Genomic DNA, 57671 nt, shown 5'->3' on the forward strand with positions numbered 1-57671 from the left:
CCCCGGTCCAGGTGGCCGAGACCGCCTTCAGTTCCTCGCTGTCCGCGCCGAACAGGTCGGTCGCTGCCTTCTCGGTCGCGACCCGCGCGCCCGCGTAGTCGGTGGTGGACGTCATGTAGACGGAGAGCGCCTTGTACCAGATCTGGTACGCCTTCTCCCGGCCGATGCCGGTCAGCGTCGAGCCGTCGGCGGTCGGGGAGTCGTAGTCGACGCCGTTGACCGTCTTCTTTCCGCTGCCCTCGGCCAGCAGGTAGAAGAAGTGGTTGGCGACGCCGGAGGAGTGGTGGACGTCCAGGTCGCCGAGGTTCTCGTCCCAGTAGTCGGCCGAGCTGCCGTCCTTGCTCGGCTGGTCCATGTAGCGCAGCGGGGTGCCGTCGCCGTTGATGTCGATCTTCTCGCCGATGAGGTAGTCCCCGGCGTCCGAGGCGTTGTCGGCGAAGAACTCCACCGAGGTGCCGAGGATGTCGCTGGTCGCCTCGTTCAGGCCGCCGGACTCGCCCGCGTAGTTCAGGTCGGCGGTGGCGGAGGTGAGGCCGTGGGTCATCTCGTGGCCCGCGACGTCGATGGCGGTCAGCGCGTTCTTGTCGTCCGCGCCGTCGCCGTACGTCATGCAGAAGCAGCTGTCGTCCCAGAAGGCGTTGACGTACGCGTTGCCGTAGTGGACGCGGGAGTACGCGGCCTTGCCGTCGCCCCTGATGCCGTCGCGGCCGAGCGCGCTCTTGTAGAAGTCCCAGGTCTTCGCGGCCCCGTAGTGGGCGTCGACGGCGGCGGTCTGCCGGTCGGTCCCGGTGCCGTCGCCCCAGGTGTCGTCGTCGTCCGTGACCAGCTCGCCGGTGCCGGAGGAACCCTGCTTGAGGTCGTACGTCTTGTGGCCCCCGCGATCGCCGTCGCTCAGCTCGAAGCCCGAGCCGGCCTCGGTGGTGGTGAGCTCGACCTCGCCGCTGTACTGGCTGTGGCCGGTGCCGGTCTCGATCGCCTCGTAGCTGTGCAGCTTCTCGCCGGTGGTGGCGTCGGTGATGGTGTGGACGCGGCTCGGCGTGCCGTCCTTCCGCACGCCGGTCCTGACGGTCTCGAAGGCGAGGGCGGGCTTTGTGCCGCCGCCCGCCCAGATGACCTTACGGGCGTCGGCCGCCGTGCTCTTCGCGTCCGGCTTCAGGCCCTCCGGCTTCAAGTCCTCCGGCTTCAGCTTCGGGGTGGTCGAGGCCACGGCTATCTTCGCTGCCGTCGCCTTGTCGACGCTCTTGAGCTTGCCGTCCGGGGCGGTGTGGGTGACCAGGTCGCCGCCGAGGACGGGGAGGCCGTCGTAGGTGCGCTCGTAGCGGGTGTGGACCGTGCCCCGGGCGTCGGTGATGACGTCGCGGACGACCAGCTTCTCCTGGCCGCCGAGCTTCAGGGTCTTCGCCGCCGAAGCCGCGTCCGCCTGCGCCGACTTGATGGCCGTGGCGCGCTGGGCCGAGGGGTTCACGCCGAGCGCCGCCGCCGTCGAGGGCGCTGCGGAGGCGCTGGGAGCGTCGTCGGCGCCGGGGGTGGCGACCGCCGATCCGGTCTGGACCCCGGCGACCACCATCGCGGCGACGGCCGCGAGTGCTGCGAGCCGACGGGCCGCACGGGCCTTCGTGCCGGAGGTGTCAGAGGTGTTGGAGGTGTCAGAGGTGTTGGGAGTGTGGGGGGTGGAGTGGTGGAGGTTCACGTGTGTTCTCCGTTGGTCGTCCTGTGGGGGGGGACTACGAGCGGAGAGCGTGCCACCGAACGAGCGGAATTGACGGTGTGCTGACAATTACCTCACAAGTTTTTGACCAGTTCTTGTCCGGCTGGGGCACTCGGGCGTCCGGTATTCGGTGGAGTGACACGATTTCACGGCACCCGGCGACGGGTTGAACTGGCGGCGCGTCACGCACGGGAGCCCCCGACCGCCTGCGCGCGGTCGGGGGCTCCCGTGGGACTGTGGTGTCGCTCGGGTCAGAGGTTGACGCCGAAGTCGCGGGCGATGCCGCTCAGGCCGGAGGCGTAACCCTGGCCGACCGCGCGGAACTTCCACTCGGCGCCGTTGCGGTAGAGCTCGCCGAAGACCATGGCGGTCTCGGTGGCGGCGTCCTCGCTCAGGTCGTAGCGGGCGATCTCGGTGCCGCCCGCCTGGTTGAGGATGCGGATGTACGCGTTGCGGACCTGGCCGAAGTTCTGGCTGCGGGTCTCGGCGTCGTAGATGGAGACCGGGAAGACGATCTTGTCCACGTCGGCCGGCAGCCCCGCCAGGTTGACGTTGATCTGCTCGTCGTCGCCCTCGCCCTCACCCGTGACGTTGTCACCGGTGTGCACGATGGTCTGGTCCGGCGTCGACTTGTTGTTGAAGAAGACGAAGTGGCCGTCCGAGACGACCTTCCCCGCCGCGTTGACCGCGATCGCCGAGGCGTCGAGGTCGAAGTCGGTGCCGGTGGTGGTGCGGACGTCCCAGCCGAGGCCGACCGTGACGGCGGTCAGGCCCGGGGCCTCCTTGGTGAGCGAGACGTTGCCGCCCTTGGACAGGCTTACAGCCATGGGATGTCCCTTTCCTCGTCGTGTGCGGGCCTTCGTGCCATCACGAAAGCTACCGTCACCCGTCATAACGCAACCAGCAGACCACGAGGTTCCTGTTCGCTTTACTTTCTTTGCCGAACTTCCTCCTGAAGAGATTCCTGAGGAGACTCCTGAAGAGACCTGACTGAGGAGACCTGGTTGAAGAGACCTGACTGAAGAGGCGGGAGTGCTCCCCGGGGGATCAGGCGCAAAAGAAGGTGACGAACGACGTCCGGGGCGGGGAACATGGGTGTCATGTCCGGGCCCTATGTCATCCGCGGCTCGGTCTCCCTCCCGGAGGCCGAGCTCATGTGGCGTTTCTCGCGCTCCTCCGGGCCCGGCGGCCAGCACGTCAACACCAGCGACTCCCAGGTGGAGCTGCGCTTCGACCTCGCCGCTACCGACGCGCTCCCCGAGGTGTGGAAGGCGCGGGCGCTGGAGCGCCTCGCGAGCAGGCTGGTGGGCGGAGTCGTCTCCGTACGGGCGTCCGAGCACCGCTCCCAGTGGCGCAACCGCGAGACGGCGGCCGTCCGGCTCGCCGCGCTCCTGGCCGAGGCCACGGCGCCGCCGCCCAAGCCGCGCATCAAGCGCAAGATCCCGCGCGGGATCAACGAGCGCAGGCTCCGCGAGAAGAAGCAGCGCGGCGACACCAAGCGCGGCCGCTCCGGCCGGGACTGGTGACGGCGGGCCGCACGCCCCGTTACCCCAGCTGCCGGTAGCGCCCCTTGAAGTACGTCAGCGGGTCCCCGTCCGGGCTCGGCAGTTCGGCCGTCAGCACCCGCCCGATCACCAGGGTGTGGTCACCGGCCACCACCCGCTGCTCCGTACGGCACTCCAGCGTCGCCAGCGCCCCGCCGATCAGAGGGGCGTGCGTCACCTCGCCCCGTACGTACGCGACGTCCTCGAACAGCAGGCGGTCGCTGATCCGGCCCTTCATGGCGAACCGCCCCGCGATGTGCCGCTGGCTCGCCGCCAGGACCGAGACGGCCCAGAGGGGTTGCTCGGCCAGCAGGTCGTCCATCCGGGAGTCGTTGCGCAGACTCACCATCACCAGGGGCGGGTCCAGGGACACGGACATGAAGGCGGTGGCCGTCATCCCGACGTCCTCGCCGCGACCGGTCTCGTCGAGCGGCGGCTCCTGGGCGGTGACCAGCACCACTCCGGCGGCCAGCCGCGCGAGTGCTGCGCGGAACTCGTCGTTGCTCACCCCCTCAGCATGGGGGATGGGCTCGGGGCGCGGGGTGGGGGGCGTCGTCTGGAGCACACAGGAACGCTAACCGTGCGCGCCGGGAGGCCGCATCGGACCAGGGGACCAAGCCGGTCCTAGGACTCCGGCCCGACCGCCTCCCCGAGAGGTCCTTCCTCCCGGTGTCCGGCGGCATGGCCGAATAGGCGCGGCCTGATGTGTGTCCGCAAAACGACGGACAGCGTCAGGAGTCACCGCAACCCCGCGACTATCTGTTGTGACTTGAGTCACAGAGTCCATTTTCTGCTGACCCTGTGTACCGGGTGCACAGCTCACTGTGATTCAGTGGCCGTGACACTGCAACAAGTACGTCGATATGAAACCTGGAGTTGCTGTCGAGGTCTCGGGGAGTGCGAGCGATGGAGGCCGAGTCGGAACCCTACGTCCGTCTTGCGACCATGCGGCAGCTGCACCAGGCCGTCGCTGATCTCAACACGGCGCGGAGTCTGGCGGACACGTTGCAGACCGTGGCGGACGGCATCGTCACCGGTCTCGGCTACGAGCTGGGCTGCGTCAACCTGGTCCGCCCGGACGGCGACCTCGTCATCGCCGCCTTCGCGGGCAACTCCGCCGCCGAGGCCCTGATCACCGGCCGGGTCGGCTCCCGCGCCTCCTGGGAGCGCAGGCTCTCCATGGGCGAGTCCTGGGACCAGCTGCGGTTCATACCCCACACCGAGGGCTGGGTCCTGCTCGACGACGACGTGCCGCAGTGGCACACCGAGGGCCCCGAACCCCGGTTCGAGGACGAGTGGCACCCGCTGGACCGGCTCTACGCCCCGATGTACGCCTCCGGGGGCGGACGGGACCTCCTCGGGGTCATATCCGTCGACCGGCCGCGCAACGGGCGACGCCCCGGCGCATGGGGGCGCGAAGCGCTCCAGATGTACGCCTCCCAGGCCGCCATCGCCATCAGCAACGCCCGGCTCCGGGCGAACATGCAGCGCGCCCTGGTCCGGCTGGAGCGCGAGCAGCAGGCGCTGCGGGCCAGCGAGGAGTCCTTCCGCCAGGCGTTCGAGTACGCGCCCAGCGGCATGGCCATCGCCGAGATGGGCGGCGACCAGCACGGCCGGCTGCTGCGCACCAACGACGCCCTGTGCCGGCTGCTGGGCCGCCCCGCCTCCGTACTGCGCCGGTACTCCTTCGCCGACCTGGTCCACCCCGAGGACATCGGGACCCTGCTGCGCACCTCCGCCGAGGGCGGCCGGGCCGAGCTGCGGCTCGGGCGGCGGGACGGGACGTACCTCTGGGTGTCGCTGCGCAACTCCGTCGTCGCGGACACCGCGGACGGGCCGCGCTTCCTCCTCACCCACGTCGAGGACATAGAGGAGCGCAAGCGCCACGAGCTGAACCTCGCCCACCGCGCCTCGCACGACGCGCTCACCGGGCTCCCCAACAGCGCCGAACTGCGGTCGAGGCTCAGCGCCCGGCTCTGCGAGCGCCCCCACTCGCCGGCCGCGACGGCGATCGAGGCGCTGGACGCGGCGTACGGGGACGTCGAGTCGTCCCTCACCCCCGGCTATCAGTCGGACGCCCCCGGCTATCAGTCGGATGCCCACGGGTATCAGGCGGACGCCTCCGGCCATCAGGGCGACCCCCACGCCTACCCGGGCGATGCGCACGGCTACCAGATCGACGGGTACGACGCCGAGGCGGTGGCCGCCCCCGGCGGGCTGTACGACCACCACGTCCACACGGTCGCCCCCGACGCGGAGCACGACGACGGGACGAAGGGGCTCGCGGTCCTCTTCTGCGACCTCGACGGCTTCAAGTCCATCAACGACCGGTTCGGCCACCACACCGGGGACGCCGTTCTCATCGAGGTGGCGCGGCGGCTGAGCACCTGCGTGCGGGACGGCGACACCGTCGCCCGGCTCGGAGGTGACGAATTCGTCGTTCTCGCGGACGGCCTCGGGGCGGCGGACGCCGCTGACCTGGCCGTACGTCTGAGAAATGCCATCATTCCGCCCATAAGGGTCGACGGGCGCGCCGTCCGGGTCGGGGCGAGTTTCGGCATCGGCTGGGCCGAGTGCGGGATGACCGTGGAAGAGGTCCTGCGCTCCGCCGACCAGCGGATGTACGTGGAAAAGCGGTCGCGGTCGAAGGTTCACCGCAGGGCCGGCTGACGTTCACGGGCCCTTTCCTCCCCTACCCCGTACCCGTTCCCGGTGTCCCGCCCGGGGGAGTGATCGCAATTCGGGCTGTGCTCCGTTCGAGGTAGGCTCGGCCGGTCGGCGACGGCTGGCGACATGGTGAGGAGTGACCCAGGGATGACGGCCGGAAACAACGGCGCGAGCAAGCCCGAGGACGACGATCCGTTCGGCTATCTGTACGCGGACGGACAAGCGGCAGGCGCCCAGCCGCCCGGTCAGGGCGGCTACGGCTACCCGGGTCCAGCCGCGCAGCCGGGCGTGCCCAGAACGTCGTACAACCAGGTGCGGACGGTCGGTGAGCGCCAGTACGGGCAGCACCAGGCGCCGCAGCAGGGGTACGGCTACCCGCCCCAGCAGGGTTACGCCCAGCAGCCGGCGCAGCAGTACAACCGGCCGAACCCGCAGTACGCGGCCCCCGAGACCTACCCGGGCGGCGCGGTCACCGCGCAGCACGGCTCGGTGGCGGGCGGCGGCGGTTCCGGCGGCCGGGGCGGCCCGAACACCAAGGCGCTGCTGATCGGGGCGGTCGCCGTGGTGGCGGTCGTCCTCATCGGCATCGGCATCGCGCTGCTCTCGAACGGGAACGACAAGGACGACAAGAAGAACAACGAAGCCGTGTCCACGGGCGGCCCCGCCGAGAAGCCCGAGGAGTCCGCCGAGCCGGAGAAGAAGCCGACCGACTCCGCCAAGCCGGTCGAGCTCCCGAAGCAGGACGCCGCGACGCTGTCGCTGGGCGGTCCGGCCGGGGTGGAGAACACGATCAAGGGGGCCCAGGGGGTCAACGGCTCGTATGTCACCGGGTTCAACAACGTGGGCTCGTCCGTGACCTGGCGGGCCGACATGAAGGACGGCGGCGCCTACCGCCTCGCGGTGCGCTACGCGATCCCGGCCAAGGACGCCGACGCCACGCTGACGGTCAACGGCAAGGCGAACAGCCAGCCGATCGGTCTGAAGAACTTCATCAAGTCCTCCGACGAGGACTGGGAGAAGAACTGGCAGACCACCTGGGCGCCGGTCACCCTCCAGCCCGGACAGAACGAGATCAAGATCTCGTGCGAGGACGGCAATCAGTGTGACGTGATCCTCGACTGGCTCGAAGTCACGCGCGCCACCTCCTGAGACTGAGGGCCGCGAGCCAGAGCCCCCGCCCCGGACGAGCTTCCGGGGACGGGGGCTTCGCCGTTTCGTCGTTTCGTCATTCCGTCGGTGCGGTGCGGGTGCGGGTGCGGGTTCGGTGCGGGTGCGGGTGCGGGTGCGGTTCGGTGCGGTGAGGCCGCCGCGATCTCAAGGTGCCGGAGCGTGCCGCTCCACCGCCACGCGCGGCAGCAGCTCCGCGTAGGCCGCCGCGTCGAACTCCCCGGCCGCCGGGGCCAGCACCGTCGCCGTCGACAGGGCCACCGCCCGCGCCAGCCGCTGCGGCCAGTCGAGCCCCTCGGCCAGGGCGGAGAGCAGCCCGGCCACCGCCGAGTCGCCCGCGCCGGTCGGGTTGCCGCGCACGGCGGCGGGCGGGGCGGCCCGCCAGACGCCCTGCGGGGTGACCGCGAGCAGGCCCTCCGGCCCCAGGGAGGCGACCACCGCGTGGGCTCCCCGGCGGCGGGCGTCCTTGGCGGCGCGCAGCGGTTCGCGGAAGCCGGTGAGCTGGGCCAGCTCGTCCGCGTTCGGCTTGACCAGGTCGGGGCGGGCGGCGATGCCCCGGCGCAGCGGTTCGCCGCTGGTGTCCAGGAGCACGGGTACGGAGGCGGCGCGGGCGATCCGGACCAGCTCCGCGTACGCGCCGACGTGGATGCCGGGCGGCAGCGAGCCGCAGAGGGCCACCGCGTCGGCGTCCGCGACGAGCTCCTCGTACGTCCGCAGGAACGCGGCCCATTCGCTGCCGCTGACCTGCGGTCCGGGCTCGTTGAGCTGGGTGGTGTCGCCGGTCGAGCGGTCGGTGATGGCGAGGGTGCGGCGGGTGTTCCCGGCGACGGCGACGAGGGCGTCGCGCGGGGGGAGCGGGGCGAGGAGGTCGCGCAGGACGCCTCCGGTCGGGCCGCCGACGAAGCCGGTGACCACGCTCTCGTGGCCCAGCGCGCCGAGCACCCGGGCCACGTTCAGGCCCTTGCCGCCGGGGCGTTCGGAGACCTCCCCGACGCGGTGGCTGCTGTGCGGGACGAGCGCGTCGACGGTGTACGTCACGTCGAGCGCGGTGTTCAGAGTGACGGTCAGGATCATCTGGTCCGCCCCCTCCCTCGATCCGTGGATCCGTCGATCTGCCGGATCCGTCGATCCCTCGGTCCGCCGACCTCTCAGTCCGCCGACCTCTCAGTCCTGCGATCCCTCGGTCCTGCGACCCCTCGGTCCGTCGATCCCTCGGTCCTGCGATCCCGCGAACCGCGGCCGGCGGCCCGTGGTGACGGGCCTGTTGATCATGCCAAAGGGAAGGCGGCCGGGCCCAGTCCCGGGGCCCGACCGCCATCTCTTCGTTACGTGGGGGAAAAACCGGTGTGCTCAGGCCGTCTTGGGCTCGATGATCCACTCGCCCTTGCGCATGACGCCCGCCAGGACGAAATCCTCGTCGAGCACCACCAGGTCCGCGTCCTTGCCCGGCTCCAGCGAACCGACCTTGTCGTCGACGCCGAGGAGGCGGGCGGGGTTGGCGGAGATGGACCGTACGACGTCCTCCACCGAAATCCGGTCGATGGTGACGGCCCGGCGGAACGCGGTGTCCAGGGTGAGGGTGGAGCCCGCGATGGAGCCGCCCTCCACCAGCCGGGCCACCCCGTCGGTGACCGAGACGGCGAGCGGGCCCAGCTCGTACTGCCCGTCGCCGAAGCCGGCCGCGTCCATCGCGTCGGTGATCAGCGCGACCCGGGCCGCGCCCTTGTGGTGGTAGGCCAGCTCCAGGGTCGCCGGGTGCAGATGCGTGCCGTCGTTGATCAGCTCGACGGTGATCCGGTCGTCCTCCAGGAGGGCGGCGATCGGACCGGGCTCGCGGTGGGCGAGCGGGGGCATCGCGTTGAACAGGTGCGTGGCGACGGTCGCGCCCGCGTCGATCGCCAGGACGGTCTGCTCGTACGTGGCGTCGGTGTGGCCGATCGCGGCGATCACCCCGAGGTCGGCGAGCAGCCGTACGGAGTCGAGCCCGCCGGGCAGCTCGGTGGCGAGGGTGACCATGCGGGCGGCCCCGCGCGAGGCGTCGACCAGCTTGCGGACGTCGGCCGGGTCCGGGTAGCGCAGCAGCTGCTCGCTGTGCGCGCCCTTGCGGCACGGCGAGATGAAGGGGCCCTCGAAGTGGATCCCGGCCAGGTCGCCCTGTTCGACCAGCTCGGAGAGGATGCCGGCGCGGCGGGCGAGGAAGTCCATCTCGCCGGTGACCGTGGAGGCGACCAGGGTGGTGGTGCCGTGCTCGCGATGCGTACGGATGCCGTGGAGGACCTCGTCCACGGTGCCGGAGGTGAAGGAGGCCCCGCCGCCGCCGTGGTTGTGCATGTCCACGAAGCCGGGGACCACCCAGTGGCCGGTGAGGTCGATGATCCGGGCGCCCTCCGGCGCGGAGCCGGAGATCCGGGTGGACTCGACGGCCACCCGGCCGTTCTCCACGGTCCCGGTGGGGAGGACCACCCGGGCGCCCGCGAGGACGGTGCTGTCTGCTGCGCGTCCGGCCATCAGGCGGATACCTCCGTGGCGAGTAGATCCCAGGCGAGCAGCCCCGCGCCCAGGCATCCGGCGGTGTCCCCGAGGGCCGCCGGGACGATGTGGGGCAGCTTCTGGAACGTGACGCGTTCCTCGACGGCCGCACGCAGTGGTGTGAACAAGGTTTCCCCGGCCTCGGCGAGACCGCCACCGATGATGAGCGTGCGCGGGTCCAGCAGGGTGAGCGCGGTGACCAGCCCGGCGGCGAGCGCGTCCACCGCGTCCAGCCACACCCGGATCGCCGCGGGGTCGCCCGACTCGACGGCCTTCGCGCAGTCCGCCGCGTCCGCCTCGGGGTCCCCCGAAGCGGCGGCCCAGGCCCGGGACACCGCGGAGGCGGAGGCCAGGGTCTCCAGACAGCCGCGCTGGCCGCAGCTGCAGTCCGGGCCGTCCGGGCGGACCACGATGTGGCCGATCTCGCCCGCGTCTCCGTGGGCGCCCGCCTCGATCTCGCCCGCGATGCCGATGGCCCCGGCGATCCCGGTGCCCAGCGGCACGAACAGGAAGCGGTCCGTTCCCCGGCCGGCCCCGATCCGGCCCTCGGCGAGCCCTCCGGTGCGTACGTCGTGGCCGAGCGCGACCGGGATCCCGCCGAGGCGTTCGCCGAGCAGGTCGCGCAGCGGTAGGTCGCGCCAGCCCAGGTTGGCGGAGTAGACCGCGATCCCCTTCCCGGCGTCGACGATGCCGGGCACGACGACCCCGGCCGCGACGGCACTCTCGCCGAAGTGCTCCTCGCCGTGGGCGCGCAGTTCGGCGGCGAACGCGAGGATCGTCTCGACGGTCGCGTCGGCCCCGCGCTTGCGGCCGGTGGCCCGCCGCGCCTCGTGGAGCAGCGCGCCGTCGGTGCCGACCAGTGCGGCCTTCATTCCGGTGCCGCCCACATCGAGGGCGATGACATGTCTCACGGAGACAGTTTCGCCCGCCGACCCCTAAAAGGTCTAGTCCACTAGCGCGGTTTGTTGCGCACCCATACAAAATGATGAACGAGTGAAGGCGAGCCGTTTTCTGCCGGAAAGCGACGAAATGGGCATCCGGATCCACGGCATGCGCGACCAATGGTCTGGACCAAGATACGGTTTCGGAGCCCCGACTGCCAGAGGATTCAAGCCAGTTGTGGTGTGCGAGGCTCGAATGCGTTGCCGAAGCGATACTCCGGTGGTGTAGACCGCTGACGCCGCTGTGGGGGAAAATCGCAGTTCATCCGGATGGTGGCCAGGACGGGTGGTGCTGCCGAGGCGGACGGGACGTCCGCACGGTGACGCCGCGTCCACCGTCCGTGAGCAAGATGGTCAACGAGGATGGGCGAGGCTGTGCAGCGGCGCTTTACGGTTCTGACCGCGGCAGTGGCCGCGCTGGGTATGACGGCAACGTTGTCGGGCTGCGGCGGCGGTGACAGCGGCTCGGGCGACGTCACCATCAAGCTGGTCGCCGCCGACTACGGCACCGGCCCGGCCAACAGCTCCGAGAAGTACTGGAGCGGTGTCGCTTCGGGCTTCGAGAAGGAGAACCCCGGCGTCAAGGTCGACGTCAACGTCTTCTCCTGGAAGGACGTCGACCGCGAGGTCGCCGACATGGTGAAGGCGGGCAAGGCCCCCGACATCGCCCAGATCGGCGCCTACGCGGACTACGCCAAGGCCGACAAGCTCTACAGCGCCGACCAGATGCTCTCCATCCGCACCCAGGCGAACTTCCTGTCCTCCCTGACCGACGCGGGCCGGGTCGACGGCACCCTGTACGGGCTGCCCTTCGTCGCCAGCACCCGGCTGCTCTTCTACAACGAGAAGCTGTTCACCGAGGCCGGCCTCGCCGCCCCCGAGACCTGGGACGACATCCAGCGCGCCGCCGCCGCGCTCAAGGCGAAGGACGTCGCCTACCCGTTCGCCCTGCCGCTCGGCCCGGAGGAGTCCCAGGCCGAGACGCTGATGTGGCTGCTCAGCGGGGGCGGCGGTTACGTCGACGACGTCGGCTCGTACGACATCGACTCGGCCGAGAACGTCGCCACGTTCCGCTGGCTGCGGGACAACCTCGTCGGCAAGGGCCTCGTCGGTCCCGTCGAGCCCGGCAAGCTCGACCGCGCGAAGGCGTTCGAGGCGTTCACCAAGGGCCAGGTCGGGATGCTCAACGGCCACCCCACGCTGATGGAGGAGGCCCAGGCCAAGGGCGTCAAGGTCGGCATGGTGCCGCTGCCCGGCATCGAGGGCCCGACCACGGGCTCGATGGGCGTCGCGGACTGGATGATGGGCTTCAAGCAGAACGGCCACCGCAAGGAGATCGGCAAGTTCTTCGACTACGCCTACTCCGACGAGAACGTGCTCGCCTTCGCCGACGAGTACGACCTGCTCCCGGTGACCGGCAGCGCGTCCGCCGAGATGGAGACCGACGCCAAGCACGCGAAGCTGCGCGAGTTCCTGGCGGCGCTGCCGAACTCCCGGCTCGCCCCGTTCGGCAAGACGTCCTGGGCGGCGGTGAGCGAGTCGGTCAAGACCAACATCGGCGAGGCGGTCGCGCCCGGCGGCAGCCCCGAGCGGGTGCTCGGGTCGATAGCGGCCGAGGCGACGCGGGCGGAGAGCGCGGAGTAGGCGGGCGTGGGGTGGGCGGGCGCGGTTAGGTTGGTCATATGACCGCGCCTGACGCCGACCCCGATCCCGAGCCGGAGCTTTCGGGCGGCCCCGAGCCCGAGCCCGATCCGGAGCTTTCGGGCGGCCCCGGGCCCGGGGCCGCTGCTTCTGGGCTGGCCGCCCGGGACCGGGACCTGCTCGCGCTGGAGCGGCGGTCCTGGGCCGGTCCCGGGGCGAAGGAGCGGGCGATCCGCGAGGAGCTCGGGATCTCGCCGGTCCGCTACTACCAGCTGCTGAACGCGCTGATCGAGGACGAGCGGGCGCTCCGGGAGGACCCGGTCACGGTGAACCGCCTGCGCCGGCTGCGGGCGGCGAGACGGAACCGCCGCTGACCGCCCACGTCGGGGGCCCTGCCCCCGAACCCCCGCTGCTCAATCGCCGGAGGGGCTTGATTCCGCCGACCCCCGGCCTTCATCCGCGGGCGAAGCGGAGGAGCACTTCTGAGCCCCTCCGGCGATTGAGGAGGGCGGCTGCGCCCTGCGGGCCGAACGCGGCGGGGGCCGAGGCCCGCGAATCAAGCCCCTCCGGCGATTGAGGAGCGGGGTGCGGGGCGGAGCCCCGGGTGGGCCCGCGCGCCGTGGCCGCCCGTGCCCCGCTACGCTCACCCCCATGGCCAGCCACTCCGCACAGCCGCCGATCCCGACCCCCACGACCCCGGCCGGCCGCGAGGGCCTGGACGCCATCCTCGCCCGCCCCGACCGCGCGGTCATCGCCCTCGACTTCGACGGCACCCTCGCCGACATCGTCCCCGACCCCGAGCTGGCCCGCGCCCACCCCGGCGCGGTGGAGGCGCTCGCCGCGCTCGCCCCCAAGGTCGCCTCCGTCGCCGTGATCACCGGCCGCCCCGCAGGCGTCGCCGTGCGCTACGGCGGCTTCGCGGGCGTGCCCGGCCTCGACCGCCTCGTGGTCCTCGGCCATTACGGCGCCGAGCGCTGGGACGCCGCGACCGGCACGGTCCAGGCCCCCGCCGCGCACCCCGGCGTCGCCGCGGCGAGGGCCGAACTCCCCGGCGTACTGCACGAGTTCGACTCCTGGCACGGCACCTGGATCGAGGAGAAGGGCCAGGCCGTCGCCGTCCACACCCGCCGTGCGGAGGACCCGCAGGCCGCCTTCGAGACCCTGCGCGGCCCTCTCGGAGAGCTCGCCGCCCGCCATGGGCTGATCCTCGAACCGGGCCGCCAGGTCCTGGAGTTGCGCCCGCCCGGCATGGACAAGGGCGTGGCGCTGACGGAGTACGCCACTGAGGTCGGCGCCGAGTCCGTCCTCTACGCGGGCGACGACCTCGGGGACCTCGCCGCCTTCGCCGCGGTGGAGAAGCTGCGCGGCGAGGGCGCGGACGGCGTCCCCGGGCTGCTGGTGTGCAGCGGCAGCGCGGAGGTGCCCGAACTGGCCGACCGGGCCGACCTGTTGGTGCCGGGCCCGGCCGCCGTGGTCGGTTTCCTCGCGGCACTGGCGCAGCGGCTGTAACCGGCAGCGGCGGACCCCCTCCGGCGGCCCCTCACTCCTGCCGCAGCGCGTGCAGCTGGTCCAGGAACCACTGCTGCGGCGGGAGCGCGGTCGCCGCCTCGGCCAGCCGCTTCGTGCGCCCGGCCCGCTCGTCCCCGCCCATCGACAGGGCCTCGTGCAGCGCCTCGGCGGTGCCCACCACGTCGTACGGGTTCACCACGATCGCGTCCTCGCCCAGCTCCTCGTACGCCCCCGCCTCCCGCGACAGCACCAGCGCGCAGCCGTGGTCGGAGACGACGGGGACCTCCTTGGCGACCAGGTTCATGCCGTCGCGGATCGGGTTGACCAGCGCCACGTCCGCCAGCCGGTACGCGGCGAGGGAGCGCGCGAAGTCGTCCTTCACATGGAGCACGACCGGCGTCCAACTCTCCGTGCCGTACGCCCCGTTGATCTCGGTGGCCAGGGTCTGCACCGCCGCCGTGTAGTCCCGGTACACCGCGAGGTCCTGGCGGGAGGGGTAGGCGAAGGCCACGTGCACGACCCTCTCGCGCCACTCGGGGCGGGTCTCCAGCAGGGCCCGGTACGCGTGCAGGCCGCGCACGATGTTCTTGGACAACTCGGTGCGGTCCACCCGGACGATGGTCCTGCGGCCCTCGCCCACCTGCTCCCGCAGCGCCTCCATGCGCTCGTCGACGTCCGCCTCCCGCGACCGCCGCCGCAGGAAGTCCGCGTCCGCCCCCAGCCCGTGCACCCCGATCCTGGTCCGGCCCGTCCCGCCGAGGATCTCCGTACAGCAGCCGATGAACGCGTCCGCCCACCGCCGGGTCAGGAACGCCGCCCGGTCCGCGCCCAGGATGCCGCGCAGCAACTGCTCACCGATGTCGTCGGGCAGCAGCCGGAAGTAGTCCACCGGGGCCCACGGGGTGTGCGAGAAATGGCCGATCCGCAGGTCCGGGCGCAGCTCGCGGAGCATCCCGGGCACCAGGGCCAGGTGGTAGTCCTGCACCAGCACCGACGCCCCCGGCTCCGCCTCCTCGGCCAGCGCCTGGGCGAAGGCCCGGTTGTACGTCTCGTACGACGCCCACTGCCGCCGGAACTCCGCGTCGAAGACCGGCTCCACGGGCGTCTGGTAGAGCAGGTGGTGGACGAACCACAGCACCGAGTTCGCGATGCCGTTGTACGCGTCGGCGTGGACCTCCGCGTCGATGTCGAGCATCCGCACGCCCGGCTCGCCGACCCCGCGCCGCACCGCCTCGCGGTCGCCCTCGCCGAGGGCCGCGCAGACCCACAGCTTGTCGTCGACGGCGCTCAGCCCGGAGACGAGCCCGCCCCCGCCGCGCTTGGCGTCGAGAGTCCCGTCCTCGCCGAGCGTGTACGTGATCGGGCCGCGGTTGGACGCGACGAGGACCTGGGCGGTGGACGGGGCGGCGGGTTCGGAGTGCTCGGAGACCATGTAGCGGAACCTAGCCCGTAAGGGAAGCCGCCAAACGCCTCAGAGCGTCCCACCGCCGGGCCCACCGCCCCGGGCCCACCGCCCCGGGCCCACTGCCCCGGGCCCACCGCCCCGAGGCCCGCCCGCTCACGCCGCCGGGCCCACCGCACCCGGGCCCCGGCCGCTCACGCCGCCCACCGCGCCGCGTACTCCGCGATCTCCCGCATCGGCGGCCGCTCCTCCGTGTCCACCGCGTGGGTGCGCGGCACGAACCCCTCCGCGCCCCGCTCGAACTGCGTCAGCGCGGGCCGCACCAGATGGCCCCGGGAGAGCCGCAGCTGAGCCGTGCGGTAGATCGCCGCCGCCATCCGGCCCAGCGCCTGCCCGTCCTGGTGGCGGTGCTTGCGCACGCCGACGTCGACCTGGCCCAGCGCGTCCAGGCCCACCGTGTGCAGCGCGTCGACCAGGAGCCCGAGCTCCACCCCGTAACCGACCGGGAAGGGCAGCCGCTCCAGCAGCGAGCGCCGCACCGCGTACTCGCCGCCCAGCGGCTGCACGAAACCGGCCAGCTGCGGCCAGTGCAAGTTGAGCAGGGGGCGTGCCACCAGTTCGGTGACGCGACCGCCCTGACCTGCGCTGTCACCGAGCGGACGGTCGTACATCGCCTTGACGAACTGCACGGTCGGGTCGGTGAGCAGCGGCCCGACCGTCCCCGACACGAAGTCCGCCGAGAAGTCCTTCAGGTCGGCGTCCACGAAACACACGATCTCGCCGCTCGTCACCAGCAGCGACCGCCACAGCACCTCGCCCTTGCCGGGCAGCGCCGGAATCCGGGGCAGGATCGCGTCCCGGTGGACCACCCGCGCGCCCGCCGCGCGCGCGATCGCGGCGGTGGCGTCGGTGGAGCCGGAGTCGATCACGACGAGCTCGTCGACCAGCCGGACCTTCTCCATCAGCTCCCGCCGGACCGTCGCCACGATCGCGCCGACCGTGGCCTCCTCGTTCAGCGCGGGCAGCACGACGCTCACCGAGGTGCGGTGCGGTTCGGCGCTCCGGGCGGCCGTGAGCCGGTCCAGCGGGCGGTCGGCGGCCGACCAGGAACGCCTGGTCAGCCAGCGCTCCACCTCTTCGAGCACGGTCGGCACTCCTCGCATGTGATCCATCTCGCCGTTCGGACGACTATCTCAACAGTCCGGTCCTTCGGTTACAGTCTTGAACAACGCGGATGACCGTCGCATGTCGGGGTCCGTCCGCACACAAACGCCTGGATCGAAGATCCAGTGCCACAGAGCTCATCCAGAGGGACTGAGGGAACGGCCCGTTGAAGTCCCGGCAACCCTCCTACCGACCGCGAGGTCACGGTGGGGAAGGTGCCAATTCCGTCTTGCGGCGAAACGCGCTGCGAGGAAGATGAGGAGAAAGGGCCTCCGCCATCATGGCTGTTCAGACCATCGCAGGTAATGCCACCACCGCCCCCGTGGACCTCGGTCCCGCCGCGGCGCTTTCCTGCCGCGAGTGCGGCGAGCGTTTCGAGCTCGGCCCCCTGTTCGCCTGCGCGTCCTGTTTCGGGCCACTGGAAGTGGCGTACGACCTGCCCACCGGCTCCCCCGAAGAGCTGCGCGAGCGCATCGAGGCCGGCCCGGACAACATCTGGCGCTACGCCCCGCTGCTGCCGGTTCCGGCCGACGTCGCGGAGAAGCCCAACATCAACCCCGGTTTCACCAAGCTGGTCAAGGCCGACAACCTCGCCCGTGAGCTGGGCGTCACCGGCGGTCTGTACGTGAAGGACGACTCCGGCAACCCGACGCACTCCTTCAAGGACCGCGTCGTCGCGATCGCCGTCGAGGCCGCCCGCGCCTTCGGGTTCACCACCCTCTCCTGCTCCTCCACCGGCAACCTGGCCGGTGCGGTCGGGGCCGCCGCCGCCCGCGCCGGACTGCGCTCGTGCGTGTTCATCCCGCACGACCTGGAGCAGGGCAAGGTCGTCATGGCCGCGGTGTACGGCGGTGAGCTGGTCGGCATCGAGGGCAACTACGACGACGTCAACCGCTTCTGCTCCGAGCTCATCGGCGACCCGCTCGGCGAGGGCTGGGGCTTCGTCAACGTCAACCTCCGCCCGTACTACGGCGAGGGCTCCAAGACCCTGGCGTACGAGATCTGCGAGCAGCTCGGCTGGAAGCTGCCCGACCAGATCGTCATCCCGATCGCGTCCGGCTCCCAGCTGACGAAGATCGACAAGGGGTTCCAGGAGCTGATCAAGCTCGGCCTGGTCGAGGACAAGCCGTACAAGATCTTCGGCGCGCAGGCCGAGGGCTGCTCCCCGGTCTCCGCCGCCTTCAAGGCCGGCCACGACGTCGTACGCCCCCAGAAGCCGAACACCATCGCCAAGTCGCTGGCCATCGGCAACCCGGCGGACGGCCCGTACGTCCTCGACATCGCCCGCCGCACCGGCGGCGCGGTGGAGGACGTGAACGACGAGCAGGTCATCGACGCGATCAAGCTGCTGGCGCGCACCGAGGGCATCTTCGGCGAGACGGCGGGCGGCGTGACGGTCGGCGTGACGAAGAAGCTGATCGAGGCCGGCGTGATCGACCCGGCGCTCACCACCGTCGTCCTGAACACCGGTGACGGGCTGAAGACGCTCGACGCGGTCTCCGCGACCTCGCAGGCGAGCGCCACCATCAAGCCGAGCCTGGACGCGTTCCGCGCGGCCGGCCTCGCCTCCGCCTGACCATCCCGACCGCAGCAGCCAGAAAGGCGTCCGCCATGAGCGTCAAGGTCCGCATCCCCACCATCCTCCGCACGTACACGGGCGGCCAGGCCGAGGTCACGGCGGAGGGCGCGAAGCTCTCCGAGGTCATCGAGTCCCTGGAGAAGGACCACCCGGGCATCGCCGCCCGCGTCCTGGACGACCAGGGCAAGCTGCGCCGCTTCGTCAACGTGTACGTCAACGACGACGACGTGCGCTTCGAGGGCGGCCTGGACGCGGCCACGCCGGACGGCGCCGGCGTCTCGATCATCCCGGCGGTGGCCGGCGGCTGCTGAGCCGCACTTTTTCCGCGGGGGCCATCGCGCCCTCACCTGAACGCAGTTGCCCCCTCCGCGACACCGTGCGGAGGGGGCAGTTCGCATGGTTGAGCGCGGTACAATTGGGGAAGCCCCCTCCGCTGCCTATGCCGCCCGCATATGAGAATGCGCCCGGCCTCGTTAAGAAGCAGCCAATGTAGGTGAACCCCTTGCGGCATAAGTGCCCTTTGCCTGGCCCGACTTGCCCGTAAATTTCAGTAATCCCGCATATTCGGGCGTTCACCTGTGCCCAGAATTCTCGTCCGATTGACCTGTTGCAGAGGGCAGTTGGGCGGATACATTCAGCCGCGGTCGACGCGCTTCGGCGCCGCGCACCCTCTCCTGTCGGAGGGTGAGTTGCGACCCGGGTCCGCGAAGTGCGGTCCCGCGCAAGGGCCAGTAATAGGGGAGTTAGGCATGGCTCAGGGCACCGTCAAGTGGTTCAACGCGGAGAAGGGGTACGGCTTCATCGCGGTCGACGGTGGTGCGGATGTTTTCGTCCACTACAGCGCGATCCAGATGGACGGGTACCGCACCCTCGAAGAGGGTCAGCGAGTTGAATTCGAGATCTCGCAGGGCCAGAAGGGGCCCCAGGCCGACATGGTCAAGCTCGCCGTCGGCTGAGCTCGGCGCGGTCGTCCGACGACTCTACTCACGCACGAAGGGCCTGACTCCGGATCCGGGGTTCGGGCCCTTCGTGCGTCCCGGGCGCGGCGCTCGGACTGCCCGGGCGCGGCGCCGGGAACGGCCCGGGATCGCGTCGGGGCCGCATGGCCGGGCTTGGCCGGAGGCGCTTGCACTCTCGGGGGTCGAGTGCTAATCATTGGCGTTAGCACTCTCCAGGTGAGAGTGACAGAAACTTGGACCGGGCCGGTGAGGCCCGCAGGCGCGGTGGGGCAAGGAACCACCACGCACGCAGGCCGTCCGTCGCGGGCGCCTCTCGGTCCGGAGTAAATCCACCCCTGTCCGGGAGGACCACTTCACATGGCCAAGATCATCGCGTTCGACGAGGAGGCACGGCGCGGTCTCGAGCGCGGGATGAACCAGCTCGCCGACGCCGTCAAGGTCACCCTCGGCCCCAAGGGCCGTAACGTCGTCCTCGAGAAGAAGTGGGGCGCGCCCACGATCACCAACGATGGTGTTTCCATCGCCAAGGAGATCGAGCTCGAGGACCCGTACGAGAAGATCGGTGCGGAGCTGGTCAAGGAGGTCGCCAAGAAGACGGACGACGTCGCCGGCGACGGTACGACCACCGCCACCGTTCTCGCCCAGGCTCTCGTCCGCGAGGGCCTGCGCAACGTCGCCGCAGGCGCCAACCCGATGGCCCTCAAGCGGGGCATCGAGAAGGCCGTCGAGGCCGTCTCCGCCGCGCTGCTGGAGCAGGCCAAGGACGTGGAGACCAAGGAGCAGATCGCTTCGACCGCCTCCATCTCCGCCGCCGACACCGAGATCGGCGCGAAGATCGCCGAAGCGATGGACAAGGTCGGCAAGGAAGGCGTCATCACGGTCGAGGAGTCCCAGACCTTCGGTCTGGAGCTTGAGCTCACCGAGGGCATGCGCTTCGACAAGGGCTACATCTCGGCCTACTTCGCGACCGACATGGAGCGTATGGAGGCGTCGCTCGACGACCCGTACATCCTGATCGTCAACTCGAAGATCGGCAGCGTCAAGGACCTCATCCCGCTGCTGGAGAAGGTCATGCAGTCGGGCAAGCCGCTGCTGATCATCGCCGAGGACGTCGAGGGCGAGGCGCTCTCCACCCTGGTCGTCAACAAGATCAAGGGCACGTTCAAGTCCGTCGCCGTCAAGGCTCCGGGCTTCGGCGACCGCCGCAAGGCCATGCTCGCGGACATCGCCATCCTCACCGGTGGCACCGTGATCTCCGAGGAGGTCGGTCTCAAGCTGGAGAACGCCGGCCTGGACCTGCTCGGCCGTGCCCGCAAGGTCGTCATCACCAAGGACGAGACCACGATCGTCGACGGCGCCGGTGACAGCGACCAGGTCCAGGGTCGCGTCAACCAGATCCGTGCCGAGATCGAGAACTCCGACTCGGACTACGACCGCGAGAAGCTCCAGGAGCGTCTGGCGAAGCTGGCCGGCGGCGTGGCCGTCATCAAGGCCGGCGCCGCCACCGAGGTGGAGCTCAAGGAGCGCAAGCACCGCATCGAGGACGCGGTGCGCAACGCCAAGGCCGCCGTCGAGGAGGGCATCGTCGCCGGTGGTGGCGTGGCTCTGCTCCAGGCCGCTGCCGTCTTCGACAAGCTCGACCTCACGGGCGACGAGGCGACCGGCGCGAACGCCGTGAAGCTCGCGCTGGAGGCCCCGCTCAAGCAGATCGCCGTCAACGGTGGTCTTGAGGGCGGCGTCGTCGTGGAGAAGGTCCGCAACCTGCCGATCGGTCACGGCCTCAACGCCGCGACCGGCGAGTACGTCGACATGATCGCCGAGGGCATTCTCGACCCGGCGAAGGTCACGCGCTCCGCTCTGCAGAACGCCGCGTCCATCGCCGCGCTCTTCCTCACCACCGAGGCCGTCATCGCCGACAAGCCCGAGAAGGCCGGCGCGGCCGCTCCGGGCGGCATGCCGGGCGGTGACATGGACTTCTGATCGGGTCCTTCCGACCGGTCGAAGCTCCGCGTACGTCCCACAGGGGCGGTACCTCCTTCACGGGGGGTGCCGCCCCTGTGGCGTATCCGGGGGGTGCTGGGACACTGCGGGGGAGCGGTGGATGTGTTTTCGTACGGGTACGGGTACGGGTACGGGGGCGGGGCGGCCATGACGGCTACGCGGGCGGGGTACGGCGAGTCGGGACACGGCGATTCGGGACGCGGAGGGCGCGAGGGACGCGAAGGGCGTGAAGGGCGCGGGAGAGGCGGGGGAGGCCGGCGGTGGGGCGCAGGGCATCTCAAGGGGGCCGGGCTCGTCCTCCTGGGCGCGGCCCTGTTCGCGGCGGGACTGTTCGTCGTGGCGACGGGCACGGGCCTCTCCGGCCTCCTCGGGATGCGGGTGGCGACCTTCGGTCATGTCGACTGCCGCGACACCCGCACCAGCAAGGGCCAGACCGTGTGGCACTGCTTCGGTGAAGCGGAGGGGGTCGGGCGCACCCGGATCACCTTCGCGGACCACGACGGGCGCGACGACCCCGAGACGATCACCGCGACCCAGGTGTTCGACGGCGGGCGGTGGTACGCCCACTCCTCGACGGTCGTCGGCTACGGCATGATCCCGCTTCTGGTGGGCGCGGGCACGGGTTCGTGGGGCGTCTACCGGTTCCGCGAGGCGGGTGCGGGGCAGCGGTTTCGGTAGGAGTAGGAGGAGGAGTGCCGGCCGTTCCGGCGGGCGGGGCGGGGGCGCCGGCCGTTTCGGCGGCCGCGCCGGTCGATTCGGTAGGCGTTCCGGCCGTCCGGCAGGGCGGGCAGCGTGTTCGCCATGCGGAGTTGCCGCACCGCTGAGCGCCACAGGGCGCAGGTGAGCGGCCAAAGCGGTCGAAGGCGGGGTGGGTGGCCGTCGCCGGGGCGGTCGGCATGGCCGAATGCTTACTTGCCGTGGTCTTCCCCTTACGGCAGCGCGAGTTCGCCCCTGTTCGCCGATCTCGGTGGCGTACCCGGAAGTCGTGCTGTAGGGCGGCGCGCGGGCGTCGGCCGGGTGCCGTCCGGGTGTCGTCCGGGGCGGTCCACCCGATTCGTGCGCGGGCGGGTCGCTGTCCTGCCAGCTCACCGCGCGGTCCGGCGGCAACGCACCGCCATTGGTCCAGTCCACATGGAGGCCGGACCTCTTGGGTGCGGCACCGGTGTGCGAGTGCACATGCCCGCAATCCGGGCTCTTTCCGACGCCCCGCCGCCCGGTCCGATGGGCCGGAATAGCCGGGTCCGGATCCTCTCCCTCACGCTATCCGGCCAACTTTGCGCGGTAAGTCGGAATCATGCGTACCGGTTCTGCGGTGGGCAATGATGACCCTGGTGTTCACGTGGTGAACACCCGTCGCAGTAATAACTCCAGTTATGCGGACATTCGTTGGGCATAACGGTCGTCACCAGCACAGAAGGGAAGGTGTCATGAAGCAGCAGAAGAAGGCTTATGTGAAGCCGTCGCTGTTCAAGCAGGGCGACTTTTCGAAGAAGACCGCCGGCTACTTCTACGGCTCGTACAAGGAGTACTGGGTTCGCCGCATCGTCTACTAGGCCACCCGGTTCCTTGTTCATGGTGTGAGAACTTCCGAAAGGTGAAGATGCCCGGCCAACCGCGCGACTACTTCGTCGTCCTGCCGGACAGCGTGGCGGGCCACGCGGTGGCCGGGCAGCTTCCCGCCCCGGAAGGGGCACCGGAAGTGACAGGAGCGGCCCCGGCGGTGGGCGACGTCCTGACCGTCGCCCACCCGTCCGGCCGCCCCTGGATCGTCGCCCGCCCGCTGGTCCGCAAGGTCAGCCACCTGGCGCGCGGCGACGACGCCCTCGCCCTCATCGGCCCCGACCGCGTCCCCGAGAGCGTGCTCGCCGGGATCCTGGAGGGCGCGCGCGACCGGGCGGGCCTGGAGCGCCGCCTCGCCCGGCTGCCCGGCCTCTACCACGTCGTCGCCCGGCTCTCCGGCGAGACCTGGATCCGGGGAACCGCCTCCGGGCTGCGCCGGATCTACCACGTCCGGCACCCGCAGGCCGGGACCGTCGCCTCCGACCGCCCCGCCGTCCTCGCCCACCTCACCGGCGCACCCCTGGACGACGGCGCGCTCGCCCTGCGCCTGCTCGACTTCCTGCCGCACCCCCTGAGCCGCCGCGTCCTGTGGCGGGGCGTGCACGAGACCGGGGCCGGGTACGGCCTCGCCCTGCCCGCCGCAGCACCGGGCACGGCCGCCGCCCCCGGCCCCCGCGAGCACCGCTGGTGGGAGCCCCCGCCGGCCGAACTCCCCCTCGCCGAAGGGGCCCGGAGGCTGCGGGACGCCGTCGCCGCCTCCGTACGCGCCCATGTCGGCGGCCTGGACCGGATCAGCTGCGAGCTCTCCGGCGGCATGGACTCCACCTCCCTCACCTTCGCCGCCCGGGCGACCGGGCCCGCCGAGCTGTCCCTGCTGACCGTGGCCGCCCGGGACCGTTACAGCGAGGACGAGAGCTGGGCGCGCAGGGCGGTCGAGGAGGCGGCACACAGGACCACGGACCACAGCGCGGACTCCACCGACCTGCGCCACCACGTCATCCCCGCCGACGACGCCCCCTACTTCTACGCCGACCTCGCCGCGTCCGCCGCCGAGCTCAACGACGAACCGCTCCCCGTCGCCCCCGGCCGGGCCCGCGCGCACCTGCTCCTGAGCCGCGCTCACGCCACCGGCTCGCGCTACCACCTCACCGGCTACGGCGGCGACGAACTCTTCCTGGGCCTGCCCCACGCCTACCAGGACCTCTTCCACGGCAACCCGTTCACCGCGTGGAGCCGCCTCAGCGGACTGCGCCACCAGCTCGGCTGGCCGCTCCTGCCCACCGTGAAGGCCCTGCTGGACCGCACCGACTTCGCACGCTGGACCGCCGGGGCGATCACCGTCGAACCGCAGTCCCTCACCCGTGTCCCGCTGCTCTCCTGGGGTGTGCGGCAGTCCCTGCGCCCCTGGTTCACCGAGCACGGACGCACCCTCATCACCGAGGAGTTCCGGGCCGCCGCCGAGCAGGCCGAGCCGATCGACCCGAGGCGCGGGCGGCACGTGGACATCGACGCCGTACGGATGGGGGCCCGGCACTTCCAGGCGATGGAGGACGTCGGCATGACGATCGGGCTGCCGGTCGCCGCGCCCTTCTACGACGACCGGGTCCTGGAGGCGACCCTCGCTGTGCGGGTGGCCGAGCGCATCAGCCCCTGGCGCTACAAGCCGCTGCTCGTCGAAGCGATGCGCGGTGTGGTGCCGGACGCGCTGCTGGCCCGTACGACAAAGGACCACATGTCCTCCGACGAACACCAGGGCCTGCGCGAACACGCCCCGGAACTCAAGGAGTTGTGGACCGGCTCCCGGCTCGCCGAACACGGCCTGGTCGACGCCCGCCACCTCCTGCGGCTCGCCGCCGAACCCTTCTCGCCCGTCCTGGTCGAGCACTCCATCAGCTCCACCGTGGCCGGGGAGACCTGGCTCCGCACGGCCGAGAACGCCTGGCCCGACGCACCCCACGGACGTACGACGACGATCAGCGAGGCAGCCCTGTGAAGCTCAGAAAAGGCATCGCCGTCACCACCACCGAGTACGGCGGCGTCCTCCTCGACGAGAAGGACGGCAGCTACTGGCAGTTGAACGACACCAGCATCGTCGTCGTCGACACCCTCGCGGCGGGCCACGCCCCCGAGGCCGCCGTCGAACGGCTCGTCGCCGAGTTCGACGTCGAGCGCGCCGAGGCGGAGTCGGACGTGGCGGAGCTGACCCGGCAGCTCGTCGAGGCGAAGATCCTGCGCCCATGACCACCGAGATGACGATGCCCCGCCGGGGCGCGGGCCCGGGCGGACTGCGGCTGCGCACCGCCATCGCCGCCGCGTTCGTCCTCGCCCGCTTCAAACCGGGCCGTCTGCGCCGGGTGCTGACCCGGATCAGTCGCGGGGCGCGCCCGGCCTCGTACGACACGACGCTGGAGGTGTACGAGGCCGTCGTCGCCACCAGCCGCCGCTGCGCGGGCCGTTACGGCTGCCTGCCGCGCTCGGTCGCCATCGCCCTGGCGTGCCGGATGTCCGGTGTCTGGCCCGACTGGTGCGCGGGGGTCCGGACGGCTCCGCCGTTCTCGCCGCATGCTTGGGTGCTGGCAGAGGGCCGGACGGTCGGGGAGCAGGCGGAAGCGGCCGATCTGCGTCCCTTGATGGTGGTGACGGTACGCGAAGGGGGTCCGGGTGAGCACGGCGGCGACGACGACGGCGGCAGCGGCAGAGGCGGCGGGCAGCCCGCCTGAGCCCGAGGGGGCGGGCCCGTCCGCTGCGCAGGGCCCCCCGCCCCCCGAGAAGCCGAAGCCCCCCGGCCCCTCCCCCCTGCGCCTCCTCCTTGCCCGGGTCCGCCCGCACCGGGGCGTCCTCCTGCGCGCCGGCCTCCTCTCGCTCGCCGGGTCGGCGGCCGGGCTCGCGATGCCGCTCATGGCGAAGTACGCCGTCGACGCGTTCGCCGCCGACCGCTCGCCACTCACCCCGCTCGTCGCGCTCACCGCACTCGTACTCGCCGGAGCCTGCCTCTCCGCATACGGGCGTTACCTCATGGCCCGCACGGGAGAAGGCGTCGTCCTCCGGGCGCGCGACCAACTCGTGGGCCGCATCATGCGGTTGAAGGTCCCGGCGGTGGACCGGCTCACCCCCGGCGACCTCCAGTCACGCGTCACCAGCGACACCACCCTCCTGCGGACCGTCCTCTCCAGCGGCCTGGTCGAGTCGTTCAACAGCGTGCTGATGCTGCTGGGGACGGTCGCCTTCATGGCGTACATGGACCTGACCCTGCTGGGCGTGACCCTGACGGTGATCGTCGGCATCGGAGCCGTAACCGCCCTGCTCATGCCGCGTATTCAGCGCGCGCAGCTCCGTGCGCAGGAGTCCGTGGGCGCGATGGGCGCGGCACTGGACCGGGTGCTCCAGGCGTTCCGCACGGTCAAGGCGAGCGGCGCGGAGGAGCGCGAGAGCGCGGCGGTCGCGCGGGCGGCACGGCACGCGCACGACCGGGGCGTGTCGGTGGCGAAGTGGTCCTCGGTCTCCGACGTCACGATGATGATGTCGATCCAACTGGCCTTCCTGGCCGTGCTGGGCGTCGGGGGAGCGCGGGTCGCGTCGGGCTCGCTGGAGATATCGTCGCTGATCGCGTTCCTGCTCTATCTCTTCTACCTGATGGGCCCGATCGGCGGGTTGGTGGAGGGCTGGACCGGATTGCAGAGCGGTCTGGCCGCCGTGCGCCGGATCGACGAGGTGGAATCGCTGCCGGGCGAACCTTCCGGCGGCGAGGCCGGGGGCGTACGGGGGGAGGGCGCCCCGCTCGGCGTCACCTTCCAGGACGTGGCCTTCGGGTACGGGGACGAGCGCGCCCCCGCACACCGGGGCGTCACCTTCGACGTGCCGACCGGCGGGCTCGTGGCGCTGGTGGGGCCGTCCGGGGCGGGCAAGTCGACGGTGTTCAGCCTGCTGGAACGGTTCTACGACCACGACTCCGGCACGATCACCGTGGACGGCCGGGACATCCGCGACTGGCCGCTGGCGGAGCTGCGCGGATCGCTCGCGTACGTGGAACAGGACGCGCCCGTCCTCGCCGGGACGCTCCGCGAGAACCTTCTCTTCGCCGCCCCCGAGGCCCCGGAGGACCGGCTGACGGAGGCGGTCGCCCGTACCCGCCTCGACGCTCTCGTCGCCCGGCTGCCGGACGGCCTCGACACGGCGGTCGGCCACCGGGGCGTCACCCTCTCCGGCGGCGAACGCCAGCGGATCGCCATCGCCCGCGCCCTTCTCCGCCGCCCGCGTCTGCTGCTGCTGGACGAGGTGACCTCGCAGCTCGACGCGGTCAACGAGCAGGCGCTCCGTGACGTCATCCTCGAACTGGCCGAGCAGACCACGGTGTTGGTCATCGCCCACCGCCTCTCCACCGTCCGCCACGCGGAGCGGATCGTGGTCCTGGAGGACGGCCGCGTCCGCACGGCGGGCACCCACGAGGAGCTGATCGCCTCGGACGACCTCTACCGCGAACTGGCCACCACCCAACTCGCGGCAGAGGTACGGGAGACGGCCACGCCGGCCTGAGGGACGGTCGCGCCGGCTGAGGGGCGGTCGCGCCGGCTGAGCGGTCGCACCCGCCTGGGGCCGGTGAACGCGCCGTTCAGATGCGGGGCTCCGGGTCGGCCCCGCCCCCGCTCCCGCCGCCGTTCCCCTCCCCGCCCCCGTCCCCGCTCCCCGAGGCTTCGCCCGGAGGGAGACCTGCCCGGGCCCGGATGACGTCGGCCCAGGCGTGCATCACCAGGGCCGCGCCCTTGAGCACCCCGTAGACGCCGAGCGCGATGGCGGCCGGTGCGCCGCCGAGGGCGGCGACGACCTGGGCGGCGTCGGCCGGAGCGAGCCGCCCGGTGTCCACGCGCTCGATCACGTGGGCCAGGGAGTGATAGGTGAGCACGAAGAGAATGAGCGAGAGGCCCAGGAGCAGCAGAACGCGCCGCGCTTCCGCGCCGATCCTCAGCCGGTGCAGTGCCCTCTGCCGCTCGCGTTCTCCCCGCCGCACCTCCTGAATAGCCTGCCGCAGGCTGTATTCCAGGTTGAGGGCCCGAAGGCGGTACGCCGAGTCCTGCCGCTCCTTTTCCCTCCGCGCTCGGTCGAGGCGCTGTTCGTACGCGTCGGGCTGCTCCTCGTCCGGCCCGGCCCCCGTGCTCAACTGCTCCAGGTACTCGTCGAGGGGAATCGGGCCCAGCGCGGAGAGCCGTTCCATGCGTTCCCGCTCAGCCGAGTGCTTGTCCCGCAGCCGCAGCCAGTATTCCGTGGGACCGGCCGCCGCCAACCGGTCCGCGTCGCGGTCCCACCCCGCCAGCATCAGCAGGGGGAGCAGCGCGCCGAGGGCCACGGCCCCGTAGGCGGAGACCGAGTCGGCCGGCGCGTCCGCCAACAGGAAGATCGCCGCGGCGACGAGCCCCGCGCACAGAGCACTCGTCCCGCCGAGCCGAAGTATCGAGCGCGCCCGGTCCCGCCACATACCTGCCATGGGGCCGATGATCTCCGTTCCCCCACGGCCGCTCCCTCGCCCCCGGGAAACGTGATGCACTCGTGACGGGGGCCGTCAGCGGGCGTACTCCTTGAGCTCCTCGGTGTCGAGGGTGATGGAGACGGGGGCGGGGAGGGTGACGGAGTCGCCGTAGTCGTAGGAGTGCTGCTGCCGGTAGCGGCCCCGTTCCGGCTCGCTGTACACGACGAGGCAGTCGTGGTCGCGGTCGATGAGGAGGTAGACCGGGATGCTCGCGGCCGCGTAGCCGTCGCGTTTCTCCGAACGATCACGGGCCTCGGTGTCATGGTCGTGCGAGGTGACCTCCACGGTCATCAGGACGCGCTCCGGGCTCGACCACTCGCCGTCACCCGCGAAGCGGCCCGCCCGGGCCAGCGTGCCGTCCGGGCGGGCCCGGCCGTTGCGGTATCCGCCGATCCGCAGTCCGCGTTCGCGGTACAGCCGCAGCTCCGGCTGCTGCTGCATGCACTGCATGGCGACCCACATGATGATCTCGTCGTGATCCCCGTCAGGAACGGGCTTGACCTCTAGCTTTCCATTGATGAATTCGAGCGTCACGGTCTCGGGGGCCGTGCGGGCGAGCTGCTCGAACTCCTCGACGGACATCTGGGCGTGCGGGGCCTGATCGGCGGTGCTGGGGGTCATGGCGTCGCCTCCTCCCCTCCATCGTGCCCTGCCGGGTCTGCGGGTGAGCTGCACGGTCATGGGTATGTCCTGCCTTTGTGGGGGTGGGCCCTCTCGGACCGGGGGATCAGGCCCGCCCGGACCGTGTTCATCCGGTCCCGCACCCCCGGCGGCTGTACGGCTCCGGGCGGTCCGGCGGGCGGGGCGGGCGAGGCTCCCCGGCACGGCCGGCAGAGCCCGCCGAGCAGGGCCTCGGCGGGCCCGGGGACCCCGCACTCGCCGCACTCCAGGGTCCGCAGGACGGTCCGGGGTCCAGGGATGACGCGTTCGGGCGGCAGTTTGTCGCGCAGTCGCCGCTCCACCAGCCGGGCGGCGCAGTGGACGGGCGAGGGCAGGCCGCCGGTGAGCGCGTGCAGCAGCTCCGCCTCCGTGGCTCCCCGGGCGAACCACTCGCTGACCTGCGGTTCCAGCCGCGCGCAGTCGGCGGCGGACAGGGACAGCATCGGGGCGGTCCGCCCCAGGGCCGCGAGCAGGATGAACGCCCGTGAGCGCGTGGGGCGTTGCGGCTGGTCCGGTGGTACGTCGCCGCGGATGTACGCGTTCCACCACTCGTGCTCGCGTGCGGTGCGGGAGAAGAAGGTCCGGGTCACCCAGAACATGATCTCTTCCTTGATCACGCACTCGCTGCCGCGCCGCAGATGCCCGGCGTCCTGGAGCCGGTTGAGGGTGGTGCGCAGGGCGCACTGGCCGTACGGGAGGTGCTTGGCCAGCGTCTTCACCGAGATGTCGGAGCCGTCCGGCAGCTGGTCGATGTAGGCGGCCACGGCGGCGTCGCGGGGGCGGAGGTGGGCGAAGTCCCGGCCGGTGCGCGGGCGTTCGTCGGGGGCGGAGCGCTTGCCGTACCCGGGGTTGGCCATCGGGTGCGGGGTCGCGTACGCGTGCGGTAAAGCGGTCCCGGCAGTGGGGCCTGCGGTGGAGCTTGCAGGGAGGGGGACCTGCGGCGAATAGGGGGCAGCACTAAGCTGGTTGTCAGCCATGGGGATCGCTGGTTCCGATCTTCATCGGTCAGACCCCTGTCGGTGTTCCATCACCGGCGGGGGTTGCCTTTTTTCCTTTTGTCCCTCCGCACGCTAAAGCCTCACGACCGTGCGTGGCAAGTCGGTCACCGCAAGTCAACTTCGCGAGCAGGGTGGGTGGGTGGGGCAACTGACCCACCCACCCCATCACTGTTAAGACAGCTCGGATCTCGATGCTTGAGCTCCGGGTGGTGTGCGAGGTTTTCGAGACTTTCACGGCTTTCGTCGTCGGAACCGGCTCAGCAGAGACCCGGGCGGGCGTACGCCGTGATCTGCGCGCGGGTGACCCTCCGGCTCTCGCACACCTCGAAGTACGTGCGCAGCGCGTCCCGTTTGGCTGCCTCGCGTCCGGTGGAGTCGCCCGGTTCGCCGGGCACGTCCCGGACGTCGACGATGCGCCGGTGGCCCTGCATACGGGCGCGGATCTCGGCCGGTGCCGCCTCGACGCCGAAGAGGGTGGCCGAGGCGGCGGGCGTGGCGATCAGCGCGAGGTCGTCGAGTTCCGCGTACGCGTCCGGGGTCGCCAGCACCCAGGCGCGCCGGGCGGGCGTGAAGACCAGGCCGTCGCCGGGCGAGCTCATCTCCCGTACGGCTTCGGCGACGGCCGTCACGTCGTCCGACCGGCTCCCGGGTGTGCGCAGGTCGTGTCCGGGCCCGACCGGCAGCAGGGACGCGGCGGTGGCCGTGAGCGCCGCGACGACGATGACCGCCCGGCGGCCCGGGAGGAGCCGGTCCAGGGCGGCCCCGATGAGGAGGGCGAGGCCGATGGAGGCGTAGAGGACGTACCGGTCGACGTACAGGGGGCGCAGGGGCGAGAGGAGCAGCAGGAGGCCGGCGGGGAGGAGGAGCAGGGGGAGGGCGAGGGCGGGGAGGGCGATCGATCCGCTGTCCTTGGTGCGGCGGAGGCCGGTGAGGGCGCAGGCGACGCCCAGCGACGCCGTACCCGCGAAGGTCAGGAGGACGGACGAGTCCGGTACGCCGATCCAGGCGACCTGCCCGGACTGGGCGGCGCTGAGGAGGGCGAGCGGAGCCAGCCCGGCGGCCACGGCGGCGGCCGTCATGGCCCAGGGGTGGAGCCTCTTCGAGGAGAGGGCCACGGTGACGCCGTGGGCGACGAGCCCCAGCACGGCGAACTCGTGCAGCAGACAGGCGGCCAGCATCACGGCTCCGTAGCCCGCCCAGCGCCTGCTGCCGCCGACGCCGCCGTCGAGCGCGTTGAGCAGCAGCCAGGTGCCCCACGTCAGCAGCGCGCACACCAGGGCGTACGAGCGGCCCTCCTGCGCGTAACGCTGCATGTCGGGCAGGAACGGCAGGACGAGCCCCGCCAGGAGTCCGGCGCGCGGGCCCGCCAGGCGGCGGCCGAGCAGCGCGACCCCGGCGGCAGTGGCGGCGACGGCGAGGACCGAGGGGAGGCGGAGGGCGATCAGGCCGCTTTCCAGGCCGCTGTCCAGGCCCGGTCCACCTCCCGGTCCGCTTCCCGGTCCGCTTTCCCAGCAGGCGAGGACGGCGTGCATGAGGAAGTAGTACAGGCCGTGCACGACGTCGGCCTCCGCCAGCAGCCGCCAGACGTCCGCCGTGCCGCGGTGGGCGACTTCGTAGGTGACGGCCTCGTCGCTCCACAGCGTGTTCTGCCGCCGGACGCCCCACAGGCCGACGACGAGCGCCGTCACGGCGGGCAGCAGGGCGACGGCTCTGCGGGGCGACGACCGGCCTGCGATGGCGGGAGGTTCCGGGCGGCGCGTCGCGGGGACTGCGGGAAGGGCGGGGGGACGGGATTCGGTGGTGGCGATGGCCGGCTCCGGTGCGGGCGGGGCGGGATGGCGTACGCACCCGAGTCCAGTCGGCGGCGGGTTGATGGTCAGCCCCCTCCCGCCGGACCAATCAATTACGCTCGCGAGGGCTGAGGGGACCTCGCGGGGGCGGGGGACGGGGCCCGAGCGGGGGTGGTCGAGGTGGGGCGGCAGGAGAAGCCGCTGGACCCGGCCTCCGGCCCCGTACAGCGATTCGCGTACGAACTCCGCCTGCTGCGGCGGAAGGCGGGCAGTCCTGCCTACCGGGCGATGGCGCGGCGGGCGGGGTACGCGGCCCCGACGCTGTCGGCCGCGGCGGCGGGCGACCGGCTGCCGTCCCCGGCGGTCACCCGCGCCTACGTGCTCGCGTGCGGCGGGGAGCCCGAGGTGTGGGAGCGGCTGCGGGCCGAGGCGGCGGAGGAGGCGTTCCGCGCCACGGCCGGGGCCGACGAGCGCGAGGCGGCCGTGTCCCCGTACCCGGGGCTCGGGCGTTTCGGACCCGAGCTCCGGGAGCGGTTCTTCGGCCGGGACGCCGTGGTGGAGGAGCTGGCGGGGCTGGTGGCGCGGCGCGGGCTGGTGGCCGTGGTGGGGGCGTCCGGGAGCGGCAAGTCGTCGCTGCTGCGGGCGGGGCTCGTACCGGCGTTGCGGGACGGGCGGGCGGGCCCCGTCCCCTCGGCCGTCACCGTTCTGACCCCGGGGGAGCATCCCTCCCGTATCGACGTCGGCGGGGCGTTGTTCGCGGAGGACGGCGCGGTGGTGCTGGTCGACCAGTTCGAGGAGGTGTTCACGCTCTGCCACGACCGGGAGGAGAGGGCGGATTTCATCGAACGGCTGACCGGGTCGCGGGCGCGCGTGGTCCTCGCCGTACGGGCGGACTTCTACGGCCGGTGCGCCGAGCACGCCCCTCTCGCGGCCGCCCTGGGCCCGGCCACGCTTCTGCTCGGCCCGATGACGCCCGGGCAGCTGCGGCAGGCGATCGTGGGGCCCGCGACGGCGGAACGCCTGATCGTGGAGCGCGAGTTGACCGCCCGCATGGTCGCGGACGTGGCGGACGAGCCGGGCGGGCTGCCGCTGATGTCCCACGCGCTGTTCGAGACCTGGCGGAGGCGGCGGGGGCGGACGATGACGGTCGCCGCGTACGAGGCGATCGGGGGCGTGCGCGGAGCCATCGCGCACACGGCGGAGGCGGTCTACGGCGACTTCGACGGCGTACGGGCGCGGACCGCGAGGGCCCTGCTGCTGCGGCTGGTCGTGCCCGGCGAGGGGAACGAGGACACCGGACGCCCGGTCGCACGCGGCGAGTTGGACGACCTGGACGAGCTGGGGCACGCGCCGGACGTGCTGGAAACGCTCGTACGGGCACGACTGCTGACGGCCGACGACGGGGTGGTGAGCCTCGCCCATGAGGCCCTGATCAGCGCCTGGCCCCGGCTGCGCGCCTGGATCGAGGAGGATCGCGAACTGCTCCGGTTGCAGCGGCGGTTGACCGAGGCGGCGGAGGTGTGGGCGGCGCTGGGGCGGGACGCGGGGGCGCTGTACCGGGGGAGCCAACTGGAGGCGGCACGGGAGGCGTTCGGTGAGTCGAGCACCGTACCCACGTCACTCACGTCACCCGCATCGCTCCCGTCACCCGCATCGTCCATGTCACCCACGTCATCCGCATCGCCCACGTCATCCGCGTCACCCACGTCATCCGCGTCATCCGCGTCACTCACGTTCGGGGAACGGTCGTTCCTGGAGGCGAGCGTCGCCGCGTACGAGCGTGAGCGGCGGGCGGCGGTCCGCAGGGCGCGCACCCTGCGCGGGCTCGTCGCCGCCCTGTCCGTACTGCTCTGCCTGGCCGTCGTCGCCGGTCTCGCCGCCCGGCAGCAGAGCCGTACCGCGGACCGCCGGGCGACCGAGGCCGAGGCGCGCGGGGTCGCGGCGGTCGCGGACACCCTGCGCCGGACGGACCCCCGCACCGCGCTGCGGCTGAGCGTGGCGGCCTGGCGGATCGCCGACGTACCCGAGACGCGGGAGGCGCTGTACGGGGCCGCCGCCCAGCGTGACGTGGCCCTGCTGGACGCGGGTTCCGCCGATCTGGCCCCCGACCACAACGACACCTGGCGGCGGCTCAGCGCAGACGGCCGCACGCTCACGGTGGTGGGACCGGACCGCACCCGGCGCTGGGACGTCACGACGGGCCGCCCGCTGCCCGACCTGGCGGGGCTGGGGGCGCGGGCGGTGGACATCGTGGCGGTCAGTCCCGACACCGGAACCGTCGCCCTCTCGACCCCGGAGGGCGTACGGCTGTGGGACCTCGCGGCCGGAGGACCGACCGGTGCGGCGTTCGGGCCGCGGGGCGACTCCGTCGATGTCTGGTTCGGCACGGACGGGCGCACGGTCGCCGTGCACGGGCGCGGGGGGTCGCTCCAGGTGTGGGACGTGGGGCGGGGGCGGGGCCGCGTAGTGCTCGACACCGACCGGGGGCGGGAGGAGCTCCGCGTCCTCGACGTCGCTGGGGACGGGCGGCTGGTCGCCTTCTGCGCGGACAGCGAGGAGCTTGAGGTGTGGGACGTACGGGAGGGCCGCCGGGTGCCGACGCCCTGGGCCGCGAAGGCGAAGGCGTGCGAGGTGGGCCAGTTCCGGTTCACGCCGGACGGGCGGGCGCTGACCCTCGGCGTCCCGTTCGCGCTGCGGAGCTGGGAGGTGCGTTCGGGGCGGGAGCGGCCACGGATCGTCACGGCGGGGGGTGTGGGGCCGACGGGCGCAGGGGGCCCGCCCTACGCGGCGTTCAGCGCGGACGGCTCGCACGTCGCGACGCTGGCCGGGGGCGACGTGCGGCTCTGGCGCACGGCCGACCCGTCCACCCCGCTGCTGCGGCACCGGGTCGGCGCGTCGAGCACGAGCGAGCTGGCCCTCGACCTGGAGGGCGGGGCGATCCGCTTCACGGAGGGCGACAACCTCGTCAGCGCCGTACGCACCGTCTCCCTCAAGGGCACGGAGGAGGGCGGGTGGCAGGGCGAACGCCCGTTCAACTCGGCCAGGTTCACCCCGGACGGCAGCCGCCTGGTGACCACGCGTCCCGGGGCGGTCGAACTCCGCGACGGGACCACGGGCCGCCTGCGCGACACGTTCGCGGCCCCGCCGCCCGCCTGCACCGGCTGCTCCCCCGTACCGCTGTCGGCCTTCAGCAGGGACGGCCGCACGCTCGCCCACCTGAGCGCGCCGGACACCGTGACCCTGAGGACGTTCGGCCCGCACCCCACGGTGACGGCGCTCCCGTCGCGTACCGGGGTGACCGGGATCGCGATCGAGGGCCGGGACTCGGCGGTGGTGACCCGGGGGTCGAACGCGGTCGACTTCCTGGCCCCGGGCGGCGGGCCCGGACCCCGGACGTCGCTGCCCCGGAAGCGGTACGGGACGCTGGTCGACCGTGCGGTGGACGGCAGGATCATCACGGACGAACGGCAACTGATCGAGCCGGGGGCGGGCGGGGGTCCTGCCGCGCGCGTCACGCGCGTCATGGGGGGCGAGGGACCGGCGGCGGTGGCCGTCTTCAGCCCGGACGGCCGCTACCTGGCCATGAGCGACTTCGACGGCCGCGTCACGCTGTGGGACGGCGACGGTGGAACCCGGCTGGCGGTCCTCACCCCCGGCGCGGAGGCCGGCGCCCAGCGGGAGATGCGGCCCTCGGCACTGGCATTCTCCGCGGACGGGCGTTCGCTGGCGGTGGGCGACGAGGACGGGGAACTGCGCTTCTGGTCCACGGCCGCCCCCCGCTCGCCGGGTTCGCCGCTGCCGTCGACGGACGGCCCGGTCCTCGCGCTCGCCTTCACCCCGGACGGCTCCCGGCTGCGGGTGACGACCCCGCACACTCCCGTCCGTACGTACCCGCTCGGGCTGGAACGTACGGCGGAGGCGGTGTGCGCGAGGGCGGGGGGCGGGTTGGGCAGGGAGGCGTGGGCGTCGTACCTGCCGACGATTCCGTACCGGGAGACGTGTTGAGGGGCCGGTGACGTGATGCGTAACCCCTGGGTTCCGTGACGACGATCACTTCCGATGCGCCGCCGGTGATGTAGACCGGATGCCCGGTGGCGGGCGTATACCCGGTGAAGCGAAAGATCCGGGAGCGATTCTTGACCGTCGAGGAGTTCGAAGAGTTCTACGCCCAGGCGGTCGCGCGTCTCACAGGCCAGCTGTACGTGATGACGGGGGACCTCCAGGAGGCGCAGGACGTCGTACAGGAAGCGTTCGTCAAGGGGTGGATCCGGCGACGCCAACTGGAGCGCGACGGCCACCCCGAGGCGTGGATCCGCAAGGCGGCCTGGCGTCTGGCGGTGAGCCGTTGGCGGTTCCGGCGGCGTTCGGCGGATGCCTGGCACCGGGGGAGCGGGACGCCGGAGCACGTCGAACCGCCGGATCCGGGTCATGTGGTGCTGGTCGAGGCGCTCCGGGAACTGCCCGCGCAGCAGCGGCGCACGCTGACCCTGTACTACCTGTGCGATCTCACCGTCGAGCAGATCGCCGGGGAGACCGGGCTTTCCACCAGCACGATCAAGACGCACCTGGTTCGCGGACGGGCGGCGCTCGCCCACCGTCTGGAAGACCCCCGCATGGAGGAGGCTCCTGATGTCTGAACCACGGGATGGCCGGGAGTCCCGAGAGCCCTTGGAGCCCCGGGAGCCCCGAGAGTCCTTGGAGCCCCGAGATCCGCTGAAGGAGTTGTTCCGGCAGGCCGGGGACTTCGGGCGGGGCCGCTCCGCCGCGGACCCGGCCGCGCGCATCACGGAACGCGGCATGCTGGCCCAGCGACGCCGGATGGCCGCGCTCGCGGTGGGGGTGTGCCTGGTCGTGGGCGGCGGCAGCGCGGCGGCGGCGGCGGGCGTGTTCCCGGCCACCCGGACGCCCGCACCGCCGGCCACGAGCCCCTCGCCGAGCCATCCGTCCCCCGCGCCGCTGCCCGCCGGAACGCGGACGGACCCGCCTGTGCCGCCCTCGGCGAGCAACACGATGCCGGGGACCACGGCTCCGGGGGGTCTGCCGACGACTCCGGGGGATTCGCCGACGGGGCCGGGAGGGCTGGCGACGACCTCGGGGGGTCTGCCGACGACTTCGGGAGGGCTGGCGACGACTTCGGGAGGTCTGCCGACGACCTCGGGAGGTCTGGCGACGACCTCGGGAGGTCTGGCGACGACAGAGCCGCCGACAGGGTCGTCGACGGAGTCGTCCACGCTGGGGGCGACGTCGATGCCATGACTCCCTAGCTCCTGTCCTTCCTGTCTCTTCCTGTCTCTCCCCGTCCCTTCCTGTCCCTCGCCGTTCCTTCCCGTTCCTACCCGTCCCCTTGTCCCGGCGGCCGCACCGGGCGATCCTGCGCGCCGAGGCGTGTCGAAAGGCCCCAGAGTGTCCATGCTTTCGCCCAGGCTGAGCCCTTCCGCGCCGCGTCCGACGAGCCCGCGCCCCCGGTCGTCTCCGGAGTCCGGCCCGAGCGCCGGAGCGGCCGAGTCCGCCGAGTCCGCCAAGTCCGCCGGTTCGGCCCGCTTCAGGAGGGCGGCGGGCCGGCTGACCCCCGCCGACCGCAGGGTGCTGTGGCTCTACCTCCTGACGCGAATATCCCTGGGAATCGCCGCCCACGGCGCCCGATGGCTCTTCCCCGGAGGGTCCGACCGGCGGGACGCGGACCCCGTACTCGCACCGTTCCTGCGCTGGGACGCGCACCACTACCTCCACATAGCGCGTGACGGCTACTTCCCCGCCGACGCGGGCCCCTGGCTGAGCGGTTGGGACAACAGGGAGGCGTTCTTCCCCGGGTTTCCGCTGCTGCTGCGCGCCGTGCACACGGTCGTCCCGGACTGGACGGCGGCCGGGCTGCTGATCTCGTTCGTCGCGGGGGCGGTCGCCGTACTCGCCCTCGCCCGGATCGCCCGGTCCTATCTCTCCGAGGAGGCCGCCGGTCAACGTACGGCCCTGTTCTTCCTGCTCTCGCCGTGCGCGGTGTTCCTGGCGGTCGGCTACACGGAGGCGCTGTTCCTGGCGTTCGCCCTGCCGGCCTGGCTGGCCGCGCAGCGCCACCAGTGGGCGTGGGCCTGCACGTTGACGGCCCTGGCGACGACGGTACGGGTCAGCGGCCTGTTCCTGGCGGCCGCGATAGCGGTGCTGTTCGTGCTCTCGGTGAGGACCCGGCGCGGCTGGCGCGGGGCGGCCTGGCTGGTGCTGCCCGCGCTGCCGCCGGTCGCGTACAGCTGGTATCTGCACGCGCACACGGGCGACTGGATGGCGTGGAAGCACGCGCAGGAGCGCGGTTGGTACCGGGATTTCCACACCCCGTGGGAGGCGTGGGCGAACACCTGGGGTGCGGCGTTCGACGGGGTGCACTCGACGGGGTACGCGGCTATGTTTCAGGCCGAGTTGGTGGCGATGCTGGCCGGCCTGATCCTGGTGGCGCTGCTGCTGCGCCACCGCCGCTGGCCGGAGGCGGTGTACGTGACGCTCAGCTTGTGGGCGCTGGGAACGTCGTACTGGTACACGTCGATCCCCCGCGCCACGCTGCTGTGGTGGCCGCTGTGGATAGGTCTGGCGGCGCTGAGCCTGCGCCGCCCGTGGTTCAGGACGGCCTACCTGTGCGTGGCGACCCCGCTGGCGGCGCTGGTGGCCCTGGCGTTTCTTACGGGGCGGTGGGCGGGGTGAGGCGATCTACGTCAACGGCCGCGGGGAGCCCCGCACGCGCGGGGACCGCAGTTCGCTGTATCTCCTAGGTCGGCGCGCGCGGTTTCCCGGCTCAGATACGGGCCGCGCTCCCAGCCTCTATCCGGGAATCCGGCAACCGCCCACCAGTCCCCGACGCCCACCGCGACGCACTGCGGAACCGACGCCGCACTGAACTCCACGACGCCTTCGTCTCCCTCGCCCGCAGCCTGATCTGCTTCAGACGCCTCAAGAAGACACGATCATGATCGTGTTACGAGCTCTGAGGGTTGGGTGATGTGGCTGGATTGTTTCGGTTCCTTGTGAGAAGGCAGTTAACGTTCACGACGGCCTTTCACTGAAGTTGACGCTGCCCCATCTCCACATGGGACATGAATCCCACGCGGCCAAAGCCATGCCCTCAACAGGACCAAGCACTACTAGGACCAAAGAGGGCACGGTGTCGGGGAGGGTTGACTTGCTGAGATGACGGGTTGACTATCCGATCTACGCATCATCTTTGCGTAGCCGATCGCTTCGTAAGCCCTGGGGGGGAAATGTCGCATTCTGGCGTAGTTTCAGGAGGCCGCACAGCGGCAGTCGCCACAGTCACCGCTCTTCTGATGATTGCGGGTGCAGCGCCGGCCTCGGCTTCGTCCGCCACCGACACCATTCCGTCGTCCATATTCTTGAACACGGAAAAGAAGAATGCGAACTATGGCGGCCCTGAGCTTGACAGGATTCGTGAAACCGCTGCTGCTGATGGAGTCTCTCTTGCGTCGGCCATCACGGACCGCTTGGCTGAACCGAGCCGTTCTGAACGGTTGCTGACGCCCAACGAGCCCGATGGTCCTGTCAGCACGCCGTCGACCTCGATTGATGGGTTGACGGCCGGCGAGCTCGAGGACATCGCGTCGATGGCGACAGCAGAGGGCATAACGATTGAAGAGGGAATAAACAAATACGGCTGGCAAGAAGAGTTCGTCAAGGTTTCCGATGAACTCGAACGAAGATATCCGGATACCTTCTCCGGAGCTGAGAAGCTCGATGCAAGTGCATGGTTCGCATTCAAGGGAGCGCCTACCGCCAGCGCTCTCACTCTCATGTCCGAGCTGCCAGTCCCGGTGGAAGTCGTCAATCGGGACTTCGCCGAGTCGGAACTCTCAGAGGCAGCGACGGTTTGGGCTGCGGCGCGGGAGGCGAAGGGAGAAGAGTTCGCTTCGGCCTACGACATCCGACGGGGAGTGATTGTTGCGGAACTGGCGGTCGGCCAGAGCGACGGCAGATCGGGGAGCGCAGCAAAATCCACACAGAGCGTCAAGATCGGCGGACGCGTCTTTCCCGTAGAGGTTAACCACACGAATTCACTGGTGTCGATCGATCAGGACAATTACATTCGAGGCGGAGGGCACCTGTTGAGCTGCACCGCTGGATTTAACCTGAAAAATATCAGCAGTAGCACGAAACGTCTGGGGACGGCAGGGCACTGCGTTCCTACTGCGGGCGCACTCGACAGGTATTCGAACCATTCAAACCACGGTGGTGCCACTGGAGTAGATGTCGTGTGGACCCATCGCGGCGCATGGGGCGATTTGGGATACACGTCGCACGGAAGCCTGATAGCTACTCGCACTTTCTACCACGAGCGCAATAAGACCAGGTACGTCGACAGTCGTGCAGGCATGCCCTCGGTTGGCACCAGCATCTGCCACTACGGTCGCACAACTAATAAGTCTTGCAGCAAGGTCAAATACCGAGATGTCTCCGCTTCCGGCCTCAAGCACATGGTGGTTATGGAGGCGAATGTTTCCAAGGGCGGAGACAGCGGTGGCCCGTGGTACAGCGCCGGCACCGCTTACGGAATACACAAGGGCGTAATATCCATGGGAGGGCGGGAGAGAAGTTGGTTTACTCCCGCCTATCTTTTCCAGAACCGAAAGTACGACGTGTGGCAGCGATAGCCCGCATCACGCAAGCTCTGAGGCATCCTCGATGCAACGCCATGTGTTGCTGGACAGGGGCCGGTGCGGATGCCGTTGGATCGCCGTACAGCGCATTGAATTGCGTCTCTGGCCGACCCCTCGGGCGGCCTGCATAGCGGATCTTGTTGGCGAGCAGGCATGAACCACCGCGGCAGATCGAAAGGTACACCGAGTAGAGCACGCACTGCAGAGGATGGGGTCAGCACCCTGTTCCTCTGCAGTGCGTGAGTGTATTCTTGCAACGCCCGCCCTCCCCTCTCTCTTGTCCGCGCCTGCTGCGGTTGGGTCGGGGATGCATATCCAACTGATGTCGAGCGGTCGTTCGTTCCGAATCTTCCAGCCTTTTGGTTGCACCAGATGCGTCGGGCACTGGCTGATTCGTCCTCAACTCAAGCGTCACATCATCAGCAAGCAGAAATCTCGGTTCGCAAATATCACTTCATGCGGCGTAGTAGTAGACGGAAGAGCTGATTGGGGCTGAAGCACGTCATGCGCTATTCAAGGTCTATTGCGCTGGTTTCTCTATCTCTGGGAGTTCTTCTCGCCTCCGCCTGCGGTGGCAAGGATAGTGTAGTGAATCCTGACGAAATTAAAGTAAAGGGCGAAAACCCGCGCATAATTTTGCATAACTTTTCCTCAAGTGACGACATGCTCGTGGGTGGAAAAATCGAGTACATTCCCGACGGTGACTGTCTCATGGCGCAGGTCGATCGTGGGGGGAAGGTCGTATCCCTGACGCCTGTGTGGCCGCAAGGATTTGAGTCCGTTCAGGAAAACAACAAACGCGGCGTCGCCGATACGGACTCTGGAACCTTTCTTGAAGGTGACAACGTGCAAGCCAGCGGCACATTTCTAGATGCCGATGACGAGGCTATGGCAGAGGTCGGCATCGATTCGCCATGTCGCTCCAGCCGCGGTTTCGTCGTATTCAACAAGGGCAGCTTCACAAATGGCTGAGGTCCAGGTCCACGGTGCCGGACTCTCGCCGTTGACGACTGCCCTCCATGCCCGCGTCGTCTGAGCAGTCATCGACTTCCTGAGTAACAGGTCCACTTCCGGACGTTTCGTTCGGCTCCCTCTGCCGGCGAGGAGCTACCTTTCGGCGGCGAACTCGCCTACGACATGCTCGACAAGCACGACGGGGCCTTCCTGAAACGGGGGCTGTGGCAGATGGCCCGGCAGTTCCCGCAGCTGATCGCGATCGGCGTGCGCCCGGCCCACGCGGCTGATCCGGCCCGGTTACGCACCGTCGGGCCGGCCGAGGTGGCCGCGGACTCGTCCAGGCGCTCGGCCTGGTCGTGGTCAACAGCGTGCTGGGCCACCTGCTCGCCGGAGGGAGCACCAACGAGCGGCTGGAGGCCGCGCCGCTCGCGTTCGCCGGGACCGTCCCGGCGCTGGTGCTCACGCCGCCCGCCGGGGTGCTGATCGACCGCCACCCGCTGCGCACCGTCATGATCACCACCGCCGGGATCCTCGGACGTGTCCCGGGCACCGTCCTCATCGCGCTGGCAGGCCCCGCCCCACCCTGATCGCCGATACCGTGCACTCGGGCAAGAGGGTGGGCATCGACGTGAGATGGATCGGGTGATGGCTATGGGTGATTCGTACGCGGCGGGCAGCCAGTTGGTTGTTCAGGCAAAACCCTCCGAAAGCGCGATGCTACGCAGAGCCGTTGCTGCGCTGGGCCAGTACGCCGGCGAAGGCTTTCAGCCGAAAGGCACCCGCAGTGCGCGCTTCCTCAACGGGGAGGAAGAGGAGGCCATGACGGTCACCCTCACGCATCCTGCTCACTCGGCGCTCAACTCCTGGGTTCAAGTCAGTCTCGGCGATTTCGCGGCGGATGGCGTCGGCACGATCTTCCTGACGGTCCATCTGGACGAGCTGAGCGACACACTCACGCAGGAATGGGCGATGGCCGTTGCCCTGACATCACAGCTCGTGGCGGGCCTCAGCCCCCGCTTGGCGCATCTGACTGCGTGGCACCTCGACGGGCACGGGCAGGTCTACCCGTCCACCCGCCTTCGCCCCGGCTCCAACCTGCCAGGCGAGTTCGGACCGTGGACCTATGTATCCGGTGAGAGGATCACCGACCAGGTTCGCGTTCGACTCTCGGCTCTACCTGGGTACGCTTCCCAGCCACTCGGGAATGGCTGGCTGGTCAGGGCGGTCGAAAATCCCGGTGCCGAGCCGACCGAACAGTTCCGGGACGCACTGAGGGAACTGGACACCGAACCGATCATCTACCGAGCAGCCCGACTGGCCGCCGCTTGATCGGTTCACCTCCCCGCCTGGGGCGCACAGCCGCCTCGTAGCCCGAGGGGAGGAGTACTGCCGATACCAGGGTGACCACGGTGAAGACGGCTGCCGGGAGACGTTCACCGTCACCCAAGACATCAAGTCCGGTCTGAAGCTCACGCACGCTCGACGAATACACGATTACCTCCAGAGATTCCGACACACCGGCCGAGAGCAACTCGCGCCTGATCCAGTCCGACGATGACCTCTTCACGAAAAGAGCGCACGGCTGTGAGCACCATCGGCGACGCCGCAAAATTCTTCAACGCCTATCTGGACATCGAGCGCATAGGAAGCATGGCTGTTTATTCGGAGCCGGACGAGGTGGTGAACAGTTACCGCACCAGCAGCATGAGGTTCTGGCACGCATCACCAGGAACCCCCCTGTCGCCGAGTTTTGGACGCCCCATGGGAATGGACTCCGATCAACTGGCCCAATTGGCGCGGACCGTCAGCCTGGCACGGCGCACGCTGTTCCTGGTCGCCGAGTACCGAGCGCACGAGGGTGACAGCATCTATGCGGGATTCGTAAGCGGCGACAGGGCTAGAACGGCCGAATCATACGGTGGTTTGCTCTACGCGACCGAAGTCAACGGTGATCTGAAGATCATCGCTTCCTACAAGGAAGACTTCGATGGAGTATCCCCTCCGGTGCGCTGGCGTCACTCGCAAGGCGTGGAAATTGATCTTCCCGGCCCTCCCATTTCCGTACGCCCCTTCGAGGCGCCAATCGGACACCCCGCTCACCTGGGGGACTGGGAAAAGCTACGCGACTCCGTCACCGATTGGTGAGTCCTTGCCTCACTGCACCAGCCCCAGATACGGCCCAAACTCCGAGGCCAGGGTCAGGCGGCCCAGTTTCTGGTACTCCCGCTGGTTCGCGTGGATCAGGGCCTCCATCGTCACTGCCTCGCCCCAGTCCGCCGCCAGATACGCCGCCGTCACCGCGACCGAGCGGATGTCGCCGTCCGCCAGCTCGAAGTTATCGGCGCAGAAGGGAACCACTGCCTGGGCCCGACCTCGGGGCACCGACCTCGACCTCTCAAATTCGGGCTTCGCCGAACTCGTCCAACACGTCCTTGCACAGGGGCTGGAAGTGGAGGTGTACTCCCATCTCTTCAGGTTGCGCCCCGAGCACGGGACACTGGCCGCCCGGCCTGGCGTCTCCCTCGCGACGTTGTACTGCGCCGACACCGACGAGGGGCACGACCAGGTGACCGGCCGGAGTGGTTCCCACGCCGCGACCCGGGCCAACCTGCTCAAGGCCCAGCAGCTCGGCATCCCTCTCCGGGTGGAGATCGTGGACGTCCTGGAGGAGCAGCGGTTCGAGGAGGCACGGGCCGAACTCGAAGGGCTCGGCATCACGCACGTGCACATCGGCCGTCTGCGGGGCGTCGGAAACGCCGCCGGCGGGATCGGTCTGCCGTCCACACCGGAGCTGTACGGCCGGTGCGCCCATGGCGTCGCCGCGATCCTGTCCGACCGTACGGACCACCCCCGCACGCGCGGGGATCACCGGCGGCTACTGGAAAGACGGGCCCCTGTGATGGGACCACCCCCGCACGCGCGGGGATCACGCGGCCGGCATCGGCCCCACCTGCGCCCGCAAGGGACCACCCCCGCGCGCGGGGATCACGCGTCATAGCGCCCCTCCGCGAAGGCCGTCGAGGGACCACCCCCGCGCGCGGGGATCACGTCACATGCTCCGGATCGAGCACCTGCGGGAGGGGACCACCCCCGCGAGCGCGGGGATCACACCGAAACCGCGAGGCCGAGGTCGAACTGGCTGGGACCACCCCCGCGCGCGCGGGGATCACGGGATGTCCCGCCAGTCCGGGGCGATCACCGAGGGACCACCCCCGCACGCGCGGGGATCACTTCTGTGCCGTGTTTTGTAGCAGTGTGACCGTGGGACCACCCCCGCACGCGCGGGGATCACCCCTACGCCGCTCCCTCGAACGGGCCAGCGAAGGGACCACCCCCGCACGCGCGGGGATCACCGAGCTCGTCCGCGAGCTGCTTCCACCGTGGCGGGACCACCCCCGCACGCGCGGGGATCACCGGCTCCGAGGAGATGGCGATGTTGATCGTCCGGGACCACCCCCGCACGCGCGGGGATCACCCGACGAACGGGCTCACCGCGAGCAACAAGACGGGACCACCCCCGCACGCGCGGGGATCACGGCACCCCGTTCCCCTACGCCGTGCCGGTCCTGGGACCACCCCCGCACGCGCGGGGATCACCGCGGGGACCACACCTTCGCCCTGCCCGACCCGGGACCACCCCCGCACGCGCGGGGATCACATTACGTACGGGGGTGACGGCGAGGCCATCCCGGGACCACCCCCGCACGCGCGGGGATCACTGGCCGAGGCCCAGACCGGCGTCGGGACGCTCGGGACCACCCCCGCACGCGCGGGGATCACCGGTGTCGTAGATCAGGCGAGTCAGGCGTCCGGGGACCACCCCCGCACGCGCGGGGATCACGCCGACCGTGCGAGCCGAAGGGTGTGCCGGAGGGGACCACCCCCGCACGCGCGGGGATCACTTCACTGTGGACCCCTTCGCGTCGACCTTCTTGGGACCACCCCCGCACGCGCGGGGATCACAGCTGGCACACGCACATTCACGCGGTCGTGTGGGGACCACCCCCGCACGCGCGGGGATCACGCGTTCTCCAGCAGATGACGCCACGATGTGACGGGACCACCCCCGCACGCGCGGGGATCACGCGACGGTGCCCGGGACGGGGCCGACGATGCCGGGACCACCCCCGCACGCGCGGGGATCACAGTTCCTGACCTGCGGGTTTATGTGGCGAGGGAGCTGTTTTTCATCACTTCATGGGAAACGGACATATCGGTCCTCGCTAGTAGACGGCCTCTGCCAGAGCTCTGTAACCGCTCCGTCCCGCTAGCGGACGCACTGGTTGCCGATCGGGAGACCTCGGCCGGGCTTGCCAAGCCGAGCCCCCCAGCGTACGGGAGGCGGCACCCCGAATGATGGCCTGCTCGCCGAGCGACCGGCGACGTGGAGCGCGTCGCCCCGTGCGGTGTCGTGGGCAGGGTCTATCCGCTGTCGGACGTGTCGGCGGCCGTCGCGCCCCGGAGGGGCCTGTGTGCGGGGCGCGCACTCGGTCCGTTGGTGCGAGCGTCCGTCAAGGGGTGTGCGGCCGTGCTGCCGGACCGGCTGGTACTTCGCCGCCCAGAAGAGGGTGGACTGAACAGACTTGAGGAGAAGACCTCTGAAGTGCGTGTAGAGCCATTGAAGAGAGGGGGGCTTCGGTATCGATTTCGGGTATTCCATGCCGAGGCCACTGAAGTGTGCATATCTTGGGAGGGGTTCGAATCCGGCTCGGCTGTAGAGCCGTCTCTTGATGTGGGGGAGGGCCTCCTTGCCGCCCAGCACTCTGGAGCGAGGTTCCGGCGGATAGAGCGCGAACCCGTCTCCTCAGGACACGACGCCCTTATCGGCGGGTAATTCACGGGGGGAAGGGGTGAAGTCGGCCTATCCTGCGGCGAATCGGATCTCCTGTCAGGGGTTGCAGGGGGCCGGCTTGCTGGATCGGGGAGCGTTTGCACGGATGGCGCCCCCGCTTGCCCGCCTGCGATGTTCGCGTACCGAGGCGCAGCGCTGAGGCCCTGCCCCAGATGCCGGGCGACGGCGTGACGCTCAGCCTGTGGGCGCTGGGAACGTCGTACTGGTACACGTCGATCCCCCGCGCCACGCTGCTGTGGTGGCCGCTGTGGATAGGTCTGGCGGCGCTGAGCCTGCGCCGCCCGTGGTTCAGGACGGCCTACCTGTGCGTGGCGACCCCGCTGGCGGCGCTGGTGGCCCTGGCGTTTCTTACGGGGCGGTGGGCGGGGTGAGACGGGGAGCCCGACCGGGTCGCGCCCGGTAGAGCGGGGCGGCCGGGGCCTCGGCGGGCGGAGGGGCCGCTCCGCATGGGCTGAGGGCGTGCCTGCCGACCGCGCTCCGACTCGGCGCGAGCCACTTCGGCGTCGTACAAGCGGCGCTGCCGGAGTACCGCGCGAGCGCGCTCGGGCGGCTCGGCCGGACCGAGGAAGCCGAGGCGGAGGCCCGCCGGGCGTACCGGACCGAGCAGGGACGGCGCTGGTTCCGGCCCAACCCGCACGGCGCGGACGCCGTTGCCACCGCGACCAAGGCCGCCGACGAAGCCAGGGAGCGCACCGCGCAGTACCTGCTGGCGGTACGGCTGGAGCAGCTGCGCGAGCAGGCCGTCGCCCGCACCGGGCAGACCGCGCCCACGCCGTGGACCAAGCCTCGGCCTGACCCAGCCCATCGCGGCAGCCTCAGCCTGACCCAACGCATCCCGGCGGGGGCACTGGCTTGTCATGCGCGGCCGCCGCTATCCCACCGACACCACCAACACCACCAACACCGAATGGGCGTTCACACCCTGAGAAGCCGCTCCAGCATGAACGACGCATCCTCCGATGGATCGATGAGCAGAGACTGCACGCGGTATTGCCCTGGGGGGACGTCCACCGGGATCACATCGGCCTCGCCTGTCTCGTCACCGCGCATCGCAGAGTCGAGCAGGAAGTAGCGACCGCCGAGGGCGATGTCGAAGATGTCCTGCCACTCGTCCGAGGCCATGCTCCGCTCCACCGCTCCCTCCAGCCCCGTGTCGGTGTCGGCCGCGCACCAGCGGATGAACGTCATCGTGCGGTCGAGATAGGTGATGGCCTACGGCTCTCCGCCCAAGGTGAGGATCTCGCCGTGATCAGGCAGGGCAACTCTCCCGACGTACTGCATTCCCTCCGCATCCGCCTCGGTGCCCACCCAATCCGTCAGGTACGACTCCGGACACAACGCGTAGTACCCGAAATCCGTGTCGAGCCACTGCACCGGGACCTCCCAACCCCACAACGGCCCCCGACCCTACCCATGCTCCGCCGGCGGTTCACAACGCATGGCAGCGCCGCCCCGCCGGTGCGGCGCGGAGCTCTCACGCTCTGTGACCTGCCGGGGCCGGAGGGTCCCAGGGCTACCACTCCCACTCGGTCCTGCTGACCCGGCCTGCTGGGTATTCGTCTTTCCTTATGGTCGAAATCGGCATGGACGTTCTGGTCCCGGAGGGGAAAAGAGCGGACTAAACGGACTTGAGGTAAAGACCTCTGGTGTGAGCGTTGAGACATCAAAGAGATGGAGGCTTGGGTATCGATTTCGGGTAGTCGGCACCGAGGTGAATGGAGTGTGATCGTCTTGGGGAGGATTCGAGTCAGGCTCGGTCGCGGAGCAGTCTCTTGATGTGGTCGACGGCGCTCTTGATGCTGCTGCCGGAACTCCGGATCGCGAAGTTCTGCTCGGCGGGCGGGAGTTCCTTCAAGCTGCGGTGACAGGGAGGTCGCGCCCCTGGGGGCTGAGGAGCAGCCGCAGTCCGGGCGTCCCCGGACCGACAATCGCCCCGCCACCACCTCTATCGTGACGAGAACAGCGTCGGTGATAGCGTGAACATGGTTAATTTGAGAGTTCTTTCCGGGGGTATTCACGTATGACCATGAAGCGATCCCACGTACTTCGGCTCCTGGCGGCCGGCTCCCTGAGCGTCGCGCTCGTCGCGACGAGCGCGGGTGCCGCCCACGCCGGGAACTTCAAGAACCGCAAGATTTACGTGCAGCCCTCCGGGGTGACCGCGGGCAAGGCGTCCTTCACGGCGAAGGGGGACCGGCTCACCATCTGCGACACGGTCGCGGACGGCTACAGCGTGTCGGTCACCGTTTATGACGATGACAACAAGCGCAAGAAGATCTACAGGCTCGCGGTCGGCGGCAAGGGCAAGTGCAAGACCTCCACGAAGAACCTTGTGGACGGCCACCGCCACAGCTTCTGGAGCGACACCACCGGATCGACGGGCGGAATGGGTCGTATCGGTTACGAGGTGGCCTGACCGCCGCGTTCCCCTCGCCGCCCGCAGCCCTGCCCGGGAAGGCGGCGACGACACCCTTCCTGGGAAACACCGTTCCGGAAAGGGCTTGTCACCGGAAGGTGTTGGGGGTCCCGAACCGCGGTTCGGGACCCCCAACACCTCTTGGCGTCTTCAGCCGGCGGCTGGGGTGGCGGCCGTCGCGGGCGCGTTTCAGAAGTGGCCCGTGATGCTGTTGGTTCCTCACTCCTGGCGCAAGGAGGCGAGCCAACTGCCGTCCTGGAACTCGGCAGGTACCTCGTCTCCCCACGGATCGATGCCGCGACGCTCCAACTCCTCGAACCAGCGGTCCCGTTGTGATTCCGGGAGGCGTCGGCCGCACCAGGGGCAGAAGTCGATCCTGATCGTCGACGTGCCGCCGTCGTGGATGATCAGCCCGTACTCCTGGAGCTTGGCGCTGTAGTCGATCAGGGTGTCCGGGCAGTCGAAGGCGTCGGCGTGCTCTTCGCAGCGCGCGTTCACGCGGCTGGTCATCGCCTCGCAGCAGTGATGGGGCATGGTCCCGGTTCCTCGTTGGTCAGCGACAGGAACCAGCAGTGGATCACGACTCCCGTTGATGCGCCCCGCCCGCAGAATTGACCCACGTTTCTGCCGCTGGAATGCACCGCATCCCAGGTCGCTTCCCCGCCTACCGTCGAAGCATGACCACCTACCACGTACCCCAGCGCATGAACTTCGCCGCCGTCGTGCCCAAGGTCTTCAAGGCCGTCCTCGCCCTCGACGCCGCCGCCCGTGACGGGCTCGACCCCGTCCTGCTGGAGCTCGTGCAGATCCGCGCCTCGCAGATCAACCGCTGTGCGTACTGCATCGACTACCACATCTCCGACGCCCGCAAGGCCGGTGAGTCCGAGGAGCGCGTCTACCAGCTCTCCGCCTGGGAGGAGTCGAGCCTGTACACCGAGAAGGAACGGGCCGCCCTGGCTCTGGCCGAGGCCGTCACCCTCCTGCCGCAGGGCGTGTCGGACGAGGTGTACGCGGAGGCCGCCGAGCACTTCGAGGAGAAGGAGCTCGCCCAGCTCATCTCGCTCATCTTCACCACCAACGCGTGGAACCGGATGAACGCCACTACGCGCAAGGCGCCCGGTACCGCGTAACCGGGACACGGCGTATCCGCGTGACCGACTAGCCGGGACACGGCGTATCCGCGTATCCGCGCAACCAAGCGACTCTCCCCGGGCGATGGCCGCCCCGCCGGTGCCGGCCATCGCCCGTGGCATGCCACCGCATGCCACCACGTGCCACCGCACGCCACCGCATGCCGTCAACCATTCTCCTGAGACCTGAGAAAGGGCTGATCACGCCGTGACCACCATCGACGTCGATACCGGGGCGCCCGCCGCCAGCGGTCGTTCACCCGTCAAGGGCTGGCTCGCCGTCCTGGCGGTGACCCTGGGCATCTTCTCCCTGATGACCTCCGAGCTGCTCCCCGTGGGTCTGCTCACCCCCATAGGCACCGCCCTGGACGTCTCCGAGGGGACCGCGGGGCTGATGGTGACGGTGCCCGGCCTGGTCGCCGCCGTCTCCGCGCCCCTGGTCACCGTGGCCACCGGGCGCATCGACCGCCGTATCGTCCTGGTGGTCCTCATCGGCCTCATGGGCGCGGCCAACCTGGCATCCGCCTTCGCCACCAGCTTTACGGTGGTCCTCGTCGCCCGGTTCCTGATCGGGATCAGCGTCGGCGGCTTCTGGTCCATCGCCGGCGGCATCACCCTGCGCCTGGTGCCGGCCAAGCACGTGGCCCGGGCCACCGCCGTCATCTTCGGCGGTGTGGAGACCGCGTCCGTCCTGGGCGTGCCCACCGGAACGTTCATCGGCGACCTCAGCAACTGGCGTACGGCGTTCGCCACCGAGGCGGCCACCTCGCTGTACGTCTCCGCGTTCAACCTGTCCATCGCGCTCGGCGCGCTCTTCGGCGGCTTCGTCGTCAACGGCATCGGCACCACGAGCGTGCTGTGGATCGGCGCGGCCCTGGCCTTCCTCGCGCTCTTCGTGGTGGGCCGGGCCCGCCGTCGCACTGAGACGCACGCTACTGTCCCGTAGCCGTCAGCCGTCAGCCGTCAGCCGTCCGCCGTCCGCCGCCGCCGAAGAAGGGGGCGGCGGGAAAACCGGGTGCCCCAGCGTGAGAGGCCGCGCTATCGTCGTCCGTATGAACGTCACCGGCCCACGCACCACCGCGACCGCGCGAGCGACCAGCTCGCCGGTTGCCGCCGTCTGACATTCTCCATCCCCCCGGCGACCGGAAACGGTCCGTCGGCAGTGCCGTGGCCCCAGGCCCGGCCGGGTGACTGAACGGCCCGTTCTCCGGTGCCTCCCCGCTGCTGCGCGAAGGAGCCACCCCCATGCGTACGGAACAGCTCGTCAGCACCTTCATCGACTACTACGAAGAACGCGGCCACCGCCGCATCACCGGCTCGACCCTGCTGCCGCCCCCCGGTGACCCCGTCCTCTTCATCACCGCCGGCATGCACCCGCTCATCCCGTACCTGGAGGGCCGCCCCCATCCGCTGGGCCGGCGGCTCGTCAACGTACAGCGCTGTCTGCGCACCACGGACCTGGACGAGGTCGGGGACGCCACCCACCTGACCGTGTTCGAGATGCTCGGCACCTGGTCGCTGGGCGATTACGAAGGTCCGCTCAGTCTGGAGTGGGGGTACGGGCTGCTCACCGATGGGCTGGGCGTCGATCCCCGGCTCCTGCATGCCACCGTTCACGGCGGTGACGAGCGCATCGGCCCGGATACGGCCTCGCTCGAGCTGTGGCAGCGTCTCGGCGTGCCCGTCGAAACCACCGTCGACGACAACTGGTGGCCCGGCGGAGCCGACGAGACCCCCGGACCGTGCGGCCCCGACTCGGAGATCTTCCTGTGGAGCGGTGACGGTCCGCCGCAGTCGACGCCCACCCGCGACGACCGCTGGGTCGAGATCTGGAACCACGTGACGATGACCCACCGCCGGTTCGGAGACGGCTCCCTCGCCCCTCTCCCCCAGCGCAACGTCGACACCGGACTCGGCCTGGAGCGGCTGTCCTCACTGCTCCAGGGCAAGCCGTCCGTCTTCGAGTGCGACGTCTTCGACCCCTGGCGTCGCCTCGTCCCGGCCCTGTGGGACCTGGACGAACCCTCGCTGCGCCTGGTCTGCGACCACCTGCGCTCGGCCGTCGTGATCGTCGGCGACGGCGTGCGCCCGTCCAACTCGGGGCAGGGTTACGTGCTGCGCCGCCTGGTACGCCGGGTGCTCACCGTGCTCCGGCGCGAGGACCCCTCCCGCGGCATCGAGGACCTGCCGGAGGAACTGGTCCGGCACACCCTGGACCACTTCCGGCAGGATATGCGGCCGAACGACGTGTTCCGCACGCTGAGGGAGGAGGAGCAGCGGTTCAGCCGGCTGCTGGAGCGCGGCCGGCAGGTACTCGCCCGGCCCCGGTTCCAAGGGCCCCTGAGCGAGGAGGACTTCCACTACCTCCACGACACCCACGGTCTGCCGCGTGAGCTGATCACCAGCCTGCGGGAGGGGTGAGGGCTCCCCGGGGCACGGGGGCCGGGCACGGGGGCACGGGGGCCGGGCACGGGGGCACGGGGGCCGGGCCCCCGGCCCCGCCCCCGGCTCGGTCCCGCCCCCCGCCTCACCCCCGTTCCAGCCCGCCCCGCGCGATCACCCCCGCGTACCACCGCGCGCTGTCCTTCACCGTGCGTCGCTGCGACGCGAAGTCCACGTGGACGATGCCGAAGCGCTTGCTGTAGCCGTACGCCCACTCGAAGTTGTCCAGCAGCGACCACAGGAAGTAGCCCCGCACGTCCGCCCCGTCCGCGATCGCCCGGTGTACGGCGCTCAGGTGCGCGTCCAGGTACGCCACCCGCTCCGGGTCGTGGACCTGGCCCTCCGGGTCCGCGTAGTCGTCGTACGCCGCCCCGTTCTCCGTCACCAGCAGCGGCACGTCCGGGAGTTCGTCGCGGAGGCGGGTCAGGAGTTCGTACAGGCCGTTCGCGTCCACCGGCCAGTCCATCGCCGTGCGCGGGCCCGCCGCCGGGGTGAACGCCACGTGCTCCTCGGCCCCCGCCCAGGGGGAGGGGGACTCGGACGAGCCCGCCGAAACCACGCTGGGGGAGTAGTAGTTGATGCCCAGCGAGTCGATCGGGGTGGCCGTGACCTCCAGGTCGCCGTCCCTCACGAACGACCAGTCCGTCACCGCCGCCGTGTCCTCCACCAGGTCCTGCGGCAGCCGCCCGTGGAAGACCGGGTCCAGGAACATCCGGTTCGCCACCGCGTCGATCCTGCGCACCGCGTCCCGGTCCGCCTCGGTGTCCGTGAGGGGGCGCAGGGCATGGAGGTTGAGGGTGAGGGAGACCTCCGCCGAGGACGGCAGGCGGTCGCGCAGGACGCGGGCCGCGCCGCCGTGGGCCAGGTTGAGGTGGTGGGCGGCGCGCAGGGCCGCGAGGTCGCTGGTGCGTCCGGGGGCGTGGACCCCGTTCCCGTACCCGAGAAACGCCGCGCACCAGGGCTCGTTGAGCGTCGTCCACGTCGTCACCCGGTCGCCCAGCGCGCCCGCCACCAGGCCCGCGTACTCCGCGAACCGGTGCGCCGTGTCCCGCTCCGGCCAGCCGCCCGCGTCCTCCAACTCCTGCGGCAGGTCCCAGTGGTAGAGCGTCGCGACCGGTCTGATGCCCGCCGTCAGCAGCTCGTCCACCAGCCGCCGGTAGAAGTCGAGGCCGCGCTCCACGGCCGGTCCCCGGCCGGTCGGCTGGACCCGGGGCCAGGAGACGGAGAACCGGTAGTCGGTGACGCCGAGTTCCTTCATCAGGCGTACGTCGTCCGGCATCCGGTGCAGGTGGTCGGCGGCGATGTCCCCGGTGTCGCCGTTGCGGACCTTGCCGGGGGTGCGGCTGAAGGTGTCCCAGATGGACGGCGTACGGCCGTCCTCCGTGGCCGCCCCCTCGATCTGGTACGCGGCGGTGGCCGTGCCCCACCGGAATCCGGTGGGGAAACGGAGTCCTGTCCCGGTCTCGGGGCGGGCGCCCGGGGAGGTCGCCGGGCGGGCGTCGACAGCGGTCATGAGGCGGACACTCCAGAGGTGAGGGAGGGAGGGGGCGATAAGGGCGGGGGAGCGGGGGCTGCGGCGTCTCAGCCCTTCACCGCGCCCTGCATGATGCCGCCGACGATCTGCCGGCCCAGCAGGCCGAAGACCAGCAGCACCGGCAGCGTGCCGAGCAGCGTGCCGGCCATGATCACCGACTGGTCGTTGACATAGCCGCCGCCGAGCTGCCGCAGCGCGACCTGCACGGTCGGCTCCTGCGAGGACAGCGCGATGATCGGCCAGAAGAAGTCGTTCCACGCCGTCATGAACGTGAGCATCCCGAGCACCGCCATGCCCGGCCGCGCGATCGGGATCACGATCGACCAGAAGATGCGGGCCGTGGAGGCCCCGTCCACCCGGGCCGCCTCGATCAGCTCGTCGGGGAGCGACTGCACCAGGTACTGGCGCATGAAGAAGACGCCGAAGGCGGAGACCAGGCCCGGCAGGATCACCGCCTGGAGCTGGTTCACCCACTGGAGTTCGGCGATCAGCATGAACAGCGGGATCACGCCGAGCTGCGGCGGGATCATCATCGTCCCGATCGTCAGCGCCAGAAGTGCGTTGCGGCCCTTGAACTTCAGCTTGGCGAAGGCGAATCCGGCGAGCGTGCAGCACAGCACCGTGCCGATGGTGATCGACGACGACACGATCAGCGAGTTCAGCAACGCCTTGCCGATGTCCGCCTCTTCGAGCACCGCGTCGAAGTTCTTGATCAGGTTCGGGCCCGGCAGCAGGCTCGGCGGCACCTGCGCCAGGTCCGCGTTGGACCGGCTGGCCGCGACGATCGTCCAGTAGAAGGGGAACGCCGAGATGAGCAGGGCGAAGCCGAGGATGACGTACGAGAGCCAGCCGCCCTTCATCGTCCGGCCCGCGCCCCCCTTACGCGGCCGCCGGCCCGGCGGGTCCTGCGGCGGGCGGCCCGTCTCCGGCGCGGTCGGCGGTGCGGCGAGCGCGGTCATCGGCCGGCCTCCTTGCGTGAACGGCGGCGCGCGATCAGGGCGTTGACCCCGACGAGCACCACGATCAGAACGAACATCACCCAGGCGATGGCCGCGGCCCGGCCCAGGTGGAAGAAGCCCCAGCCCTGCTCGTACATGTACAGGCCGAGGGTCTGGTACTGGTGCGAGATCCCGCCCGAGATCGACCCCTCGAACAGCAGTGGCTCACCGAAGAGTTGGGTCGCCCCGATCGTCGAGATGATCACCGTGAAGATGATCGTGGGGCGCAGCCCGGGAAGGGTCACATGGATGAACTGCCGCCAGCGCGACGCCCCGTCCATCTCCGCCGCCTCGTACAGCTCGTGCGGGATCGACTGCATGCCCGCCAGGTAGATCAGCGCGTTGTACCCCGTCCACCGCCAGATCACGATCGTCGACACCGCGATCTGCGACGCGACCGTGCCCGTCTGCCAGTCCACCGGGTCGAAACCGACCAGCCCGATCACGTAGTTGATCAGCCCGAAGTCCCGGCCGAAGAGCTGCGCGAAGACGAGCGTGGCGGCGGCCACGGACGTCGCGTACGGGAGCAGGATCGCCGTCCGGATGAACGTCCGCCCGCGCAGCTTGTAGTTGAGCAGGTGCGCGAGGCCCAGCGCCATCGCGAGCTGCGGGACCGTGGACAGCAGGCCGATGGTGAACGTGTTGCGCAGCGAGATCCAGAAGTACTCGTCGGTGAACAGCGCCGTGTAGTTGGCGATGCCCCGCCACTCCATCTCGCCGCTCGTCTGGAGCTCGACCCGGTAGAGGGAGACGAACGCCGTATAGAGGAGCGGGAAGAGGCCGAAGGCGAGGAACAGGGTGAAGAAGGGGGCGATGTAGGCGTACGGGGATGCCTTGCGCCAGGTCCGCCGGAGGCGGGCTGCCCGACCGTCGTCGGGCCCGGGTCCGCTTCCGGCGGGGCTGCGGGGCCCGGCCTTCGCGGTGGCGGTGAGGGACACGATGCGGCCCTTCGGGATCGGGGGCGGGAGAGACGGGAGAGGGGGGCGGTGCGGTGCGCGGGAGGAGCGCGGAGGATGGCTACGGGGGTGGGCCCGGGGCTTCGTGGCGTACGGGCGGCGGGGGTACGGGGGTGGGCCTCGGGCTCTGTTGCGTGCAGGGGACGGGGGTACGGGAGTGGGCCCCGGGCCCGTTGCGTACGGGCGGCGTGTACGTACAGGCGGCGGGTCACGCGAGTGGGCCCCGGGCTCCGTTGCGCACACGCGGCGTGTACGTGTACAGGCGGCGTGTGCGCGGGAGCTGATGGAGGCCGGATGACTCCGGACGGCTGGGCCGGCCCACCCGCTTATCGCGGTGGGCCGGCCCTCGGTCGGTGTCGTCCAGGTGGGCCGGCCCCCGGGGCGGACGGCTGCCGGTCGTCCGTGCGAGGACGTCCAGGCGATCCGGCCCACCCCGGCGCGGCGTCACCCGGGACGTCCGGGCGGACCGGCCCCGGGATGACACCGCCGCCCCGGCCTCACCCCATCACGTTCGACACGCCCTTCTTCGCCGTCTCCCACGCCTTGTCCGACGAGACCCCCTTGCGCTCCACCTCGCTCAGCGCGTTCGTGATCTGCTGCATCACGTTCTGGTCGTGCACGCCCAGCACCTGCACCGGCGACTCCTTGGCCGCGTCACCGAAGATCTGGCCGATCGGGGCGCCCGAGAAGTACGCGTCCTCGGCGTCCGCGATCGTCTCGATGGCGCCGGTGGAGGACGGGAAGTTGCCCTGCTTCTGGAAGACCTTCGCCTGCTGCTCGGGGGCGGTCAGCCACTCGATGAGCTGGTACGCCTCCTTCTTGTGCTTGGCCGCACGCGGGATCGAGAGGTACGAGCCGCCCCAGTTGCCCGCGCCGCCGGGCAGTTTGGCGATGTCCCACTTGCCCTTGCCGCCGTCACCGGCCTGGCCCTTGATGTATCCGAGCATCCAGGCCGGGCACGGGATCGTCGCGAACGAACCGGCCGCGAACGCCTGGTTCCACTGCGGGGACCACTGGTCGAGCTTGGCGCTCAGGCCCGCGTCCGCCGCCTTCACCGAGGTGTCCCAGGCTTCCTTGACCGCCGGGTTCTTCTCGTAGATCAGCTCGCCGGAGGCGTTGTAGTACCGCTCCTCCTGCTGGCCGATCATGATCGCGTAGAGGGATCCGACACTGTCCAGCCAGGCGCTCTTGGCGGGGGCCTTCTTCTTGTACTCCTTGCCCAGCTCCAGGTAGCCCTCCCACGTCGACCACTTCTTCGCGAGCTCGTCGCGGTCGGTGGGGAGCCCGGCCTGCTTGAAGAGGTCGGTGCGGTAGCAGAGCGCCTCGGGGCCGACGTCCGTGCCGAGGCCGAGGATCTTGCCGTCCTTGGTGGTCGCCGCCGACCACTTGGCCTCGGCGAACTCGCCCTTGAGCTTGTCGGCCCCGAACTCCTTCAGGTCCTGGAACTTGTCGGACTGCTGCTGGGTGACCGACGCGATGCGGCCCACCTCCACGCCCTGCACGTCCGCGAGACCGCCGCCGCCCGCGAGGCGGGTCTGGAGCGACTTCCAGTAGTCCACCTCGTCCTGGGTGTCGCTCTGCTTGATCTTCACGCCCGGGTTGAGCTTCTCGTACTCCGCGTACAGCCCGGCCTCCTTGAAGCCGAACGAGCCGAAGAGGTCGACGGTGAGCGTGACCTTTCCGCCGGCGCTGTCGGAGGAGTCGGAGTCCGACGAGGAGCCGGATCCACAGGCGGCGAGGAGCGCCCCGGCGAGAACGACCGCGCCGAGGCGGACGGTGGCTCTCTTGGCGGCTCGGGCGATGGGCATGGGAAGCCTCCCTTGGCTTCGGGATGAACCGAGCGCTTTGAGAGCGCTCTCAAAACCTGCGTCTGGAGCGTCTCCCACCGCCCCCTCCCCGTCAAGACTCGAACGCATAACAGCTTGGTGTTACACCGGAATGGCGTTCAACTCCCGTGTCTGCGCGTTCCCTTGACACTGACGTTTCAGGAGTTTTACGTTCCTTGGCACTTGAGAGCGCTCTCGAACGCGCTTCTCGCCCCCCATGATCGAGGTGCTGCCCGTGCAAGCCTCCCTCTCCAGACTCGCTTCCCGAACCGGCGCCAGACCCGGAGCCAGGTCCGTGGCGGCCACGCTCCTGGCCGTCGCCCTGGCCGCCGTCACCCTGGGCCCCGCCGCCTCCCCCGCGGCCGCCGCCACCATCCCCGCCGGCGCCGGCAGCTACACCGACTCCCGCCCCGCCGGCACGTCGGGACCGACCACGAACACCGGTGCGCCCGTCACCCCCAAGCTCACCGCCGCCGCACGGAACAAGCCGGTCCCGACCAACGACTGGTGGACCTCCCTCGCCTATCAGCGCTACGGCGACAACCCGTACTCCACCCCCATGTACGGCC

At 70.6% G+C, this 57671-nt stretch carries 49 protein-coding genes, 2 pseudogenes, 1 CRISPR repeat array and 1 riboswitch (2 of these 53 cut by a window edge); of the genes and pseudogenes, 32 read left to right on the forward strand and 19 right to left on the reverse strand.

Annotated features, from left to right (window positions below; genetic code table 11):
- Positions 1-1690, reverse strand: partial view of a M4 family metallopeptidase gene (locus ACLJPL_RS06270; protein WP_411079681.1) — the 5' portion only. The gene continues 14 nt to the left of window position 1, outside the view; the window shows 1690 of its 1704 coding nt (coding positions 1-1690); it begins with the start codon at positions 1688-1690; the stop codon falls past the left edge of the window.
- A gap of 269 nt (positions 1691-1959) precedes the next feature.
- Positions 1960-2535, reverse strand: coding sequence for a TerD family protein (locus ACLJPL_RS06275; RefSeq protein ID WP_128845762.1), 576 nt, complete (start codon positions 2533-2535; stop codon positions 1960-1962).
- 264 nt (positions 2536-2799) lie between these two features.
- Between ACLJPL_RS06275 and arfB the strand changes: the two genes are divergently transcribed.
- On the forward strand, positions 2800-3234 hold the full coding sequence (gene arfB, locus ACLJPL_RS06280) for an alternative ribosome rescue aminoacyl-tRNA hydrolase ArfB (protein ID WP_097869985.1): 435 nt from the start codon (positions 2800-2802) through the stop codon (positions 3232-3234).
- Positions 3235-3253: 19 nt separating this feature from the next.
- On the opposite strand, the gene ACLJPL_RS06285 is transcribed toward arfB, so the two are convergent.
- Entirely contained in the window at positions 3254-3760 is a 507-nt protein-coding gene (locus ACLJPL_RS06285) for a flavin reductase family protein (protein WP_411079682.1), read from the reverse strand.
- A 398-nt stretch (positions 3761-4158) separates the two neighbouring features.
- Between ACLJPL_RS06285 and cdgB the strand changes: the two genes are divergently transcribed.
- On the forward strand, positions 4159-5922 hold the full coding sequence (gene cdgB, locus ACLJPL_RS06290) for a diguanylate cyclase CdgB (protein WP_411079683.1): 1764 nt from the start codon (positions 4159-4161) through the stop codon (positions 5920-5922).
- 144 nt (positions 5923-6066) lie between these two features.
- The gene (locus ACLJPL_RS06295) at positions 6067-7068 is read left to right on the forward strand and encodes a CBM35 domain-containing protein (RefSeq protein WP_411079684.1); all 1002 of its coding nucleotides are present in this window, start codon (positions 6067-6069) and stop codon (positions 7066-7068) included.
- A 165-nt stretch (positions 7069-7233) separates the two neighbouring features.
- On the opposite strand, the gene ACLJPL_RS06300 is transcribed toward ACLJPL_RS06295, so the two are convergent.
- From ACLJPL_RS06300 to ACLJPL_RS06310, 3 genes are all read right to left on the reverse strand, one after another.
- On the reverse strand, positions 7234-8160 hold the full coding sequence (locus ACLJPL_RS06300; RefSeq protein WP_411079685.1) for a 1-phosphofructokinase family hexose kinase: 927 nt from the start codon (positions 8158-8160) through the stop codon (positions 7234-7236).
- 276 nt (positions 8161-8436) lie between these two features.
- Entirely contained in the window at positions 8437-9594 is a 1158-nt protein-coding gene (gene nagA / locus ACLJPL_RS06305) for an N-acetylglucosamine-6-phosphate deacetylase (RefSeq protein ID WP_411079686.1), read from the reverse strand.
- Positions 9594-10487: an ROK family protein gene (locus ACLJPL_RS06310; RefSeq protein ID WP_411080027.1), complete on the reverse strand. Its 894-nt coding sequence runs from the start codon at positions 10485-10487 to the stop codon at positions 9594-9596. Before ACLJPL_RS06310 ends, nagA begins: the two co-directional genes overlap by 1 nt.
- Positions 10488-10919: 432 nt before the next feature.
- Between ACLJPL_RS06310 and ACLJPL_RS06315 the strand changes: the two genes are divergently transcribed.
- The 3 genes from ACLJPL_RS06315 (at position 10920) to otsB (ending at position 13706) form a co-directional block, all read left to right on the forward strand.
- Positions 10920-12200: an extracellular solute-binding protein gene (locus ACLJPL_RS06315; RefSeq protein ID WP_411079687.1), complete on the forward strand. Its 1281-nt coding sequence runs from the start codon at positions 10920-10922 to the stop codon at positions 12198-12200.
- Positions 12201-12238: 38 nt separating this feature from the next.
- Entirely contained in the window at positions 12239-12571 is a 333-nt protein-coding gene (locus ACLJPL_RS06320; RefSeq protein WP_411079688.1) for a DUF3263 domain-containing protein, read from the forward strand.
- Between the two features lie 277 nt (positions 12572-12848).
- On the forward strand, positions 12849-13706 hold the full coding sequence (otsB, locus tag ACLJPL_RS06325; protein ID WP_411079689.1) for a trehalose-phosphatase: 858 nt from the start codon (positions 12849-12851) through the stop codon (positions 13704-13706).
- 31 nt (positions 13707-13737) lie between these two features.
- On the opposite strand, the gene ACLJPL_RS06330 is transcribed toward otsB, so the two are convergent.
- Both ACLJPL_RS06330 and ACLJPL_RS06335 read right to left on the reverse strand, forming a co-directional pair.
- The gene (locus tag ACLJPL_RS06330) at positions 13738-15138 is read right to left on the reverse strand and encodes a trehalose-6-phosphate synthase (protein WP_411079690.1); all 1401 of its coding nucleotides are present in this window, start codon (positions 15136-15138) and stop codon (positions 13738-13740) included.
- A gap of 164 nt (positions 15139-15302) precedes the next feature.
- The gene (locus ACLJPL_RS06335; protein ID WP_411080028.1) at positions 15303-16253 is read right to left on the reverse strand and encodes a glucosyl-3-phosphoglycerate synthase; all 951 of its coding nucleotides are present in this window, start codon (positions 16251-16253) and stop codon (positions 15303-15305) included.
- Between the two features lie 153 nt (positions 16254-16406).
- A riboswitch (SAM riboswitch) is annotated at positions 16407-16534 on the forward strand.
- An 18-nt stretch (positions 16535-16552) separates the two neighbouring features.
- On the opposite strand from ACLJPL_RS06335, the gene thrC reads away from it, so the two are divergent.
- From thrC to ACLJPL_RS06385, 10 genes are all read left to right on the forward strand, one after another.
- Complete coding sequence (gene thrC, locus ACLJPL_RS06340) at positions 16553-17848, forward strand: threonine synthase (protein ID WP_411079691.1); 1296 nt, start codon at positions 16553-16555, stop codon at positions 17846-17848.
- A gap of 35 nt (positions 17849-17883) precedes the next feature.
- Positions 17884-18162, forward strand: coding sequence for a MoaD/ThiS family protein (locus tag ACLJPL_RS06345; protein WP_030113311.1), 279 nt, complete (start codon positions 17884-17886; stop codon positions 18160-18162).
- A gap of 438 nt (positions 18163-18600) precedes the next feature.
- On the forward strand, positions 18601-18807 hold the full coding sequence (locus ACLJPL_RS06350) for a cold-shock protein (protein WP_003967346.1): 207 nt from the start codon (positions 18601-18603) through the stop codon (positions 18805-18807).
- Positions 18808-19167: 360 nt separating this feature from the next.
- A complete protein-coding gene (gene groL, locus ACLJPL_RS06355) occupies positions 19168-20790 on the forward strand; it encodes a chaperonin GroEL (RefSeq protein WP_411079692.1) in 1623 nt (540 codons plus the stop codon).
- A 357-nt stretch (positions 20791-21147) separates the two neighbouring features.
- The gene (locus ACLJPL_RS06360) at positions 21148-21489 is read left to right on the forward strand and encodes a hypothetical protein (RefSeq protein ID WP_411079693.1); all 342 of its coding nucleotides are present in this window, start codon (positions 21148-21150) and stop codon (positions 21487-21489) included.
- A 749-nt stretch (positions 21490-22238) separates the two neighbouring features.
- Entirely contained in the window at positions 22239-22364 is a 126-nt protein-coding gene (locus ACLJPL_RS06365; RefSeq protein WP_411079694.1) for a keywimysin-related RiPP, read from the forward strand.
- A 47-nt stretch (positions 22365-22411) separates the two neighbouring features.
- On the forward strand, positions 22412-24364 hold the full coding sequence (locus ACLJPL_RS06370) for an asparagine synthase-related protein (RefSeq protein WP_411079695.1): 1953 nt from the start codon (positions 22412-22414) through the stop codon (positions 24362-24364).
- Positions 24361-24612: a lasso peptide biosynthesis PqqD family chaperone gene (locus ACLJPL_RS06375; RefSeq protein ID WP_411079696.1), complete on the forward strand. Its 252-nt coding sequence runs from the start codon at positions 24361-24363 to the stop codon at positions 24610-24612. Before ACLJPL_RS06370 ends, ACLJPL_RS06375 begins: the two co-directional genes overlap by 4 nt.
- Positions 24609-25091: a lasso peptide biosynthesis B2 protein gene (locus ACLJPL_RS06380; protein WP_411079697.1), complete on the forward strand. Its 483-nt coding sequence runs from the start codon at positions 24609-24611 to the stop codon at positions 25089-25091. Before ACLJPL_RS06375 ends, ACLJPL_RS06380 begins: the two co-directional genes overlap by 4 nt.
- Entirely contained in the window at positions 25033-26904 is a 1872-nt protein-coding gene (locus tag ACLJPL_RS06385) for an ABC transporter ATP-binding protein (RefSeq protein WP_411079698.1), read from the forward strand. Before ACLJPL_RS06380 ends, ACLJPL_RS06385 begins: the two co-directional genes overlap by 59 nt.
- A 76-nt stretch (positions 26905-26980) precedes the next feature.
- On the opposite strand, the gene ACLJPL_RS06390 is transcribed toward ACLJPL_RS06385, so the two are convergent.
- The 4 genes from ACLJPL_RS06390 to ACLJPL_RS06405 all read right to left on the reverse strand — a co-directional run bounded on the left by ACLJPL_RS06390 (position 26981) and on the right by ACLJPL_RS06405 (position 31238).
- Positions 26981-27850, reverse strand: a complete 870-nt coding sequence (locus tag ACLJPL_RS06390; protein WP_411079699.1) for a hypothetical protein — start codon at positions 27848-27850, stop codon at positions 26981-26983.
- A 75-nt stretch (positions 27851-27925) separates the two neighbouring features.
- Positions 27926-28513 carry a Uma2 family endonuclease gene (locus ACLJPL_RS06395; RefSeq protein ID WP_411079700.1) on the reverse strand — a complete coding sequence of 196 codons (588 nt, stop codon included), beginning with the start codon at positions 28511-28513 and terminating at the stop codon, positions 27926-27928.
- Positions 28514-28569: 56 nt separating this feature from the next.
- The gene (locus ACLJPL_RS06400) at positions 28570-29409 is read right to left on the reverse strand and encodes a hypothetical protein (protein ID WP_411079701.1); all 840 of its coding nucleotides are present in this window, start codon (positions 29407-29409) and stop codon (positions 28570-28572) included.
- 398 nt (positions 29410-29807) lie between these two features.
- On the reverse strand, positions 29808-31238 hold the full coding sequence (locus ACLJPL_RS06405) for a glycosyltransferase family 39 protein (RefSeq protein ID WP_411079702.1): 1431 nt from the start codon (positions 31236-31238) through the stop codon (positions 29808-29810).
- A gap of 282 nt (positions 31239-31520) precedes the next feature.
- Between ACLJPL_RS06405 and ACLJPL_RS06410 the strand changes: the two genes are divergently transcribed.
- The 9 genes from ACLJPL_RS06410 (at position 31521) to ACLJPL_RS06450 (ending at position 43093) form a co-directional block, all read left to right on the forward strand.
- Positions 31521-35345, forward strand: coding sequence for a hypothetical protein (locus ACLJPL_RS06410; protein ID WP_411079703.1), 3825 nt, complete (start codon positions 31521-31523; stop codon positions 35343-35345).
- Positions 35346-35476: 131 nt separating this feature from the next.
- On the forward strand, positions 35477-35977 hold the full coding sequence (locus tag ACLJPL_RS06415; protein WP_411079704.1) for a SigE family RNA polymerase sigma factor: 501 nt from the start codon (positions 35477-35479) through the stop codon (positions 35975-35977).
- 58 nt (positions 35978-36035) lie between these two features.
- A complete protein-coding gene (locus tag ACLJPL_RS06420) occupies positions 36036-36596 on the forward strand; it encodes a hypothetical protein (protein WP_411079705.1) in 561 nt (186 codons plus the stop codon).
- A gap of 147 nt (positions 36597-36743) precedes the next feature.
- Positions 36744-38027, forward strand: a complete 1284-nt coding sequence (locus ACLJPL_RS06425; RefSeq protein WP_411079706.1) for a mannosyltransferase family protein — start codon at positions 36744-36746, stop codon at positions 38025-38027.
- 620 nt (positions 38028-38647) lie between these two features.
- Positions 38648-39985: a S1 family peptidase gene (locus ACLJPL_RS06430; RefSeq protein ID WP_411079707.1), complete on the forward strand. Its 1338-nt coding sequence runs from the start codon at positions 38648-38650 to the stop codon at positions 39983-39985.
- Between the two features lie 594 nt (positions 39986-40579).
- The gene (locus tag ACLJPL_RS06435) at positions 40580-40963 is read left to right on the forward strand and encodes a hypothetical protein (protein ID WP_411079708.1); all 384 of its coding nucleotides are present in this window, start codon (positions 40580-40582) and stop codon (positions 40961-40963) included.
- 341 nt (positions 40964-41304) lie between these two features.
- Entirely contained in the window at positions 41305-41535 is a 231-nt protein-coding gene (locus ACLJPL_RS06440; protein WP_411079709.1) for a hypothetical protein, read from the forward strand.
- Between the two features lie 64 nt (positions 41536-41599).
- Entirely contained in the window at positions 41600-42277 is a 678-nt protein-coding gene (locus ACLJPL_RS06445) for a hypothetical protein (RefSeq protein ID WP_411079710.1), read from the forward strand.
- A 255-nt stretch (positions 42278-42532) separates the two neighbouring features.
- Positions 42533-43093 carry a hypothetical protein gene (locus tag ACLJPL_RS06450; protein ID WP_411079711.1) on the forward strand — a complete coding sequence of 187 codons (561 nt, stop codon included), beginning with the start codon at positions 42533-42535 and terminating at the stop codon, positions 43091-43093.
- A 9-nt stretch (positions 43094-43102) separates the two neighbouring features.
- Here ACLJPL_RS06450 and ACLJPL_RS06455 read toward each other — a convergent pair.
- Positions 43103-43303 (reverse strand): annotated as a pseudogene (locus ACLJPL_RS06455) (hypothetical protein); the annotation flags it as partial.
- A gap of 94 nt (positions 43304-43397) precedes the next feature.
- On the opposite strand from ACLJPL_RS06455, the gene ACLJPL_RS06460 reads away from it, so the two are divergent.
- Positions 43398-43946 carry a hypothetical protein gene (locus ACLJPL_RS06460; RefSeq protein WP_411079712.1) on the forward strand — a complete coding sequence of 183 codons (549 nt, stop codon included), beginning with the start codon at positions 43398-43400 and terminating at the stop codon, positions 43944-43946.
- 82 nt (positions 43947-44028) lie between these two features.
- A CRISPR array of direct repeats spans positions 44029-45094; the repeat unit is 29 nt; unit sequence GGGACCACCCCCGCACGCGCGGGGATCAC.
- Positions 45095-45967: 873 nt separating this feature from the next.
- Positions 45968-46171, forward strand: a pseudogene (locus tag ACLJPL_RS06465) (hypothetical protein); the annotation flags it as partial.
- A gap of 544 nt (positions 46172-46715) precedes the next feature.
- Here ACLJPL_RS06465 and ACLJPL_RS06470 read toward each other — a convergent pair.
- The gene (locus tag ACLJPL_RS06470; RefSeq protein ID WP_411080029.1) at positions 46716-47009 is read right to left on the reverse strand and encodes an Imm21 family immunity protein; all 294 of its coding nucleotides are present in this window, start codon (positions 47007-47009) and stop codon (positions 46716-46718) included.
- A gap of 811 nt (positions 47010-47820) precedes the next feature.
- Here ACLJPL_RS06470 and ACLJPL_RS06475 point away from each other — a divergent pair.
- Positions 47821-48216: a hypothetical protein gene (locus ACLJPL_RS06475; RefSeq protein WP_411079713.1), complete on the forward strand. Its 396-nt coding sequence runs from the start codon at positions 47821-47823 to the stop codon at positions 48214-48216.
- Positions 48217-48435: 219 nt separating this feature from the next.
- On the opposite strand, the gene ACLJPL_RS06480 is transcribed toward ACLJPL_RS06475, so the two are convergent.
- Complete coding sequence (locus ACLJPL_RS06480) at positions 48436-48750, reverse strand: DUF6980 family protein (protein ID WP_411079714.1); 315 nt, start codon at positions 48748-48750, stop codon at positions 48436-48438.
- A gap of 143 nt (positions 48751-48893) precedes the next feature.
- On the opposite strand from ACLJPL_RS06480, the gene ACLJPL_RS06485 reads away from it, so the two are divergent.
- From ACLJPL_RS06485 to ACLJPL_RS06495, 3 genes are all read left to right on the forward strand, one after another.
- A complete protein-coding gene (locus ACLJPL_RS06485) occupies positions 48894-49346 on the forward strand; it encodes a carboxymuconolactone decarboxylase family protein (RefSeq protein WP_411079715.1) in 453 nt (150 codons plus the stop codon).
- 208 nt (positions 49347-49554) lie between these two features.
- Positions 49555-50292, forward strand: coding sequence for an MFS transporter (locus ACLJPL_RS06490; protein WP_411079716.1), 738 nt, complete (start codon positions 49555-49557; stop codon positions 50290-50292).
- A gap of 299 nt (positions 50293-50591) precedes the next feature.
- Positions 50592-51767: an alanine--tRNA ligase-related protein gene (locus ACLJPL_RS06495; protein WP_411079717.1), complete on the forward strand. Its 1176-nt coding sequence runs from the start codon at positions 50592-50594 to the stop codon at positions 51765-51767.
- Positions 51768-51873: 106 nt separating this feature from the next.
- Here ACLJPL_RS06495 and ACLJPL_RS06500 read toward each other — a convergent pair whose 3' ends face one another.
- From ACLJPL_RS06500 to ACLJPL_RS06515, 4 genes are all read right to left on the reverse strand, one after another.
- Positions 51874-53301 carry a GH1 family beta-glucosidase gene (locus ACLJPL_RS06500; RefSeq protein ID WP_411079718.1) on the reverse strand — a complete coding sequence of 476 codons (1428 nt, stop codon included), beginning with the start codon at positions 53299-53301 and terminating at the stop codon, positions 51874-51876.
- Between the two features lie 68 nt (positions 53302-53369).
- Entirely contained in the window at positions 53370-54281 is a 912-nt protein-coding gene (locus tag ACLJPL_RS06505) for a carbohydrate ABC transporter permease (RefSeq protein ID WP_411079719.1), read from the reverse strand.
- Entirely contained in the window at positions 54278-55258 is a 981-nt protein-coding gene (locus ACLJPL_RS06510; RefSeq protein ID WP_411079720.1) for a carbohydrate ABC transporter permease, read from the reverse strand. Before ACLJPL_RS06510 ends, ACLJPL_RS06505 begins: the two co-directional genes overlap by 4 nt.
- Positions 55259-55773: 515 nt before the next feature.
- Positions 55774-57084 (reverse strand): ABC transporter substrate-binding protein, encoded by a 1311-nt coding sequence (locus ACLJPL_RS06515; protein WP_411079721.1) that lies wholly within the window; start codon positions 57082-57084, stop codon positions 55774-55776.
- 235 nt (positions 57085-57319) lie between these two features.
- Here ACLJPL_RS06515 and ACLJPL_RS06520 point away from each other — a divergent pair, with 235 nt between their 5' ends.
- Positions 57320-57671 carry the 5' end (the start) of a glycosyl hydrolase gene (locus ACLJPL_RS06520; RefSeq protein WP_411079722.1) on the forward strand. 2489 nt of this gene lie beyond the right edge of the window, so 352 of the gene's 2841 nt are visible here — the first part of the coding sequence; the start codon lies at positions 57320-57322; the stop codon falls past the right edge of the window.

The organism is Streptomyces sp. cmx-18-6, from assembly GCF_046548915.1.
Lineage (GTDB): Bacteria > Actinomycetota > Actinomycetes > Streptomycetales > Streptomycetaceae > Streptomyces.

Coding starts and splice junctions, on each gene's coding strand:
- ACLJPL_RS06275 (WP_128845762.1), bottom strand. CDS start 2,535: ATGGCTGTAAGCCTGTCCAAGGGCGGCAACGTCTCGCTCACCAAGGAG.
- arfB (WP_097869985.1), top strand. CDS start 2,800: ATGGGTGTCATGTCCGGGCCCTATGTCATCCGCGGCTCGGTCTCCCTC.
- cdgB (WP_411079683.1), top strand. CDS start 4,159: ATGGAGGCCGAGTCGGAACCCTACGTCCGTCTTGCGACCATGCGGCAG.
- ACLJPL_RS06295 (WP_411079684.1), top strand. CDS start 6,067: ATGACGGCCGGAAACAACGGCGCGAGCAAGCCCGAGGACGACGATCCG.
- ACLJPL_RS06300 (WP_411079685.1), bottom strand. CDS start 8,160: ATGATCCTGACCGTCACTCTGAACACCGCGCTCGACGTGACGTACACC.
- nagA (WP_411079686.1), bottom strand. CDS start 9,594: ATGGCCGGACGCGCAGCAGACAGCACCGTCCTCGCGGGCGCCCGGGTG.
- ACLJPL_RS06310 (WP_411080027.1), bottom strand. CDS start 10,487: ATGAAGGCCGCACTGGTCGGCACCGACGGCGCGCTGCTCCACGAGGCG.
- ACLJPL_RS06315 (WP_411079687.1), top strand. CDS start 10,920: ATGGGCGAGGCTGTGCAGCGGCGCTTTACGGTTCTGACCGCGGCAGTG.
- ACLJPL_RS06320 (WP_411079688.1), top strand. CDS start 12,239: ATGACCGCGCCTGACGCCGACCCCGATCCCGAGCCGGAGCTTTCGGGC.
- otsB (WP_411079689.1), top strand. CDS start 12,849: ATGGCCAGCCACTCCGCACAGCCGCCGATCCCGACCCCCACGACCCCG.
- ACLJPL_RS06330 (WP_411079690.1), bottom strand. CDS start 15,138: ATGGTCTCCGAGCACTCCGAACCCGCCGCCCCGTCCACCGCCCAGGTC.
- thrC (WP_411079691.1), top strand. CDS start 16,553: ATGGCTGTTCAGACCATCGCAGGTAATGCCACCACCGCCCCCGTGGAC.
- ACLJPL_RS06345 (WP_030113311.1), top strand. CDS start 17,884: ATGAGCGTCAAGGTCCGCATCCCCACCATCCTCCGCACGTACACGGGC.
- ACLJPL_RS06350 (WP_003967346.1), top strand. CDS start 18,601: ATGGCTCAGGGCACCGTCAAGTGGTTCAACGCGGAGAAGGGGTACGGC.
- groL (WP_411079692.1), top strand. CDS start 19,168: ATGGCCAAGATCATCGCGTTCGACGAGGAGGCACGGCGCGGTCTCGAG.
- ACLJPL_RS06365 (WP_411079694.1), top strand. CDS start 22,239: ATGAAGCAGCAGAAGAAGGCTTATGTGAAGCCGTCGCTGTTCAAGCAG.
- ACLJPL_RS06370 (WP_411079695.1), top strand. CDS start 22,412: ATGCCCGGCCAACCGCGCGACTACTTCGTCGTCCTGCCGGACAGCGTG.
- ACLJPL_RS06380 (WP_411079697.1), top strand. CDS start 24,609: ATGACCACCGAGATGACGATGCCCCGCCGGGGCGCGGGCCCGGGCGGA.
- ACLJPL_RS06390 (WP_411079699.1), bottom strand. CDS start 27,850: ATGGCAGGTATGTGGCGGGACCGGGCGCGCTCGATACTTCGGCTCGGC.
- ACLJPL_RS06395 (WP_411079700.1), bottom strand. CDS start 28,513: ATGACCCCCAGCACCGCCGATCAGGCCCCGCACGCCCAGATGTCCGTC.
- ACLJPL_RS06400 (WP_411079701.1), bottom strand. CDS start 29,409: ATGGCCAACCCCGGGTACGGCAAGCGCTCCGCCCCCGACGAACGCCCG.
- ACLJPL_RS06430 (WP_411079707.1), top strand. CDS start 38,648: ATGATTGCGGGTGCAGCGCCGGCCTCGGCTTCGTCCGCCACCGACACC.
- ACLJPL_RS06445 (WP_411079710.1), top strand. CDS start 41,600: ATGGGTGATTCGTACGCGGCGGGCAGCCAGTTGGTTGTTCAGGCAAAA.
- ACLJPL_RS06475 (WP_411079713.1), top strand. CDS start 47,821: ATGACCATGAAGCGATCCCACGTACTTCGGCTCCTGGCGGCCGGCTCC.
- ACLJPL_RS06480 (WP_411079714.1), bottom strand. CDS start 48,750: ATGCCCCATCACTGCTGCGAGGCGATGACCAGCCGCGTGAACGCGCGC.
- ACLJPL_RS06485 (WP_411079715.1), top strand. CDS start 48,894: ATGACCACCTACCACGTACCCCAGCGCATGAACTTCGCCGCCGTCGTG.
- ACLJPL_RS06495 (WP_411079717.1), top strand. CDS start 50,592: ATGCGTACGGAACAGCTCGTCAGCACCTTCATCGACTACTACGAAGAA.
- ACLJPL_RS06500 (WP_411079718.1), bottom strand. CDS start 53,301: ATGACCGCTGTCGACGCCCGCCCGGCGACCTCCCCGGGCGCCCGCCCC.
- ACLJPL_RS06505 (WP_411079719.1), bottom strand. CDS start 54,281: ATGACCGCGCTCGCCGCACCGCCGACCGCGCCGGAGACGGGCCGCCCG.
- ACLJPL_RS06515 (WP_411079721.1), bottom strand. CDS start 57,084: ATGCCCATCGCCCGAGCCGCCAAGAGAGCCACCGTCCGCCTCGGCGCG.